The organism is Micromonospora sp. NPDC049836 (assembly GCF_044465125.1).
GTDB lineage: Bacteria > Actinomycetota > Actinomycetes > Mycobacteriales > Micromonosporaceae > Micromonospora.
On sequence record NZ_JBITLH010000006.1, the window covers coordinates 338694 to 396364 of the forward strand.

General features: G+C 74.7%; 51 protein-coding genes (2 of these 51 cut by a window edge). 47 read left to right on the top strand and 4 right to left on the bottom strand.

Features of this window, described 5'->3' with window-relative positions; translation table 11 throughout:
• The 4 genes from aspS to ACIBPB_RS18970 all read left to right on the top strand — a co-directional run.
• Positions 1 to 987, top strand: the 3' portion of a protein-coding gene (aspS, locus tag ACIBPB_RS18955; RefSeq protein WP_396840868.1) for an aspartate--tRNA ligase. 819 nt of this gene lie to the left of the window's left edge; 987 of the gene's 1806 nt are visible here — the last part of the coding sequence; its start codon lies off the left edge, out of view; its stop codon occupies positions 985 to 987.
• A gap of 63 nt (positions 988 to 1050) precedes the next feature.
• Positions 1051 to 1863, top strand: a complete 813-nt coding sequence (locus tag ACIBPB_RS18960) for an SDR family oxidoreductase (RefSeq protein WP_396840869.1) — start codon at positions 1051 to 1053, stop codon at positions 1861 to 1863.
• 89 nt (positions 1864 to 1952) lie between these two features.
• Positions 1953 to 2543 (top strand): winged helix-turn-helix domain-containing protein, encoded by a 591-nt coding sequence (locus tag ACIBPB_RS18965; protein ID WP_396840870.1) that lies wholly within the window; start codon positions 1953 to 1955, stop codon positions 2541 to 2543.
• A complete protein-coding gene (locus ACIBPB_RS18970) occupies positions 2540 to 3928 on the top strand; it encodes an MFS transporter (RefSeq protein WP_396840871.1) in 1389 nt (462 codons plus the stop codon). The genes ACIBPB_RS18965 and ACIBPB_RS18970 overlap by 4 nt, the downstream gene beginning before the upstream one ends.
• A gap of 23 nt (positions 3929 to 3951) precedes the next feature.
• Here the strand turns inward: ACIBPB_RS18970 and ACIBPB_RS18975 are convergent, their stop codons facing one another.
• Positions 3952 to 4692, bottom strand: a complete 741-nt coding sequence (locus ACIBPB_RS18975) for a GNAT family N-acetyltransferase (RefSeq protein WP_396840872.1) — start codon at positions 4690 to 4692, stop codon at positions 3952 to 3954.
• 137 nt (positions 4693 to 4829) lie between these two features.
• Here ACIBPB_RS18975 and ACIBPB_RS18980 point away from each other — a divergent pair, with 137 nt between their 5' ends.
• From ACIBPB_RS18980 to ACIBPB_RS19090, 23 genes are all read left to right on the top strand, one after another.
• Complete coding sequence (locus ACIBPB_RS18980; RefSeq protein WP_357323709.1) at positions 4830 to 5042, top strand: hypothetical protein; 213 nt, start codon at positions 4830 to 4832, stop codon at positions 5040 to 5042.
• A gap of 74 nt (positions 5043 to 5116) precedes the next feature.
• On the top strand, positions 5117 to 6610 hold the full coding sequence (locus tag ACIBPB_RS18985) for a replication-associated recombination protein A (RefSeq protein ID WP_396840873.1): 1494 nt from the start codon (positions 5117 to 5119) through the stop codon (positions 6608 to 6610).
• Between the two features lie 3050 nt (positions 6611 to 9660).
• On the top strand, positions 9661 to 10278 hold the full coding sequence (locus ACIBPB_RS18990) for a hypothetical protein (protein ID WP_396840975.1): 618 nt from the start codon (positions 9661 to 9663) through the stop codon (positions 10276 to 10278).
• Between the two features lie 147 nt (positions 10279 to 10425).
• Complete coding sequence (locus ACIBPB_RS18995; RefSeq protein ID WP_357323715.1) at positions 10426 to 10887, top strand: DUF948 domain-containing protein; 462 nt, start codon at positions 10426 to 10428, stop codon at positions 10885 to 10887.
• A gap of 32 nt (positions 10888 to 10919) precedes the next feature.
• The gene (locus ACIBPB_RS19000; RefSeq protein ID WP_357323718.1) at positions 10920 to 11225 is read left to right on the top strand and encodes a hypothetical protein; all 306 of its coding nucleotides are present in this window, start codon (positions 10920 to 10922) and stop codon (positions 11223 to 11225) included.
• On the top strand, positions 11222 to 13900 hold the full coding sequence (alaS, locus tag ACIBPB_RS19005) for an alanine--tRNA ligase (protein ID WP_396840874.1): 2679 nt from the start codon (positions 11222 to 11224) through the stop codon (positions 13898 to 13900). Before ACIBPB_RS19000 ends, alaS begins: the two co-directional genes overlap by 4 nt.
• 74 nt (positions 13901 to 13974) lie before the next feature.
• Positions 13975 to 14436 carry a Holliday junction resolvase RuvX gene (gene ruvX / locus ACIBPB_RS19010; RefSeq protein ID WP_396840875.1) on the top strand — a complete coding sequence of 154 codons (462 nt, stop codon included), beginning with the start codon at positions 13975 to 13977 and terminating at the stop codon, positions 14434 to 14436.
• Positions 14433 to 15653, top strand: a complete 1221-nt coding sequence (gene mltG / locus ACIBPB_RS19015; protein WP_396840876.1) for an endolytic transglycosylase MltG — start codon at positions 14433 to 14435, stop codon at positions 15651 to 15653. The genes ruvX and mltG overlap by 4 nt, the downstream gene beginning before the upstream one ends.
• Positions 15650 to 16459, top strand: a complete 810-nt coding sequence (locus tag ACIBPB_RS19020) for a shikimate dehydrogenase (protein ID WP_396840877.1) — start codon at positions 15650 to 15652, stop codon at positions 16457 to 16459. Before mltG ends, ACIBPB_RS19020 begins: the two co-directional genes overlap by 4 nt.
• A gap of 85 nt (positions 16460 to 16544) precedes the next feature.
• On the top strand, positions 16545 to 17465 hold the full coding sequence (locus ACIBPB_RS19025; protein ID WP_396840878.1) for a family 16 glycosylhydrolase: 921 nt from the start codon (positions 16545 to 16547) through the stop codon (positions 17463 to 17465).
• A gap of 100 nt (positions 17466 to 17565) precedes the next feature.
• Entirely contained in the window at positions 17566 to 18798 is a 1233-nt protein-coding gene (locus tag ACIBPB_RS19030) for a hypothetical protein (RefSeq protein ID WP_396840879.1), read from the top strand.
• 270 nt (positions 18799 to 19068) lie between these two features.
• On the top strand, positions 19069 to 19902 hold the full coding sequence (locus ACIBPB_RS19035; protein ID WP_396840880.1) for a phosphatase PAP2 family protein: 834 nt from the start codon (positions 19069 to 19071) through the stop codon (positions 19900 to 19902).
• 67 nt (positions 19903 to 19969) lie between these two features.
• Entirely contained in the window at positions 19970 to 20917 is a 948-nt protein-coding gene (locus ACIBPB_RS19040) for a glycosyltransferase (RefSeq protein ID WP_396840881.1), read from the top strand.
• A gap of 133 nt (positions 20918 to 21050) precedes the next feature.
• Positions 21051 to 23057, top strand: coding sequence for a delta-60 repeat domain-containing protein (locus tag ACIBPB_RS19045; RefSeq protein ID WP_396840882.1), 2007 nt, complete (start codon positions 21051 to 21053; stop codon positions 23055 to 23057).
• Between the two features lie 176 nt (positions 23058 to 23233).
• Positions 23234 to 24901, top strand: coding sequence for a Wzz/FepE/Etk N-terminal domain-containing protein (locus ACIBPB_RS19050; RefSeq protein WP_396840883.1), 1668 nt, complete (start codon positions 23234 to 23236; stop codon positions 24899 to 24901).
• A complete protein-coding gene (locus ACIBPB_RS19055; protein WP_396840884.1) occupies positions 24894 to 25835 on the top strand; it encodes a glycosyltransferase family 2 protein in 942 nt (313 codons plus the stop codon). Before ACIBPB_RS19050 ends, ACIBPB_RS19055 begins: the two co-directional genes overlap by 8 nt.
• Positions 25828 to 27492 (top strand): O-antigen ligase family protein, encoded by a 1665-nt coding sequence (locus ACIBPB_RS19060; protein WP_396840885.1) that lies wholly within the window; start codon positions 25828 to 25830, stop codon positions 27490 to 27492. The genes ACIBPB_RS19055 and ACIBPB_RS19060 overlap by 8 nt, the downstream gene beginning before the upstream one ends.
• Positions 27489 to 29027 carry a lipopolysaccharide biosynthesis protein gene (locus ACIBPB_RS19065; RefSeq protein WP_396840886.1) on the top strand — a complete coding sequence of 513 codons (1539 nt, stop codon included), beginning with the start codon at positions 27489 to 27491 and terminating at the stop codon, positions 29025 to 29027. Before ACIBPB_RS19060 ends, ACIBPB_RS19065 begins: the two co-directional genes overlap by 4 nt.
• Positions 29028 to 29040: 13 nt before the next feature.
• Complete coding sequence (locus ACIBPB_RS19070; protein ID WP_396840887.1) at positions 29041 to 29934, top strand: sulfotransferase domain-containing protein; 894 nt, start codon at positions 29041 to 29043, stop codon at positions 29932 to 29934.
• Positions 29935 to 30030: 96 nt separating this feature from the next.
• The gene (aroC, locus tag ACIBPB_RS19075; RefSeq protein WP_396840888.1) at positions 30031 to 31209 is read left to right on the top strand and encodes a chorismate synthase; all 1179 of its coding nucleotides are present in this window, start codon (positions 30031 to 30033) and stop codon (positions 31207 to 31209) included.
• Positions 31210 to 31264: 55 nt separating this feature from the next.
• Positions 31265 to 31774: a shikimate kinase gene (locus tag ACIBPB_RS19080; RefSeq protein ID WP_396840889.1), complete on the top strand. Its 510-nt coding sequence runs from the start codon at positions 31265 to 31267 to the stop codon at positions 31772 to 31774.
• A gap of 109 nt (positions 31775 to 31883) precedes the next feature.
• Positions 31884 to 32669, top strand: coding sequence for a Scr1 family TA system antitoxin-like transcriptional regulator (locus ACIBPB_RS19085; RefSeq protein WP_396840890.1), 786 nt, complete (start codon positions 31884 to 31886; stop codon positions 32667 to 32669).
• Positions 32666 to 32860 carry a DUF397 domain-containing protein gene (locus tag ACIBPB_RS19090; RefSeq protein ID WP_396840891.1) on the top strand — a complete coding sequence of 65 codons (195 nt, stop codon included), beginning with the start codon at positions 32666 to 32668 and terminating at the stop codon, positions 32858 to 32860. The genes ACIBPB_RS19085 and ACIBPB_RS19090 overlap by 4 nt, the downstream gene beginning before the upstream one ends.
• Before the next feature lie 107 nt (positions 32861 to 32967).
• Here the strand turns inward: ACIBPB_RS19090 and ACIBPB_RS19095 are convergent, their stop codons facing one another.
• Complete coding sequence (locus ACIBPB_RS19095; protein WP_396840892.1) at positions 32968 to 33771, bottom strand: cytochrome c oxidase assembly protein; 804 nt, start codon at positions 33769 to 33771, stop codon at positions 32968 to 32970.
• Positions 33768 to 34310 carry a DUF2243 domain-containing protein gene (locus ACIBPB_RS19100; protein ID WP_396840893.1) on the bottom strand — a complete coding sequence of 181 codons (543 nt, stop codon included), beginning with the start codon at positions 34308 to 34310 and terminating at the stop codon, positions 33768 to 33770. The genes ACIBPB_RS19095 and ACIBPB_RS19100 overlap by 4 nt, the downstream gene beginning before the upstream one ends.
• Before the next feature lie 93 nt (positions 34311 to 34403).
• Here ACIBPB_RS19100 and aroB point away from each other — a divergent pair, with 93 nt between their 5' ends.
• The 4 genes from aroB to nusB all read left to right on the top strand — a co-directional run bounded on the left by aroB (position 34404) and on the right by nusB (position 37127).
• Entirely contained in the window at positions 34404 to 35480 is a 1077-nt protein-coding gene (gene aroB, locus ACIBPB_RS19105; protein ID WP_396840894.1) for a 3-dehydroquinate synthase, read from the top strand.
• Positions 35477 to 35905, top strand: coding sequence for a type II 3-dehydroquinate dehydratase (gene aroQ, locus ACIBPB_RS19110; protein WP_396840895.1), 429 nt, complete (start codon positions 35477 to 35479; stop codon positions 35903 to 35905). Before aroB ends, aroQ begins: the two co-directional genes overlap by 4 nt.
• A 230-nt stretch (positions 35906 to 36135) precedes the next feature.
• Positions 36136 to 36693 carry an elongation factor P gene (gene efp, locus ACIBPB_RS19115; protein ID WP_396840896.1) on the top strand — a complete coding sequence of 186 codons (558 nt, stop codon included), beginning with the start codon at positions 36136 to 36138 and terminating at the stop codon, positions 36691 to 36693.
• A 23-nt stretch (positions 36694 to 36716) separates the two neighbouring features.
• Positions 36717 to 37127, top strand: a complete 411-nt coding sequence (gene nusB, locus ACIBPB_RS19120; protein WP_396840976.1) for a transcription antitermination factor NusB — start codon at positions 36717 to 36719, stop codon at positions 37125 to 37127.
• Positions 37128 to 37357: 230 nt separating this feature from the next.
• On the opposite strand, the gene ACIBPB_RS19125 is transcribed toward nusB, so the two are convergent.
• Complete coding sequence (locus ACIBPB_RS19125) at positions 37358 to 37846, bottom strand: transcriptional regulator (RefSeq protein WP_007458348.1); 489 nt, start codon at positions 37844 to 37846, stop codon at positions 37358 to 37360.
• Between the two features lie 284 nt (positions 37847 to 38130).
• Here ACIBPB_RS19125 and pyrR point away from each other — a divergent pair, with 284 nt between their 5' ends.
• The 16 genes from pyrR to ACIBPB_RS19205 all read left to right on the top strand — a co-directional run.
• Complete coding sequence (pyrR, locus tag ACIBPB_RS19130; protein ID WP_357329791.1) at positions 38131 to 38715, top strand: bifunctional pyr operon transcriptional regulator/uracil phosphoribosyltransferase PyrR; 585 nt, start codon at positions 38131 to 38133, stop codon at positions 38713 to 38715.
• A 58-nt stretch (positions 38716 to 38773) separates the two neighbouring features.
• On the top strand, positions 38774 to 39700 hold the full coding sequence (locus ACIBPB_RS19135) for an aspartate carbamoyltransferase catalytic subunit (protein WP_357329789.1): 927 nt from the start codon (positions 38774 to 38776) through the stop codon (positions 39698 to 39700).
• The gene (locus ACIBPB_RS19140; protein WP_396840897.1) at positions 39697 to 41028 is read left to right on the top strand and encodes a dihydroorotase; all 1332 of its coding nucleotides are present in this window, start codon (positions 39697 to 39699) and stop codon (positions 41026 to 41028) included. Before ACIBPB_RS19135 ends, ACIBPB_RS19140 begins: the two co-directional genes overlap by 4 nt.
• Positions 41025 to 42200 carry a glutamine-hydrolyzing carbamoyl-phosphate synthase small subunit gene (gene carA / locus ACIBPB_RS19145; RefSeq protein WP_396840898.1) on the top strand — a complete coding sequence of 392 codons (1176 nt, stop codon included), beginning with the start codon at positions 41025 to 41027 and terminating at the stop codon, positions 42198 to 42200. The genes ACIBPB_RS19140 and carA overlap by 4 nt, the downstream gene beginning before the upstream one ends.
• Positions 42193 to 45591, top strand: coding sequence for a carbamoyl-phosphate synthase large subunit (gene carB, locus ACIBPB_RS19150; RefSeq protein ID WP_396840899.1), 3399 nt, complete (start codon positions 42193 to 42195; stop codon positions 45589 to 45591). The genes carA and carB overlap by 8 nt, the downstream gene beginning before the upstream one ends.
• 132 nt (positions 45592 to 45723) lie before the next feature.
• Entirely contained in the window at positions 45724 to 46740 is a 1017-nt protein-coding gene (locus ACIBPB_RS19155; RefSeq protein WP_396840900.1) for a quinone-dependent dihydroorotate dehydrogenase, read from the top strand.
• Between the two features lie 35 nt (positions 46741 to 46775).
• A complete protein-coding gene (locus ACIBPB_RS19160; RefSeq protein ID WP_396840901.1) occupies positions 46776 to 48050 on the top strand; it encodes an adenosylmethionine--8-amino-7-oxononanoate transaminase in 1275 nt (424 codons plus the stop codon).
• 392 nt (positions 48051 to 48442) lie between these two features.
• Positions 48443 to 49279: an orotidine-5'-phosphate decarboxylase gene (gene pyrF / locus ACIBPB_RS19165; protein ID WP_396840902.1), complete on the top strand. Its 837-nt coding sequence runs from the start codon at positions 48443 to 48445 to the stop codon at positions 49277 to 49279.
• Between the two features lie 178 nt (positions 49280 to 49457).
• Positions 49458 to 49775 carry an integration host factor, actinobacterial type gene (gene mihF, locus ACIBPB_RS19170; RefSeq protein ID WP_046564635.1) on the top strand — a complete coding sequence of 106 codons (318 nt, stop codon included), beginning with the start codon at positions 49458 to 49460 and terminating at the stop codon, positions 49773 to 49775.
• Positions 49776 to 49801: 26 nt separating this feature from the next.
• Positions 49802 to 50335 (top strand): guanylate kinase, encoded by a 534-nt coding sequence (locus ACIBPB_RS19175; RefSeq protein WP_396840903.1) that lies wholly within the window; start codon positions 49802 to 49804, stop codon positions 50333 to 50335.
• A 46-nt stretch (positions 50336 to 50381) separates the two neighbouring features.
• The gene (gene rpoZ / locus ACIBPB_RS19180) at positions 50382 to 50648 is read left to right on the top strand and encodes a DNA-directed RNA polymerase subunit omega (RefSeq protein WP_013285517.1); all 267 of its coding nucleotides are present in this window, start codon (positions 50382 to 50384) and stop codon (positions 50646 to 50648) included.
• 15 nt (positions 50649 to 50663) lie between these two features.
• Positions 50664 to 51872, top strand: coding sequence for a bifunctional phosphopantothenoylcysteine decarboxylase/phosphopantothenate--cysteine ligase CoaBC (coaBC, locus tag ACIBPB_RS19185; RefSeq protein WP_396840904.1), 1209 nt, complete (start codon positions 50664 to 50666; stop codon positions 51870 to 51872).
• An 83-nt stretch (positions 51873 to 51955) separates the two neighbouring features.
• Positions 51956 to 53161: a methionine adenosyltransferase gene (gene metK / locus ACIBPB_RS19190; protein ID WP_396840905.1), complete on the top strand. Its 1206-nt coding sequence runs from the start codon at positions 51956 to 51958 to the stop codon at positions 53159 to 53161.
• 59 nt (positions 53162 to 53220) lie between these two features.
• Positions 53221 to 55311, top strand: a complete 2091-nt coding sequence (locus tag ACIBPB_RS19195) for a primosome assembly protein PriA (RefSeq protein ID WP_396840906.1) — start codon at positions 53221 to 53223, stop codon at positions 55309 to 55311.
• Positions 55312 to 55514: 203 nt separating this feature from the next.
• On the top strand, positions 55515 to 56498 hold the full coding sequence (locus ACIBPB_RS19200; RefSeq protein WP_396840907.1) for an AAA family ATPase: 984 nt from the start codon (positions 55515 to 55517) through the stop codon (positions 56496 to 56498).
• Between the two features lie 54 nt (positions 56499 to 56552).
• Positions 56553 to 57671, top strand: the 5' portion of a protein-coding gene (locus tag ACIBPB_RS19205) for a cytochrome P450 (RefSeq protein ID WP_396840908.1). The gene runs 261 nt beyond the window's last position; the window shows 1119 of its 1380 coding nt (coding positions 1-1119); it begins with the start codon at positions 56553 to 56555; the stop codon falls past the right edge of the window.

Consider the following 57671-nt stretch of genomic DNA (forward strand, 5'->3'; position numbering starts at 1 on the left):
ATGTCCCGGTACGGCTCGGACAAGCCCGACCTGCGCTACGGCGTCGAGCTGACCGAGCTGACCGACTACCTGCGCGGCACCGAGTTCCGGGTGTTCGCCGGCGCGATCGACGCGGGCGGCTACGTCGGCGCGGTGGTGATGCCGGGCGGGGCGAGCCAGACCCGCAAGGAGCTGGACGGCTGGCAGGACTGGGCCAAGGCGCGCGGCGCGCGCGGCCTCGCGTACGTGGTGCTCGACGCGGAGACCGGCGAGGCGCGCGGGCCGGTGGCGAAGAACCTGTCCGAGGCGCACCTGGCCGGCCTGGCCGACGCGGTCGGCGCGAAGCCCGGCGACGCGATCTTCTTCGCCGCGAGCACCAACACCCGGGAGGCGCAGGAGTTGCTCGGCGCGGCCCGGATCGAGATCGCCAAGCGGGCCGGGCTGGTCGACGAGAGCGCCTGGGCGTTCTGCTGGGTGGTCGACGCGCCGATGTTCGAGAAGACCGACGAGGGGAACTGGACGGCCGTGCACCACCCGTTCACCTCGCCGAACGCCGAGTGGGTGGACCGGTTCGAGGAGGCGCCGGACCGGGCGCTGGCCTACGCGTACGACATCGTCTGCAACGGCAACGAGATCGGCGGCGGCTCGATCCGTATCCACCGCGGCGACGTGCAGCAGCGGGTGTTCGACCTGCTCGGCATCACGCCCGAGGAGGCGCGGGACAAGTTCGGCTTCCTGCTGGAGGCGTTCAAGTACGGCGCCCCGCCGCACGGCGGCATCGCGTTCGGTTGGGACCGGGTCTGCATGCTGCTGGCCGGCGCGGACTCGATCCGCGAGGTCATCGCGTTCCCGAAGACCCGGGGTGGCTTCGACCCGCTGACTGGCGCGCCCACGCCGATCACCGCCCAGCAGCGGGCCGAGGCCGGCATCGACGCCAAGCCGAAGGCGCCGACCGGCCCGCACGCCGGCACCGCCGGCCCGGCCGCCCCGGTGGCAGACCCAACCTGATCCGGCTCCGTCGAAAGGCCCGCGTCATGATGACGCGGGCCTTTTCGATCATCAGGGGGACGGATGAACCTGCTCGTGGTGGGCGCCAGCGGCTTTCTCGGCGCCGAGGTGTGCCGGCAGGCGGTCGGTGCCGGGCACCGGGTGGCCGGCACGTACCACTCGGCCGTCGTCGCGGTGCCCGGCGTCGCGCCGCACCGGCTCGACGTCACCGACCGCGCCGCGGTGCGCGCGCTGCTGACCGGGGTACGCCCCGACGCGGTGGTCAGCACCCCGTACCGCTTCGACGACTGGGCGGTCACCGCCGACGGGGCGGCCCACGTCGCGTCCGCCGCGGCCGAGGTGGGGGCGCGGCTGGTGCACCTGTCCAGCGACGCGCTGCACGGCGGGCGTCCCGAGCCGTACGCCGACGATGAGCCGCCGACGCCGGTGTATCCGTACGGGGCGGCGAAGGCGGCGGCCGAGACGGCGGTGCGCGTGGTCGATCCGGGCGCGCTGCTGGTGCGGACCTCGCTGATCCTGGGGGAGGGGAGCAAGCAGATCGCGCGCTGCCGGGACGCGCTCGTCGGCCGGGCCACGCTGTTCAGCGACGAGATCCGCTGCCCGATCGACGTGGCCGACCTGGCCGCGGCGGTGCTGGAGCTGCTGCCGACCGAACTGGCCGGCCCGCTCAACGTGGCCGGCCCGGACGAGGTCAGCCGCGCCGACATCGGGCGGCTGCTGGCCGGCCGGCTCGGCGTCGACCCGGCCGGGCTGCGGACCACCACCACGGTGGCTGCCGGCCTGGTCCGCCCGGTCGAGGTACGCCTCGACTCCGCCCGGGCCGCCGGCCTGCTGCGGACCCGGCTGCGCGGGGTCGAGGAACTGTTCGCCTGCTGACCACGGCCGGGCCCAGCCCTGCGGTCCGCATGCACACTTTCTGTGCACAAGACTTGTGCACAGAAAGTGTGCACAGCTATTCTGCATTCATGGACAGCGACAGGACACCGGCACCGCGCGAGGTCCGGCTCGATCACCGGCAGGTGCGCGTGCTCGCCCACCCGCTGCGGATGCGCCTGCTCGGCGCGTTGCGGGTGAAGGGGCCGGCGACCGCCACCACCCTCGCCACCCTGCTCGACACCAACACCGGCGCGACCAGCTACCACCTGCGCCAGCTCGCCGAGGTGGGCCTCGTCGTGGAGGACCCGGACCGAGGCACCGGCCGGCAGCGCTGGTGGCGGGCCGCGCACGACGTCACCAACTGGGAAGCGAGCGACTTCGACGACGACCCGGACGCCCGCGCCGCGATCGACTGGATCCAGGGCGACCAGGTCCGCCTGCTGGCCGGGCACGCCGAGCAGTGGTTCGCCACCCAGCACGAGTGGTCGGCGGAGTGGCGGGACGCGTTCGGCATGAGCGACTTCTTCCTGACCGTCCCGGCCGCCCGGCTGGCGGCGATCGAGGCCGAGCTCTGGGCCGTCCTGGAGCGGCACCGGCAGGAGGCCGACCCGACCGAGCCCGGCGCCGAGCGGGTCCAGATCTTCGTCGCCGCCTACCCCATGCAGAAGGAGTTCCGGTGACCGCGCTCTCCGTACGCCAGGTCCGGTTCCGTTACCTCACCCTCTACGGCCTGCGCTGGCTGCCCGCCGGCCTGACCATCCCGGTGATGATCCTGCTGATGCAGGAACGCGGCCTGTCGCTGTCCCAGATCGGCCTGGTCGCCACCGCGCAGGGCCTGGTGGTGCTGGCGCTGGAGCTGCCCACCGGTGGCTTCGCCGACGCCCTCGGCCGCAAACCGGTGCTGATCGCCGCCTGGGTGGTCTGCCTGGCCTCGCTGGCGCTGTTCGCCGTGGCCGACTCGTTCTGGCTGTTCGCTCTGGTCTGGGCGTTGCAGGGCATCTACCGGGCGCTCGACAGCGGCCCGCTGGAGTCCTGGTACGTCGACGCCACCCTGGCCGCCGACCCGAAGGCCGAGTACGAACGGGGCCTCGGCTGGGCCGGCACCGTCGCCGGCATCGCCATCGGCGCCGGTGCGCTGCTCGGCGGCGGTCTGGTCGCCCTCGGCCCGATCGGCCCGGTCAGCGCGCTGACCCTGCCCGTACTGGTGGCCATCGCCCTGCAGGTGGCGGCGCTGGTGGTGCTCACCGTGCTGCTGGTCGAGGAGCGGCCGGCGAAGGGGCGCGCGGCGCTGCGGAACTCGGTGGTCGAGGCGCCCCGGATGGTCGGCCAGGCGTTCGGCCTGCTGCGCCGCAACCGGGTGCTGTTCGCGCTGGTCGCCGTCGAGCTGTTCTGGGGCTTCGGCATGGTCACCTTCGAGTCGCTGCTGCCGGTGCGTCTCGCCGAGGTGGTCGGTGGCGCCGACCGGGCCGCCGCGCTGCTCGGCCCCGCCGGCTCGGCGGCCTGGCTGGCCAACGCGGCCGGCGCCGCACTGACCCCGCTGCTGCTGCGGCGCCTCGGTGCCGCGCCCGCCGCCGCGCTCATGCGGGTGCTCCAGGGCGGCACGGTGGTCGGGATGGGCCTGCTCGCCGGCCCGGTCGGGGTGCTCATCGCCTACCTGGCCTGCTACACCGTGCACGGCGCGTCGAACCCGCTGCACATGGGCCTGCTGCACCGCCAGGTCGACGGGCCGTACCGGACCAGCGTGCTCTCGCTGAACTCGATGATGGGCCAGCCGGCCGGTGCGCTCGGCGCGGTGGTGCTGACCGCCGTGGCGGACCGCGCCAGCGTCGGCACGGCCATGCTGGTCGGCGCGGTGGTACTCGCCCTGGCCGCCCCCCTCTACCTGCCGGCCTGGCGGGCGAACCGGGCGGCCGCGACCGCCGCCGGCGCGCCGGCCGGGTCCGGGCCGGACCCGGCGGAGGCCGCCGGGGCGACCCCGGTCGTGGCGACCGGACCCGAGGGCAGTCTCGCCGGCCCCGCGCCGGTGTCCGTGCCCGCCGCGGACGCCGGCACCCGGTCCGCCTGACGGCCGGGCCGGCGGGACGACGGTCAGCCCAGGTGCACCGAGGTACGGGGCTCGGTGCGGGTGAAACCGAGGCGGCGGTAGAGCCGGATCGCGCCCACGTTGTCGGTGTAGACGCCGAGCGCGACGTGGTCGTACCGGCCCAGCAGGGCCCGGGTCATCCCGGCGGTCAGCGCCGCGCCGAGGCCCCGGCCCCGCCGGTCGGCCGCCACGGTGAGGCCGGCGAGGAAGCCGATGTCGCCCCGGCTCCGATCCGCGCCGGCGGCCACCAGCCGGTCGCCGGCGCGGATGCCGTACCAGTCGACGACGCGCGGGTCGCCCGGCCGGGACGTGGTGCTGGGGAACGCCGCGTCGATCAGCGCGTCGAGCGCCGGGTGGTCAGCCTCGGTGAGGCGGACCACCCGGTCCTCCCCGGCCTGCTCCGGCGGGGCCGTCGTGGTCCAGCGGAAGTCCCACTCGTCGAGCCGGGCCACCGTGAGCCGGCCGGCCACCTCCGCCGGGGTGGCACGCGGCAGGTGCAGCCACTGGCCGGCGTGCAGCGTCCCGTCCGCGACGAGGCCGGCGAAGACGTCCAGCGCCGGTCCCGCCGGCCCGACCGCGCCACCGGCCGGCCCCTGCCCGGGCGGGAGCAGCCAGCCCACCGCGCCGTCGCGCCGCCACCCCCGCGCCTCGTGGTCGCGCCAGAGCGCGTGGCGGGCGTACGGGTGGTGTCCGGTGGCGGCGAGCAGGGCCTCCCGCCCCGCCAGCACCTGCTCGGCGGTGATCACGCGGTCAGCCTACGAGAGCGCGGATCCCGGCCACCGACCCGCTCCGGGCCGCCCGGTCCAGCGTGGAGATTGACGAACAGACCGATCGGGTACATCCCTCGCCGACCCCATAGGGACCCCCCACCGGAGGAACGACCATGCTCGCCATTCTCGCGGCCATCGTGTTCGGCTTCGCGCTGCTGCTCGACTTCCTGGACACGAACCTCGGCGCTCCCGACCTGTTCAACGTGCACACCCTCATGCTCATCGGTTTTCTGCTGCTCTCGCTCTACCTGGCCGGGGTCGGCAACGGCCCGGGCACCGGCGGCCGGGGCCGCTGGTACCGCGGTCGCCGTCCCGGCCGCGGCTGACCGGAACGGATCACCGGGGCCCGGCCCACGGCGCGATTCCAGCGCCGTCGGCCGGGCCCGGTACTGTTCTCGTGATGGAGTCCGACGCCCTCTTCACCCTCGGCGAACCCGCCGGCGCGCCCCCCGGCGGCCCCGCGGGTTCCCCCGGCGTCGACCCGTTCTCCGCCACCCGGCCGGACGCTCCGCTGCCGGTCCGGATGCGCCCGGCCGGCATCGACGAGCTGGTCGGCCAGGAACACCTGCTCGCCCCGGGCGCCCCGCTGCGGCAACTGGTCGAGGGCGCCGCGCCGATGTCGGTGATCCTGTGGGGGCCGCCCGGCAGCGGCAAGACCACCATCGCCCACCTGGTGGCCCGGGCCACCGACCGGCGGTTCGTGGCCATGTCCGCGCTGACCGCCGGGGTCAAGGACGTCCGGGCCGTGATCGACACCGCGCGGCGGCAGCGCCGGGCCGGCGGCCCGCAGACCGTGCTCTTCATCGACGAGGTGCACCGGTTCAGCAAGACCCAGCAGGACTCGCTCCTCGCCGCGGTCGAGGACCGGACGGTGACCCTGCTGGCGGCGACCACCGAGAATCCGTACTTCTCGGTCATCTCGCCGCTGCTGTCCCGCTGCGTGCTGCTCACGCTCCAGCCCTTGGACGACGACGCCGTACGCGGCCTGCTGCGCCGCGCGGTGGCCGACGAGCGCGGCCTGAACGGCTCGCTGACCCTGGCCACCGAGGCGGAGGACCACCTGGTCCGGCTCGCCGGCGGCGACGTCCGCAAGGCGCTCACCGCGCTGGAGGCGGCGGCCGCCTCCGCCGCCGCGCGCGGCGCCGACCGGATCGACCTGGCCACCGCCGAGCAGGCGGTCGACGTGGCCGCCGTCCGGTACGACCGGGACGGCGACGCCCACTACGACGTGATCAGCGCGTTCATCAAGAGCATGCGCGGCTCGGACGTGGACGCCGCGCTGCACTGGCTGGCCCGGATGCTGGTGGCCGGGGAGGACGCCCGGTTCATCGCCCGCCGCCTGGTGATCTTCGCGAGCGAGGACGTCGGTATGGCCGACCCCACCGCGCTCACCGTGGCCACCGCCGCCGCGCACGCGGTCGAGTACGTCGGGCTGCCCGAGGTCCAGCTCAACCTCGCGCACGCGGTCATCCACCTGGCCACCGCCCCGAAATCGAACTCGGCCACCACCGCGATCGGCGCGGCGATCGCCGACGTCCGCGCCGGCCGGGGCGGGCCGGTGCCGCGAGGGCTGCGGGACGCGCACTACTCCGGGGCACGTGGGCTCGGGCACGGCGCCGGATACCGCTACCCGCACGACGACCACCGGGGGGTGGTCACCCAGCAGTACGCTCCGGACGATCTCGTGGGGGCCGACTACTACCGGCCGAGCGGGCACGGCGCGGAGCGGGCGGTGGCCACCCGGCTGCCGTTGCTGCGCCGGATCGTGCGAGGGCTGCCGACGCCGGCGGCCCGTGCGGAGCCGGCCACCGAGAGTGTCGGGGCGACCGCCCCGCAGCGGGGCGACGGGGCGAATGAGGGCGACGGCGCTGCCGTCGGGGAGGGTCAGCAGTGATGGCGCGTGGTCCTGAGCGGCCGGAAGACGGCCCGGAGGAGCGGCGCGACCCTCGTGCCAAGGGCCGCCGGTGGGGGCGGGGCAAGGCCGACGCGGAGCCCGACGAGGCCGCCGTCGGCGAGGAGTTCGGCTGGATCGACGACCTGCGGACCGCGAAGCAGCAGCGGGCCGAACTCGGCCCGGACGGGGACCTGCCCGCGGCGCCCCCGCGCGGCGCGGTGCCACCGGCCGCCGCCGGGCCGGTACCGCCCGCGTCCGAACCACCGCCCGCGGCCCGTCCCGGCCCGGTGCCGCCGCCGGCCGCCGGCCACCCCGGCCCGGTGCCGCCGGCCGCCGGCCGGTCGGGCCCGGCCGGACCGCCGGTCCGGCGTGGACCGGCCGACGCCGCGGCGGCCACCCCGCCGGCCCGTCCCGGCCGGCCGGACCCGGGCGCGGCCCGGCGCGGCCCGGTGGAGGCCTTCTGGCCGGGCGCTTCCGAGCCCGGCCAGCATCCCGCCGAACCACCCCGACGGGGCGAGGCGCCGACCGGTCAGCAGCCGCCCCTGCCACCGCCCGCTGCCCGAGCCGCGGGCCCGGACGGCCGGCTGACGCCGCCCACCGGTCGCGGCGGCCCGGTGCCGCCGGTCGGTCGCGAGCCCGACCGGGGTGGCCCGGTGCCGCCGGTCGGCCGTGAGCCGCGCCGGGGTGGTCCCGTGCCGCCGGTCGGCCGTGAGCCGGGCCGCGAGTCCGGCCGGGGTGGTCCGGTCCCGCCGGTCGGTCGTGAGCCGGGCCGGGGTGGTCCGGTGCCGCCCGCCGGCCCGGAGTCTGGCCCGGGTGCTGCTCCGGTGCCGCCCGCCGGCCCCGAGCCGGGCCGCGGCGGCCCGGCCCGGCCCCGGGGCGCCGGATCATCCGGCCGGGCTCGCGGCGCGGCCGCACCCGGCCCGGACCGTGGCCCGGCGCCGGTGCCGGAGCGCCCGGGCGCGGGCCCCGGCTGGCCGACCGGCGTCGACCTGCCCCCGGCCGGGCCGGGGGTTCCGGTCCCGCCCACGCCGCGTGGCCGGCACGGCGCCGAGAGCGCCGTCGACCCGGCCGTGCGACCCGTCTCGGGCGGCGCCCGGCGCGCCGCCCCCACCGGCGGTGGGGCCGGCGTCCGGCCGGTCTCCGGCGCCGGCCACCGCAGCGACCCGGCTGCCGGCCGGCCGGGTCCGGGCGGTGTCGAGCCGGGCGTCCGGCCGGTGTCCGGTGCCGGTCGGCGGTCGCTGCCCGACGGGGTCGAGGGCGGCGTCCGTCCCGTCTCCGGGGCCGGCCGTCGGGCCGCCGTCGGGCCCGAGACCGGTCGCACCGCGGTGCCGCCGGTCCGCGCCGCCGCCGCGCCGCCCGCTGCCGGCTATCCGGTCGTCGACCCGGTCACCGGCCGGCCCGGGCCGGCCGAGGCCGAGCCCCGGCGCCGCCATGCCCAGGCCGACCCCGCCGACGAGAGTGTGTCCCGGGTGGGCGGTCCGGCCGCCGGCCGCGCCGGCGGCCGTCGCCGCGCCGACGAGCCCGAGCCGCCGCCGGCGGTGCCGCGCAGCGGCAACGCCCCACCCGTTCCGAGCGTCCCGCCCGCCGGTCGCGGCGGCGCGGTCCCGCCCGCCGCCCGGCGGGCCGGCCCCGACGACCCAGCGTCGCCCGCCGGCCGCCGGCCGCTCCCGGACGATCCGGCGGCCCCGCGGGCCGGGCGCGCACCGGGGGAGCCCACCATGCCGCCGGCCGGCCGGCGCGCCCCCGACGGGCCGCCGGCCCGAGCCGGCCGCCGGACCACCCCCGACGCCCCGGCCATGCCGCCCGCCGGTAGGGACACCATGCCGCCCGCCGGTCGGGGCGCGATGCCGCCCGCCGGCCAGGACGCGATGCCGCCCGCCGCTCGGGGCGCCATGTCGCCCGCTGGCCGGGATGCGATGCCACCTGCCGGCCGGGATGCGATGCCGTCAGCCGGCCGCCGGACCGCCCCCGAGGAGCCAGCCCTCCGCGGCGGCCGCCGTGCCGGACCCGAGGACGTGACCGGTCGCCGTGCCGGACCCGAGGACGTGACCGGTCGCCGTGCCGGACCGGAGGATGTGACCGGTCGCCGTGCCGCGCCCGAGGACACGACCGGCCGCCGGCCGGTGCCGGACGACCCGGCCGGCCGCCGTGCCGCGCCGGAGCCGCCGACGGGCCGGCCGGTCGGTGCCGCTTCCGGACCGCGCCGGGGCGCCCACGAGCCGGCCGGCGAGCCACGGCCGCGGCCCGAGCGGCCGGCCGACTGGCTGCGGCAGGCCGGGCGTACCCCGCACAGCGATCCCGCCACCCCGGTGGCCGGCCGACCCACCGGCTCGCCGGTCGGCGCGCCGACCACCGAGGAGGGCCCGCCCACCGGCGCCAACCGTGCCCCGAACGCGCGGACCGGTGCCGCCGCGCCCCCGGACCGGGCGCGTCCCGCACGCGGCGCCGCGCGCCCCGGCGGCCCGGCCGGGCGAAACGCGGCGGCGCCGGAGGCCGGCCGGGCCGGTGCACCGGCCGGTGTGGACGCCGGCCGGGCCGGTGGCCCGCCGCCCGGCGGCGATCCCGCCCGCCCCGCCAACCCACCCGGCGGACGCGGCGGGCCGGCGGCCCAGCCCGGCCGTCCGGGGCCGGCCGGTGGTGACCCGCGGGCTAACGGCCCGGCCCGCCCCGGCCCGGACAGCGCGCCGCCGCCAGGTGGACCGGCGTCGGCACCGGGCCCGCGTGGCGGGGCCCCCCAACCCACGGTGGCCCGGGCGGCCGCCGCGGTCGCCCCGCCCGGCGTACCCGACGAGCGGCCGGCCGGGCGGGTCGGCCCGCATCCGCCGGAGCCCGCCCGGCCCGGCCCGGCCGGCCCGGCGGTCGTGCCCCCGGCGAGGGCCGGCGCGCCCGTGGCGGCCCGGGCGGCGGCGGTCGTACCGCCCCGGGAGCCGGGGCAGGCCGCACCGGAGGGCGCGACCGGACCCGCGCTGCGGCGAGCCGAGTCCGACCCCGGGCAGCCGCCCACCGAGGCCGGCGTCCTGCGCGGCGCGCGGTCCGAGCTGCGTCGCCAGATGCGCGAGCGGCGGCGGCTGCGGATGGGCATCCTCGCCCTGGTCAGTCTGGTGCTGCTCGGCGCGGTCCCGCTCTACTTCGGGCTGCGCGCGCTCAGCCACGACCCGGTCTTCGACACCCTCGACGCGCTCGCCGTGCCGTCCTGGGCGGCGAACGACACCGTCGACAACGTCAGCGGCAGCCGCTGGTGCCTGCAGGACTGCCGGCTGCGGGAACGCACCGTCGAGTCGGAGAAGGCCTGGAAGGAGACCGCCGAGGTCTACCAGCAGGCGCTCGGCCGGGACGGCTGGCGGCGGTGGAAGGTGGACCGCTGCCCGGAGCAGCCGGTCAAGGGCAGCTACACCTGCTGGCGGCGCGACGAGCTCACCCTCGACCTGTGGGTCCGGGATCCCACCTGCGTGCCGCCACCGGTCGGCGGGGAGCCGGCACCGACTCCGGCACCCACGCCCGCAGCGGAGAAGTGCACCGGGTCGTTGGTGTCGGTGAAGGTCCGCAACGCGATCGACGACGAGCGGACCGGACCACAGCCGAGCACCGACCCGTCACTCACCGGTGAGGATCCGTACCCGACCCTCACTGACGATCCGCTCGGCGAGCTGACACGCTCACCGTCGTGAGCCGGTTTCCATCACGGACGGTAGGGTCTGGGGCTGGCGGAACCGCCCGCGCCCGTTGACGGTGGGTCGGCGTGGGACGAAGTGGGTAGGACGGTCGCGCGTCCCGGGGCGTCGGGCCCCGGGACCCTGCTTGAGGAGGACATGCGCGTGAGTGGTGGAGAGATCGCCGCACTGATCGCGGCCGGCGCGTTCCTGATGCTGGTGCTCGTGCTGGCGGTGCCGATCCTGCGGCTGCGGCACACCGTGGACGCGACGACCCGCATGATCACCGAGCTGAACGACCGCACCACCCCCCTGCTCGGTGACGTCAACACGACCGTGAAGAACGTCAACACCGCGCTGGAGCAGGTGCAGACCTCCCTCGACGGGGTCAACCTCCAGCTCGCCAAGGTGGACACCATGACCACCCACGCGCAAAACGTCACCGCGAACGTGGCGAATCTGGCCGCCGTGGTCTCGGCCGCCGCCGCGAACCCGCTGGTCAAGGTGGCGGCCTTCGGTTACGGCGTGCGCAAGGCCGCCTCCGCCCGTCGGCACGCGGAGACCGAGCGTGAGGTGCGCGACACCATCAAGCAGCAGCGCCGGGCCGCCAGGCGCGGCAACCGCTGACCCGGGCCGGCGCACAGCGGGAGGATGAGAGCATGAGGCGGTTGTTCTGGCTGGGCGTCGGCCTGGCCGTGGGTGTGCTGGTGGTGCGCAAGGCCACCCGCACCGCGCAGGCGTACACGCCGGCGGGCATCGCCAGCGGGCTGTCCGAGTCCGCCGGCGGCCTGGTCGAGTCGGTCCGGGGCTTCGTCGAGGACGTCCGCGCCGGGATGGCCGAGCGCGAACAGGAGATCCACGAGGCCTTCGCCCGCGGCGAGGCGTACGACGACCAGTTCGCCGACCTGCGCGAGGACCCGCGCATCGGCGACCGAGAGATTTTCCCGGAGGAGCACCAGCGATGAAGACGGCGGAGATCAAGCGGCGGTACCTCGCCCACTTCGAGGCGAATGGCCACGCCGTGGTGCCGTCCGCTCCGCTGCCCGCCATCAGCGACCCGAACCTGCTGTTCGTCAACGCCGGCATGGTGCAGTTCGTCCCCTACTTCCTGGGCCAGCAGACCCCGCCGTACCAGCGCGCGGTCAGCGTCCAGAAGTGCATCCGCACGCCGGACATCGACGAGGTCGGCAAGACCAGCCGGCACGGCACGTTCTTCCAGATGAACGGCAACTTCTCCTTCGGCGACTACTTCAAGCAGGGCGCGATCCCGCTGGCCTGGGACCTGGTCACCAAGCCGGTCGAGGCGGGCGGCTTCGGGCTGGACCCGGAGCGGATCTGGCCGACGGTCTACCTCGACGACGACGAGGCGTTCCAGATCTGGCGTTCGGTCGGCGTGCCCGCCGAGCGGATCGTCCGCCGCGGCAAGGCGGACAACTTCTGGTCGATGGGCATCCCCGGCCCGTGCGGCCCCTGCTCCGAGCTGTTCTACGACCGCGGTCCCGAGTACGGCCGCGAGGGCGGGCCGGCGGTCGACGAGGACCGCTACATGGAGTTCTGGAACCTCGTCTTCATGCAGTTCGAGCGGGGGCCCGGCACCGGCAAGGAGGATTACCCGATCCTCGGTGAGCTGCCGGCGAAGAACATCGACACCGGCATGGGCCTGGAGCGGATGGCCTCGATCCTGCAGGGCGTCGACAACCTCTACGAGATCGACGAGGTCCGGCCGATCCTCGCCCGGGCCGCCGAACTGACCGGCAAGCGGTACGGGGCGCACTCCGGCCACGTGGCCAGCGAGTCGCACCCGGACGACGTGCGGCTGCGGGTGATCGCCGACCACGTGCGGACCGCGCTGATGCTGATCGGCGACGGGGTGACCCCGTCGAACGAGGGCCGCGGCTACGTGCTGCGCCGGATCATGCGCCGGGCCATCCGGGCGGTGCGCCTGCTCGGCTACCAGGACCGGGCGCTGCCCGAGCTGCTGCCGGTGGCCCGGGACTGCATGGCCCCGTCGTACCCGGAGCTGGCCGAGGACTTCGGCCGGATCTCCCAGTACGCGTACGCCGAGGAGGACGCCTTCCTCGCCACGCTGCGGGCCGGCACCACGATCCTGGACACCGCGATCGCCGAGACCAAGTCGGCCGGGCAGGCCGCCATCTCCGGTGACAAGGCGTTCCAGCTGCACGACACGTACGGCTTCCCGATCGACCTGACCCTGGAGATCGCGGCCGAGCAGGGCCTGCAGGTCGACGCGGACGGCTTCCGCCGGCTGATGGCCGACCAGCGCAACCGCGCCAAGGCCGACGCGCAGGCCCGCAAGACCGGCCACACCGACGTGTCGGCGTACCGGTCGGTGCTCGACGGCGGCGGGCCGGTCGAGTTCACCGGCTACACCGAGCTGACCCGGGAGTCGCGGGTCCGCGCCCTGCTCGCCGGCGGCGCGCAGGTCGACGCGGCGGTCGAGGGGGACACCGTCGAGCTGGTGCTCGACACCACCCCGTTCTACGCCGAGGGCGGCGGCCAGCAGCCCGACCAGGGTCTGATCACGGTCGGCGGCGGGCAGGTCGAGGTCTTCGACGTGCAGCAGCCGGTGCCCGGGTTGATCGTGCACCGGGCCCGGGTGGTCCGGGGTGAGGTGCGCGCCGGGGAGAGCGGGTACGCCGAGATCGACGCGTCCCGCCGGCGGGCGATCTCCCGCTCGCACACCGCCACCCACCTGGTGCACCAGACGATGCGCAACTTCCTCGGCGAGTCGGCGACCCAGGCGGGTTCGCTGAACGCGCCGGGCCGGCTCCGGTTCGACTTCAACACCCCGACCGGGGTGGCGCCGAGCGTGCTGCACGACGTGGAGCAGCAGGTCAACGAGGTGCTCCTGGCCGACCTGGAGGTGCACGCCTTCATCACCAGCCAGGAGGAGGCGCGCCGGATCGGCGCGATGGCGCTGTTCGGCGAGAAGTACGGCGAGCGGGTCCGGGTCGTCGAGGTCGGCGACTACGCCCGCGAGTTGTGCGGCGGCACGCACGTGGCCCGCTCCGCCCAGCTCGGCCTCGTGAAGATCCTCTCCGAGGCCTCGGTGGGCTCGGGTGTCCGGCGGATCGAGGCCCTGGTCGGCATGGACGCGTTCGGCTTCCTGGCCCGCGAGCACCTGCTGGTGTCCCGGCTGGCGGAGCTGTTCCGGGTGCCGGGCGAGCAGGTCGCGGACCGGGTCGAGCAGACCGTCACCCAGCTGCGCGACGCCGAGAAGGAGCTGGAGAAGCTCCGCGCCCAGCTGGTGCTGGGCGGTGCGGCGAGCCTCGCGGCCGGGGCGAAGGACGTGCGGGGCGTGGCGTACGTGGGCACCGAGGCGCCCGAGGGCGCGGCCGCGAACGACGTACGCACCCTGGCCCAGGAGATCCGCGGCCGGATCGACCCGGCCCGTCCGGCGGTGGTCGGGGTGGCCGCCCGTGCCAACGGCAAGGCCTCCCTGGTGGTGGCCGTCAACCAGGCTGCCCGTGGTCGTGGCCTGAGCGCGAAGGACCTGGTGAAGGCCGCGTTCTCCGGTCGGGGCGGCGGCAGCGACGACCTGGCCCAGGGCGGCGGCCTGCCGGCCGGGGAGGCGCCGAACCTGCTGCTGACCGTGGAGAAGGCGATCGCCGACGCGTGATGGTGAGACCGATCGACGCCAGGGCGGACCGGCCGGTCCGCCCTGGCCCGTACCGGAGGGGAGGTGTCCGGTAGATGGCTGACTCGACCACCGGCGTCCGCCTCGGGGTGGATGTCGGACAGGTCCGGGTGGGCGTGGCCCGTTCCGACCCGCACGGCATCCTGGCCACCCCGCTGGTCACCCTCGCCCGTGACCTGGCCACCGGCCCCGACGCGGTGCCCGGCGACATGGCGGAGCTGGTCCGGCTGGCCGCCGAGCACGAGGCGGTCGAGATCGTGGTCGGCCTCCCGGTGAACCTCGCCGGAAAGCATGGCCCGGCCGCGGCGAACGTATCGGCCTATGCTGCCCGGTTGGCCGATGTAATGGGGTCGATTCCGGTGACGCTGACGGACGAGAGGATGTCGACCGTGGTGGCTAGTCGTAGGCTGGCCGAACGGGGCGTCCGGGGAAAGCGCCAACGGGCGGTGGTCGACCAGGCCGCCGCGGTGGAGATTCTGCAGAGCTGGCTGGACGCACAGCGGAGGCGGACGCAATGATCGACGATCTTGATCTGGGGTTCGACGAGCCGGAGAGGGGGGAGAAGGGCCGGCACCGGCGCGGCGCGGTACGCAAGCGCAACGGCGGCTCGGGCGGCAGCCGGGGCAAGACGATCTTCGCTCTCCTGATGGCCATCGTGCTGCTGGGCGGCATCGGCGGCGGCGCGTACGTCGGCTTCGACCGGATCCGTAACCACTTCGTCACCCCGGATTACGACGGTCCGGGCTCGGGCGAGGCGACGGTGCAGGTCAAGGCGGGGGACACCCTCACCGACATCGGCAACTCCCTCTACGACGCCGGCGTGGTCAAGAGCACCAAGGCGTTCATCGAGGCCGCCGACGCGAACTCCCGCAGCAAGAACATCCAGGTCGGCACGTACAAGGTGCGCAAGCAGATGAAGGCCGCCGACGTCATCGTCCTGATGCTCGACCCGAAGAGCCGGGTGGTCGACGGGGTGACCATCCCGGAGGGCACGATCAGCCTCAACGTCTACGCGATCCTGTCCCGGGAGACCAAGATCCCGGTGGCCGAGTTCAAGGCCGCCGCGAAGGACCCGGTCAAGCTGGGCGTGCCGGCCTTCTGGTTCAACCGGCAGGACGGCAAGAAGGCCCCGAAGAGCATCGAGGGCTTCCTCTACCCGTCCACCTACGAGATCCCGCCGAAGGCCACCGCCGCGCAGATCCTCTCGATGATGGTCGACGAGTTCCTCCGCGTCACCGAGCAGCTCAACTTCGTCGACCGGGTGCAGAAGGAACGGAAGATCTCCCCGTACGAGGCGCTGGTCGCCGCCTCCATCGCGCAGGCCGAGGCGGTCGACCCGAAGGACTTCGCCAAGGTGTCCCGGGTGATCTACAACCGGGTCTACGCCGGCAAGATCGGCTGCAAGTGCCTGGGCATCGACAGCGGCATCAACTACTGGTTCCGGTTGCAGGGCAAGGATCCGAAGGACTCCAACGAGCTGCTGGCCAGCGAGATCCACAACCTGAAGAACCCGTACAACACGCACGACGTGGCCGGCCTGCCGATCACCCCGATCAGCAACCCGGGCGAGGGCGCGCTCAAGGGCGCGCTCGACCCGCCGACCGGGGACTGGATCTACTTCATGACGATCGACAAGAAGGGCACGATGGGCTACGGCTCCAACGACGCCGAATACCGCCGGCTCATCAAGACCATGTGCGACAACAAGGTGCTGACGGGATCGAACTGCGCGTGAGGGCCGCCGTCGTGGGCAAGCCGATCGCCCACTCGCTCTCCCCGGTCATCCACCAGGCCGGGTACGCGGCGGCCGGGCTGACCGGCTGGTCGTACACCCGGATCGAGTGCGCGGCCGACGAGCTGGCCGGCCTGGTCGCGGGCCTGGGCCCGGAGTGGGCCGGGCTGTCGGTGACCATGCCGGGCAAGGAGGCGGCGCTCGCGCTGGCCGGCGAGGCCTCCCCGGTCGCCGCCGCGGTGGGCGCCGCCAACACCCTGGTACGCCGCTGCGACGGCACCTGGTACGCCGACAACACCGACGTCACCGGCATGGTCGACGTGCTCACCGCCGCCGGGGTGCCGGCCGGGGCCACGGTGACCCTGCTCGGCGCGGGTGGCACCGCCCGGGCGGCGCTCGCGGCGGCGGCCCGGCTCGGCGCCGCCGAGGTGACCGTGGTGGCCCGCCGCCCCGAGGCGGTGCACGAGCTGCGCCCGGTGGCCCGGTCGGTCGGGGTGCCGCTGACCGGCGCCGGGTGGGACGGCGCGCCCGCGCACGCCCGCGCCGACGTGGTGATCTCCACGGTGCCGAAGGGGGTGGCCGACCCGCTGGCCGAGAACTTCGACTGGCGGCCCGGCACGGTCTTCTTCGACGCCCTCTACGACCCCTGGCCCACTCCACTCGCCGCGGCGGCGCTGGCCGCCGGCTGCCGGGTGGTCTCCGGCCTGGACCTGCTGCTGGCCCAGGCGGTCGACCAGTTCGCCCAGTTCACCGGGGTGCCCGCACCGGTCGAGGCGATGCGGGCGGCGCTGGCGGCGGCACGTCCCTGATCCGGGCCGGTCGGCCGCCGCGGCGGGTGGCGCGCGGCACCGGGATACGCTGCTGCCGCACCGCCGCCGACCCAGGGAGCCCTCCGTGACCGGGCAGCCGCCCCCGCACGACCGTCCGGCCCGGCCGGGCCGCCGGGCCGCGCTGCTCGGCGTCCTCGGCATCAGCCTCGTCACCACCCTGGCGGCCACCGCCACGCCGCCCCGGCACGCGGCGCGGACCGCCCCGGCCGGGCCGGTCACGCCGGCCGCCGTCCGGCCCGCGCCGCCGCCCACCGAGCCGCCCGGCGCCCACCTGCCCGGCTGGCGGCTGGTCTGGACGGACGAGTTCGACGGCACGGCGGTCGACCGGTCCCGGTGGAACGTCCGCGACGGCGAGGCGCGCGACATCGACCTTGGCTGCAACGTCGACGACCCGGCGAACGTCGCGGTGGCCGACGGGGTGCTGACCCTGCGGGTGCAGCGGCGGGTGGTCGCCTGCGGCTCCCAGCTGCGGCAGTACACCGAGAGCTACCTGGACACCATCGGCAAGGCCGCGTTCCGGTACGGCCGCTTCGAGGTGCGGGCGCAGGCGCCGGCCGGGCCGGCCGGGTCGCAGGGGCTGTGGCCGGCGTTCTGGCTGCGCGCCGACGACGCCGGCAAGGGCGAGATCGACGTGGTCGAGCTGCCCGGCGGCGCCGCGCACCACCGGGCCGCCACCCAGGCCATCTTCTACGACTACACGCCGGTGAAGCAGGACCAGCGCTGGCCGTTCCCGACCGGGCACCCGGGCGACGGCTTCCACACCTACACCACCGAGTGGGAGCCGGGGGTGATCCGCTGGTACGTCGACGGCCGGCAGGTGTGGCAGCGGGACCGGCGCAGCACGCCCTGGTTCGACGAGGTCTTCGACAAGCCCTACAACCTGCGGCTGAACGTCCAGGTCGGCGGCTGGCTCGGCGCGCCCGGCCCGGCCACCCGGTTCCCGGCCGACTTCCGCGTCGACTACGTCCGGGTCTGGCAGCGCTGACCGCCGACCCCGCCCGCCGTGCGCCGGCTGGCCGGCGGGCAATATCGTGGCCGCCGACGTGCCGGGGCAACGGGACGGGCACAGGGGAGGGCAGGGCGCGGTGCAGGATCCACGGAACCGCCAGGACGGCATCGGCTGGGTGAGCCGGGCCATCTTCGCCGACGCGCGGCTGTGGCTGGGCGTCGCGTCCGGCCCCGCGCCGCCGCCCCCGGGTCACCGGGTCGTCGCCCGGTACGCCGTGGTGCCCTCGGTGGAGCGGGCGAAGTTCCTGCTGCCGCTGGCCACCCGCCGGGTCGGCGCGGCGTCGACGCTGGCGTACAACGCGTTGCGGCCGCCCCGGGTCCGGGCCAACCGGCTCGCCGTCGGCGTGCTGGCGGGCCTGGGCGCCACCCGGCTGGCCCGGATGCCGGTGCTGACCGTCGCCGCCCCGGACGCCGCCGACCCGGCCGAGCTGCTGCTGACCGCGAGCCTCGCCCGGGCCGAGGGCCGGCCGCTGCACGCCGCGATCGGGATTCGGCCACCCGACCCGCACCACAAGCCGACGCTGCAACTCTTCGACGACCGGGGCGCGGCGTGGGCGTACGCGAAGGTGGGTTGGAACGAGGCGACCCGGGCGATGGTCCGCGCGGAGGCCGCGGCGCTGCGCGACCTGCCCCGCGGCGGCGGTGACCTGCCCGACGCGCCCCGCCTGCTGCGCGAGCTGAGCTGGGGTGACCTGGCGGTCACCCTGGTCGAGCCGATGCCCGCGGGCGTGCGCCGGCTGGCCCGCCCGGACCGGCCGGAGGTGGCCGCGATGCTGGCCGTCGCGCGGCGCGGCGGGCCGCCGGCCGCGCCCCGGCCCCTCGCCGGCTCACCGTTCCTGGCCGACCTCACCGCGCGGGCCGAACGCGCCGGCGGGCCGGTCGTGGCGGCGCTGGCGGCGCTCGCCGACCGGGACGGGGCGACCGCGCTGGAGTTCGGCCACTGGCACGGCGACTGGGTGCCGTGGAACCTCGGCACCCACCGGGGGCGGCTGTACGCCTGGGACTGGGAGAACAGCGGCGCCGCCCGGCCGGTCGGCTTCGACCTCGCCCACCAGGGCTTCCAGAGTGCCCTGTCGCTGCACGGGCGGCCGGCGGCGGAGGCGGCCGGCGAGATGACGGCGGCGCTGGCCCGGCACGGCCGGTCGCTCGGCCTCGACCCGGCCCGCTGCCGCCTCGTCGCCGACGCCTATCTCGTCGAGCTGTGGCTGCGGACCGCGGAGCTCGCCGCGGGTGGCGGCGGCTGGAGCCCGAAGCTGCACCCCGCGCTGCTGCACGTGCTCGCCGAGCGACTGCGACCGACCCGGGACTGAGCCGGTCCGGCGGGCCGACTGTCGGGGTGCCGACCGGCAAACCGGGGAAATGCCGCACGGCCCTCGCCCCCGCTACCGCTGGCCGGCACCCCTCCACTAAGGTGTCACCACTCGATCAACACTGCGGTGGTGACGGGTGCGATCGGTCCGGGCGGCGTGGGGCGCCCCCAGGGGTCGTAGGGTGCGGGAGGTCCGGCCGGTGGCTGGCATGGCAGAGAATGTGCGCGCGGCCGTCGTGGGGCACGCGGCCCGGACAGGTGGTGACCGACGGTGACGTTGATCTACCTGTGCGGGGCGCTCGCCGTGCTCGTGCCGGCGCTCGTCGTCCCGTGGCTGGCCACCCGGTGGGCGCCGGCCGTCGCCGCCAGCCGGACCGCCGACCGGCTGCGTCAGGCCGTCGCCGGACTCACCGACGCCTTCGGCCGGCTCGGTGCCGCCCTGGTCGTGCTGCTCGCCGGGTCCGCCGCGGTCATCGCGCTCTGCTGGCCGCTGGGCGAGGCGCTGTCCCGGCTCGAACCCCACGTCGACCACCCGGTCTTCGAGTACGTGCACGCCCGGCGGGTCGCCGGCTGGGCCGACCTGAACAGCTTCATCACGGCGATCGGCGACCGGTACCCGCTCAAGTGGGTCACCGTGGTCGGCGCCCTCGCCCTCGCCGTGGCGTGGCGCCGCCGGCGCTGGTGGCTCCCGCTGGTCGCGATGCCGTTGCAGTTCGTCCTCGAGCAGTACACCCAGCAGATCCTCGCCGTGGTGGTCGACCGCGGTCACCCGCCGACCGATCTGGGCACCTACCCGTCCGGCGGGTGCGCCCGGGTGCTGATGACCTTCGGCACCATCCTGGTGCTCGCCGGGTTCGTCTGGCACATCCCACGCCGGATCCGCGTCGGGCTGCTCACCGCGCTGGCCGTGCTGGTCACCGTGGAGGGCTACACCCGCGTCTACGCCGAGAAGCACTGGCTCACCGACGTCCTCGGCGGCTGGACCTTCGGCATCCTGCTCACCGCCGTGATGGTGTTCGCCGTCGCGGTCGCCGACGGGCGGGTCCGGCCCCCGGCGCAACGGCCCACCACCCCGGCCCGGGAACGCGTCCCGGTCGGCACCTGAACCGGCGGCCCGCCGCCAGCCCGCACCTGCCCCCACACCACCCCTCGATCGGAAGGTGGGCAACGACGTGACCACCCTTCTCGTCGCCTCCACCGGTGGACACCTCGCCGAACTGTACGACCTGAAGCCCCGGCTGGGCCTGGGTGACGACTGCGTCTGGGCGACCTTCGACTCGCCGCAGAGCCGGTCCCTGTTGGACGGTCACGAGGTCATCCACGTGCCGCCCGCGACCACCCGGGACGCGCTCGGCGCGCTGCGCGACCTGCTGGCCGCCCGCCGGGTGCTGCGCGGCGGCCGGTTCACCCGGGTGGTCAGCACCGGCGCCAGCGTGGCCATGTCGTTCTTCGTGCCCGCCAGCCGGCACGGGCTGGCCTGCCACTACATCGAGAGCGCGACCCGCACGGCCGGGCCGTCACTCACCGGCCGGCTGGTCTCCCGGGTGCCCCGCACCCGGCTCTACACCCAGCACCTGGACTGGGCCGACGAGCGGTGGCGCTACGGCGGCACCGTCTTCGACGGCTACCAGGCCAGCCGCCGGGCCACCCCCCGGCCGCTGTCCCGGATCGTGGTGGCCCTCGGCACGCACGGGCGGTTCGGCTTCCCCCGGCTGCTGGCCCGCCTGGTCGAGGTGGTGCCGCCCGAGGCGGAGGTGCTCTGGCAGGTCGGCTCCACCCGGATCCCCCGGATGCCGGCCGGGGCCCGCCCGCACGTCCCGTACGCCGAGATGCAGCAGGCGATGCGGGAGGCCGACGTCGTGGTGACCCACGCCGGCGTGGGCTCCGCGCTGGCCGCGATGCGGGCCGGCCACCGGGCCGTCTTCGTGCCGCGCCGGCGCAGCCACGGCGAGCACGTCGACGACCACCAGGTCGAACTGGCCCGGCAGCTGGACCGCCGGCAGCTGGTCCGGCACCGGGAGGCGGACGCCGTCACGGTCGAGGACCTGGCGGAGGCGGCGTCCTGGACGGTCGCGGCGACCGGCGCCGTGGCGCCGTTCGAGTGGACGGAGCTGGCATGAGGCCGCCACCAGACGGCCGACCCGGCAGCCCGCCCGGCCGGTCGACACCGGCCCCCGTCCGCACCGGGCACTCGGGACGCGACCCGTACGGCCGGGCCGGACCGAGCCGGTGATCGAGCGAACCGGACGGTTGATGGTGCGCAATGTCCGTTCCCCGCAAGCTACCCGTGATTTCTCTACCTCTTTGGGGGCAGTAGTGCTTCACAGAACGTCTCGTCCGGTGTGGCGGCGGTGGTGCGCCGTGCTCGCCGTACCGGTGCTCGCCGTCGGGCTGCTCGCGGCGCCGGCCGCCGCCGCCAATCCCACGCCGGTGACCAGCACGCTCACCTCGGCGAACCCGGCGGACAACACCCCGCACGCGCAGAACGGCGACAGCAAGGCGTTCGCCGAGATCGGCAACACCGTCTACGTGGGCGGGTCGTTCACCTCGGTGAAGGCGGCGGGCGACGCGAGCTGGACGGCCCGCAACTACCTGTTCGCGTACGACCGCTCCACCGGCGCGCTGAAGACCGGCTTCAACCCGGAGCTGAACGGCGCGGTGCACGCCCTCGCGGTCAGCCCGGACGGCAAGCTCATCGTCGGCGGCGCCTTCAACACCGTGAACGGGGTCAGCCGCAAGAACCTGGTCGAGCTGGACCCGGCCACCGGCGCGACGGTGACCAGCTGGGTCGGGCGCAGCGACGGCGGCCTGGTCCGGCGCACCGTCGTGGTCGGCAACAACCTCTACATCGCCGGCGCGTTCCACTGGGTCAACGGCACCCAGCACTCCCTGCTCGCCCGGCTGAACGCCACCACCGGCGCGATCGACGCGAGCTTCCAGATCGACGCCAGCGTCGCCCGGGCCAGCAGCGAGCTGGTCTGGGGCCTCGCCGTCTCGCCCGACAACAAGACCCTCGTCGCGGTCGGCAACTTCACCCAGGTCAACGGCCAGGCCCGCAACCAGGTCGTGGTCGTCGACCTCGACGGCACCCCGGCGGTCGCCGACTGGAGCACCCAGCGCTACGTCGCGCCGTGCTACAGCGACTCGTTCCCGTTCTACGCCCGGGACGTCGACTTCTCCGACGACGGCACGTACTTCGTCATCATCGCCGACGGCGGGCGGGGCACCGGCGCGTACTGCGACGCGATCGCCCGGTTCGAGACCGCCGCCCGGGGCGCCGGCATCGACGCCACCTGGGTCAACTACACCGGGACCGACTCGGTGACCTCGGTCGAGGTCGCCGACAACGTGGTCTACGTGGGTGGGCACTTCCGCTGGCTGAACAACGCCAACGGCAACGACGCGGCCGGCGCCGGTGCGATCAACCGGTTCGGCCTGGGCGCCCTGGACCCGGTCAACGGGCTGCCGCTGGTCTGGAACCCGACCCGCTCGGGTGCCCCGGCGGGCACCACCACCTGGGGCCCGATCATGTGGGAGCTGTGGCGCGGCAGCACCGGCCTGTACGCCGGCTTCGACTCCGACGGGGTGGGCAACGAGTACCACGGCCGGCTGGGCCACTTCCCGCTGGCCGGCGGCCGTACCGTGGCGGCGGTCAACGCCCCGTCCGCGGCGTCGGGCTACCTGTACGTCTCTGCCGCCGACGGGCAGGCGACCAAGGTGCCGTTCGACGGCAGCACGCTGGGCACCCCGGTCAGCAGCAGCCAGCCGAACCTGACCGCCGCCGGGGCGGCGTTCTCGGTCGGCAACAAGCTGTACTGGTCGAAGACCGACGCGAGCGCGCCGAACGGCAGCTACCTCGACGTGTCGATCTTCTCCGGCGGCTCGGTGGGCGCGCCGTGGGTCAGCAGCGGCTACAACGACTGGTTCAAGCCGTCGACGATGAGCGGCGCGTTCGCCCTGGACGGCCGGATGTACTACACCAAGTCCGGGACGAACAAGCTCTTCTACCGGTACCTGGAGCCGGACGGCTACATCCTCGGCTGCACCGAGTTCACCCTGCCCAGCATCGGCCTGGCCTGGGGCAACGTCCGGGGCCTGGCCTGGGTCAACGGCAAGATCGTGTACGGCAACCAGGACGGCTCGCTGCGGGCCGTGCCGTTCGACGGTGCGGCCGTCGACGGCGCCGCGTCGGTCGAGCTCGCGGCCGCCGGTGGCGCCGTGAACTGGTCGAGCCGGACGCTGTTCTTCGCCACCTCCTGACGGTCGGCCCGACCGGGCGGCCCGCCGCCGTCCCTGTGACCCGGCGGACCGCCCGGAGCGGCCGAACCGCTCTGCCGGCCGGGCGGCTCCGTCGGCCACAATGAGAGGTCACCGCCCCGGTCGGCCCGTGCCGCCCGGGGCGGTCACCGATCCCTCCATGCGCAAGGACCTGACTGATGGACGTGACCGACGTCGCTCCCGCCCGGCAGAGCCCGGTCGGCCTCGTCGAGCTGGCCCGCATCCCGCTCCGCCGGTGGCGGCTCGTGCTCGGCACGGCGGCGGCGGTGCTGGTGGCCGTGCTGGTCTACCTGTTCGTGCTGCCGGCGACGTACACCGCGACCACCGCCGTGGTGGTCCGGCCGGTGGTCACCGACCCGTTCTCGGTCCCCTCCGGCGGCGCCGACCGGGCGGTGAACATGACCGCCGAGAGCGGCATCGCCACCAGCAACGAGGTCATCGACAAGGTCGCCGCGATCACCGGCCGGGACACCAAGGAGGTGGCCGACGCGCTGGAGGTGGAGATCCCGGTCGGCGGGCAGGTGATGCGCTTCAACTACTCCGTCGACAGCGAGCGGGAGGCGGTCGCGGGCGCCAACGGGGCCGCCCAGGCCTACCTGGACCAGCGCCGTGGCATCTACGAGAACCAGCGCGCCGCCGTGCTCAAGTCCTACGACGAGACGATCGACGTGGTGACCGCCCAGCGCACCACCACCCAGCGGTCCCTGCCGGACCGCCAGTCGTCGGACAACCCGTCGCCGCGTACCAGCGCCCTGCTGGACCAGCTGCGGGCCCTCAACGACCAGCTCGCCACGCTGGCCGAGCAGCGCTCCAAGATCGCTTCGGCGGACCTCAGCCCCGGTTCGATCACCAGCGCCGCCCGTACCCCGGTGCCCTCCAGCCGCGACGCCGCCCCGCTGATCCTCGCCGCCGGCCTGCTCGGCGGCCTGCTGCTCGGCGGCCTGGTCGCGTTCGTCCGGGAGTCGCTGGACCGGCGGCTGCGCACCACCGCCGAGGCGGTCAGCGCGATCGGCGCGCCGCTGCTCGGCACGGTCCGCTGGGCGCGCAGCGGGCAGCCCGACGAATCCGACCTCCGCTACCTTTCGCTCGCCCTGGCCCGCTGGGTCGACGGCCCGCAGCGCGGCCCGCTGGTGCTGCTCTCCGCCGGCAGCGACGAGGGACGCGAGCAGGTGACCGCCGGCCTCGCCGCGATCCTGGCCGGCGCCGGTCACGAGGTGCGCCTGGGCGTCACCCCGGAGAGCCTGGACCGGATCCGGCCGCTGATGCTCGACGCGCAGCGCCGCAACCCGCCGACCGAGCCGGCGCTGACCAAGCTGCCCCGGCCGCGGCCGGCCCCGAGCCCGACCCCGGCCGCCGCCGGGACGCCGGCCGCCGCGGGGACCCCCGCCGCCGGCGGCGGCGACCCGGAGGCCACCGCGGTCATCCCCGCCGTGCGCAAGCCCCGCCCGTTCCCGACCTCGGACGCGAAGAACGGCGGCGTCTACCGCTCCACCACCACCGAGGACAAGACCCAGGTCATCCCGGCCGCCCGCACCGCCTCGACCGCCCCGACCACCCGCACCGACGGGCAGGAGCTGCGGATCGGCTCCGGCACCGTACGGCTGGTCGGGCTCGACGCCCCGCCCGCGGACGGCCTCACCCTGCTCGACGCGCCGCCCGCGCTGCACGACGAGCGGGGCGTACGGGCCGCCCGGGAGGGGCGCGCCGTGCTGGTGGCCGCCCGCGACCGGACCCGGTCGGCCCGGCTGGTCCGCCTGGTGGAGCGGCTGCGCTCGGTCGGCGTGGAGCCGTTCGGATTCGTGCTGACGGGAGAGGGACGTGACTGACCACGACCAGCCGGCGACCGGGCAGGCGTACCCGCCGGTGACCGTGGTGGTCGCCACCCGGGACCGGCCCGGGCTGCTGGAACGGGCCGTGGGCGCGGTGCTCGACCAGGACTATCCCGGTGCGGTGGAGTGCCTGGTCGTCTACGACCACACCGAGATCCGCCCGCTGGACCTGCCGGTGCCGGCCAACCGGAGCCTGCGGTACGTCAACAACACCCACTCCCGGGGCCTGCCGGGCGGCCGCAACACCGGCGCCGAGGAGGCGTCGCACGACCTGCTGGCCTTCTGCGACGACGACGACCGCTGGCTGCCCGCCAAGCTGCGCCGCCAGGTGGAGCTGCTGCTGGCCCGCCCGGACGCCGCGGCGGCCAGTTGCGGCATCCGGCTGGAGGGCCCCGGCATCGCCAAGGAACGCCGGCTCGACGCCGCCGAGGTGACCCTGCCCGACTTCGTCGAGGACCGGATCATGGAGGTGCACTCCAGCACCATCCTGCTGCCCCGCGCCACCTGGGACGCGGTCGGCCCGGTCGACGAGGAACTGCCCGGCGGGTACGGCGAGGACTACGAGTGGCTGCTCCGGATCGCCGCGCACGGGCCGGTGGTCATCGTGCCCGAGGTCCTGGTGGTGGTGGACTGGCACGGTGGCTCGTTCTTCTTCGGCCGCTGGGCGATGATCGTCGAGGCGACCCGCTACCTGATCGACAAGCACCCCGAGCTGGCCGGCAGCCGTACCGGGCTGGCCCGGCTGCACGGGCAGATCGCGTTCGCCCTCGCCGCCGGCCGGCGGCGCCGCGAGGCGGTCCGGGAACTGGGCCGGGTGATCCGGCTCAACCCGCGCGAAAAGCGGGTCCTGGTCACCGTGCCCGTGGTGCTCGGCCTGCTCTCCGGGGAGCGGGTGCTGCGGCTGGCCCAGCGGACGGGACGGGGTGTCTGACCGGACGGCGGCCACCGCCCCGCCGCCGGTGACCGGCCCCACCCGGACGCCGGGGCGCGCCGGCCGGTGGTCGCGGCGGTCGGCCGTGCCGCCGCTGCCGGTCTGGCCGCTGACGGTGATGTTCGCCCTGATGCCGCTCTGGTGGGCGCTCGGCGCGTTCTATCTCGGCTGGTCGGTCCTCGGCGTGGTGCTGCTCGCGCTGCTGGTCGCCCGCGGCCGGGTGCCGCTGCCCGCCGGGACCGCCTGCTGGCTGCTCTTCCTCGCCCTGGTGCTGCTCAGCGCCACCCGGCTGGACCGGGCCACCGCCTACTTCACCTTCGGGCTGCGCTACGGCTTCCTGGTGACGGCCCTCGTCGTCGGCGTGTACGCGCACGCCCTGGTCCGCGAGGGCGTCGCCTGGGAGCGGGTGCTGCGGCCGCTGGGCTGGTACTGGCTCGGCGTGGTGGCGCTGGGTTGGCTGGCCGTGCTCGCGCCCACCCTCACCCTCACCACGCCGGTGGAGTTGGTGCTGCCGCACGCGATCAGCGGGGAGCGGTTCGTCCAGGCGTTGACCCACGTGCGGGTCAACGAGTTCAACCCGGTGTCCCGTACGCCGATCTACCGCACCGCCGCGCCCTACCCGTACACGAACAACTGGGGCACCGCGTACGCGCTGCTGGTGCCGTGCGTGCTCGCGTACCTGACGTCGGTGCGGACCGGCCGGTTCCGGACCGTGCTCTGGGTGTCGCTGCCGCTGTCGGTGGTGCCGGCCTTCCTGACCCTCAACCGCGGCATGTTCCTGGGCCTCGGCGCCGGCCTGGTCTACCTGGGCCTGCGGGCCCTGCTGCGGGGCAACGCCCGGCTGATCGTCTCGATCGCCGGGCTGGTGCTGCTGGTCTGGGTGGTCAGCCTGGTGGTCCCGGTGCAGGACATGATCAACGCGCGGGTGAGCACCACCGACACCAACGTCGACCGGATGGACCTGTACCTGCGGACCTGGCAGGCGGTCGAACGGTCCCCGCTGCTCGGCTACGGCGCGCCGAAGAGCGTGGACACCACGCTGGCCGAGGAGCCGCTCGGCACCCAGGGGCTGATCTGGCAGATCCTCTACAGCCACGGCATCCCGGCGCTGGTGGTCTTCCTCTCCTGGCTGGTGCTGGTCGCCCGCCGGCTGGCCGCCGCGGTGTCGCCGGCCGGGTACTGGCTGAGCACCATCCCGGTGATCGCCCTGGTGGTGATCCCGGTGTACGCGTACATCGACCCGAACCTGTCGGTGATCTTCTTCGGTGTCGGCGCGGGGTTGGCCGCCGTCGCCGGCCCGGTCAACCGCCCCGCTCTCGGACCGTCGGCGATGTCCCGGCCGGCGCCGCTGACCCCGTGGCGGACCCGCGGTTTCGGCCGGGCCGCGGTGCCCGGCCGGCGGCGGCCGTCGGCGGCGGCCGGGGTGGCCGCCGTCCCGCTGCGCCTGGTGGACCGTCCCGGCGCCGACGTACCGCCCGCCGGTGCGGCGGCCCAGCCGGCGCCGGACCGTCCGGACCGTCCGGACCGTCCGGACCGCCCGGAGCGCTCGGAGCGCCCCGAACCGGCCGCCGGCTCGGCGGCGGTCCCGCCGAGGCCGCACCCGCCGCCGGCCACGCCGCAAGCCGGGATCGACGCGGACCGGGGAGGGACACCATGACCGGAACGACGACCGCGCCGGGCGGCACCGCCACCAGCGCCGACCGGGAGGTACGGCGCAGCACCCGCAGCGGCGCCGTCGGGCTACTCGGCGCGGCGGTCAACGGTGTGCTCGGGTTCGTGCTGACCGTGGTGATCGTGCGCGGGCTCGGGCCCGCCGGGTCGGGCGCCATGTTCACCGCGGTCGGCGTGGTCACCGTCCTGGCCGGGCTCTGCTGCGCGGGCGCGGACACCGCCCTGGTCTGGGCGCTGCCCCGGCGCAGCACGGGCCGCGACGGCGACGGGGCGCGGCTGCTGCCGGTGGCGCTGCTGCCGGCGCTGCTGTTCGGCGTCGCCGTGGCGGTGGCCGGCGTCGCCCTGTCCGGGCCGCTCGCGCCGGTCTTCTTCGACCCGGGCACCGCAGCCGGCGCCGACCTGCTCCGGCTGGCCTTCGCCGGGCTGCCGTTCGTGGTGGCGATGACCGTGCTGCTCGCCGCCGTCCGCGCGGTCCGGCCGGTCGCCGCGCTGGTCGCCGTGCAGTACGTGCTGCTGCCCGCGGCCCGGCCCGCGCTGGTGCTGGCCGCGGTCGCCGCCGGGGCGGGGGTCACCGTCGCGTTCGCCGGCTGGCTGGCCCCGGTGCTGGCGGCCGGGCTGGTCGCCGCGGCGCTGCTGGTCGGCCCGCTCGGCCTGACCCGCGGGGCCGCGCTGCGGCCGACCGGGCACGACTGGCGCACCCTGTGGGGCTTCGCCCTGCCCCGGGCCGCCTCGGCGGCCATCGACGCCAGCAGCATGTGGCTTACCGTGCTGCTCACCGCGGCCCTGGCCGGCCAGGCCGAGGCGGGCGTCATCGGCGCCGTCGGCCGGTACGCCCTGGCCGGGCTGCTCGTCATGCAGGGCCTGCGGGTGGCCGTCGCCCCGCAGCTGTCCCGGCTGCTCGGGGCGGGACGCACCGCCGAGGCGGCGCTGGTCTACCGCCGGATCACCAGCGTGATCATCGCGCTCTCCTGGCCCGGCTACCTGCTCCTGGCGATCTTCGCGCCGGGGTTCCTGCGGTTGTTCGGGGCGGAGTTCACCGCCGGTGCGGCCGCCATGGCGGTCCTCGCCGCCGGCATGATGGTCAACTCGGGCACCGGCATCGTGCAGACCCTGCTGCTGATGAGCGGCAGCAGCGGGCGGCACCTGGTCGCCGCCGCGACCGGCCTGGCGCTCAACGTCGGGCTGGCCCTGCTGCTGATCCCGGCCCACGGCGCGCTCGGCGCGGCGGCGGCCTGGACGGCCGGGATCGTGACCGAGAACGTGCTGGCCGCGGTGGCCGCCCGGCGGGTCGTCGGCGAGCCGCTGCTGACCCGTAACGTGCTCCGGGCGGCGGTCGCCGCCACGGCGGCCACCGTCGCGGTCGCCGGCGCGGGCGCGGCGGCCGGCGGGCGGGGAGTGGCCGGACTCATTCTCACCCTCGGGGTGGTGGTGCTGCTCGCCGGCGCGGCGCTGCTGCACCCCGGGGTACGCCGACGGGCCCGGGCCGCGGTGCCCACCCTGCTCGGCCGGGCACCGCGATGACGAGGAGGACGAGATGACGACGCTGCGGGACCGGGTCAAGACGCTGGTGCCCAGCCCGATGGTGAACGGGGTGCGCAGCTCGCTGGTGCGCTACGGGGAACGGACCAGCGACCGGCGCCCGCTGCCGGACTTCCTCATCATCGGCACGAAGCGCGGCGGGACCACCTCGCTCTGGCGCTACCTGCTGGAGCATCCGCTGGTGCCGCGGCTCTTCCCGGCGTGGAACACCAAGACCTCGCACTACTTCGAGGACACCCACGCCCGGGGCGAGGCCTGGTACCGCTCGCACTTTCCCACCGAGCGGCACCGGCGCGCCCTGGAACGCCGGCACGGCGGGCCGACCCGGGTGGGGGAGGCCGCGCCGCTGTACATGTTCCACCCGTTGGCCCCGGCCCGGGTCGCCGAGCTGATCCCGGCGGTGCGGCTGATCGTCCTGCTGCGCGACCCGGTCGAGCGGGCGTACTCGCACTGGAAGGAGCGGCGCACCGAGGGGGTGGAGCCGCTGGGCTTCGCCGACGCGCTCGCCGCCGAGGAGGAGCGCACCGCGGGGGAGCGGGAGAAGCTGATCGCCGACCCGACGTACGTCAGCAACGCCTACGACTGGTACAGCTACCGGGCCCGGGGTCGCTACCTGGAGCACCTGGCGCCCTGGCTGGACCGGTTCGACCGGGAGCAGCTGCTGATCCTGCCGAGCGAGACGCTGTACCGGGAGCCGGCCGTCACGTACGCCCGGGTGCTGGACTTCCTCGGCCTGCCGGCGCACCAGCTCGACCGGTACGAGGTCTTCAACGACCGGCGCAGCAGCGCCATGGACGACGCGGTCCGCGCCGAGCTGACCCGCTACTACGCGCCGCACAACCAGGCCCTCGCCGACCGGCTGGGGATGAGCTTCGACTGGGCCCGCTGACCGCCCCCACCCCGTCCTCCGGACGTCCGCGTCCGCAGGGCGGGACGGGACGGGCGGCGCACCGGGGCGGCCACCGGGCGTGACAGACTGACCGCTGTGTTGCGCTGGCTGACTGCAGGTGAATCGCACGGACCCGCCCTCGTCGCGCTGGTCGAGGGGGTGCCCGCCGGGGTCGAGGTGACCACGGCGGAGATCGCCGGTGAGCTGGCCCGGCGCCGGCTCGGCTACGGGCGCGGCGCGCGGATGGCGTTCGAGCAGGACGAGGTCGAGATCATCGGCGGGCTCCGGCACGGCGTGACGATCGGCAGCCCGGTGGCGATCCGGGTGGGCAACTCCGAGTGGCCCAAGTGGCAGACCGTGATGGCCGCCGACCCGGTCGACCCGGAGGAGTTGGCCCGGCAGGCCCGCAACGCCCCACTCACCCGGCCCCGTCCCGGCCACGCCGACCTGGCCGGCATGCAGAAGTACGGCCACACCGACGCCCGGCCGATCCTGGAGCGGGCCAGCGCCCGGGAGACCGCCGCCCGGGTGGCCGTCGGCACGGTGGCCAAGGCCCTGGTCAAGCAGGCGCTCGGCGTCGAGATCGTCTCGCACGTGGTGGAGCTGGGCCCGGTCGCCGTGAAGCCGGGCCTGCGGCCCACCCCGGAGGACGCGGTCCGGATCGACGCCGACCCGCTGCGCTGCCTCGACCCGGAGGCCAGCGCCCGGATGGTGGCCGAGGTCGACGCCGCGAAGAAGGCCGCCGACACGCTCGGCGGCGTGGTCGAGGTGCTGGCGTACGGGGTGCCGCCCGGCCTGGGCAGCCACGTGCAGTGGGACCGCAAGCTCGACGCCCGGCTGGCCGCCGCGCTGATGTCCATCCAGGCGATCAAGGGGGTGGAGATCGGTGACGGGTGGCAGCAGGCCCGGTCCCGGGGCTCCGCCGCGCACGACGAGATCATCCCGACCGCGACCGGGGTACGCCGGGTGACCGACCGGGCCGGCGGCCTGGAGGGCGGCATCACCACCGGCGAACCGCTGCGGGTGAAGGCCGCGATGAAGCCGATCTCCTCGCTGAACCGGGCGCTGTCCACGGTCGACGTCAGCACCGGCGAGCCGGCGACCGCGATCAACCAGCGTTCCGACGTCTGCGCGGTGCCGGCCGCCGCGGTGGTCGCCGAGGCGATGGTGGCGCTGGTGCTGGCCGAGGCGGCGGTGGAGAAGTTCGGCGGCGACTCGGTCGCCGAGCTGCGCCGCAACCTGGCCGGCTACCTCGACAATCTGGTGATCCGATGAGCGCGAGGAACGCAGCGCAGCGGAGTCCCGCAGCCGCGAATGAAGGGTGGCTCCGATGAGCACCCGGCCGGTCTGCGTGCTGGTCGGGGCGCCCGGCTCCGGCAAGACCACGGTGGGGCAGGCGCTCGCGGCGATCCTCGGTGTGGCGTTCCGGGACACCGACGCCGACATCGAGGCGCTGGCGGGCAAGCCGATCCCGGAGATCTTCGTGGACGAGGGGGAGGAGCACTTCCGTACCCTCGAACGGGCCGCGGTGGCGGCGGCGCTGGCGGCGCATCCGGGCGTGCTCGCCCTCGGCGGCGGTGCGGTCCTCGCCGAGGAGAACCGGGCCGCGCTGATCGGGCACACCGTGGTGCACCTGTCGGTGGAGTTGCCCGACGCGGTGAAGCGGATCGGCCTGGGGGCCGGCCGGCCGTTGCTGGCGCTCAACCCGCGCGCCACGCTCAAGCACCTGATGGAGCAGCGCCGGCCGCTCTACGCCGAGGTGGCCACCGCGACCGTGGTCACCGACGGGCGCACCCCGCAGGAGCTGGCCGCCGAGATCGCCGCGCTGCTCAAGCCCTGATGCGGGGGTGCCGCTCCGGCCGAGGATCCCCTGGACCGCCTGCCACCCACAGTGGAGAATGCCAGGGCATACTACGGAGCGCGTTCGCACGGTTGCAGAAGGAGTCGTGGTGGACTTCGACATGTGGATCCGCGCCTTGAAGGCCGCGCGGGCGAGTGCGGACGTCTCCCAGGAGCGGATGGCGAGCCTGGTCAAGTGGAGTCCGTCCACGGTGGCGGCGATCGAGACCGGCCGGCGCAGGCCGACCCGCGAGTTCGCGATCGCGGCCGACCAGGTGCTGGAGACCGGTGGCCTGCTGACCGAGCTGCTGGAGGCGGCCGACCGGGAACGCTCGCCGAGCTGGTTCGCCACCTGGCGCTCCTACGAGTCGCAGGCCGTGCGGCTGCGCGCCTTCGAGCCCTGCCTGATCCCGGGACTGCTCCAGACCGAGGAGTACGCCCGGGCGATCATCTCGGCCGGCGGGTTGAACCCGTCGGACACGGTGGACGAGCTGGTCAGCGTCCGGATGGAGCGGCAGCACCTACTGACCCGGGACGAGCCCCCAGAATGCATCTTCATCCTGGACGAGAGCGCGCTGCGCCGGCCGATCGGCGGTCCTGCGGTGCTCGATGCACAGCTCGGGCACCTGCTGGAGTTCGCCCGGCTCCCGCACGTCCACCTCCACGTCATCCCCAACGAGGCTGGCGCGTACGTCGGGCTCACCGGCAATCTTCTGTTGGCGGATCTGCCCGACGGCGAGCAGATTCTCTACCTGGAAGACATCGCCCGGGGCAGGGTGGTTGACGACCCGGACGCATTGCATCTGGTCCGGCGTAAGTGGGATAGCCTGCTCGGTGAGGCGGTATCCGAGCGGGCCTCGCTGGATCTGATCACGAAGCTGAAGGTGACCCCATGACCATCACCGATGGCCCTCGCTGGCGGACGTCGACCCGGTCCGGTGACACCGGCGGTGCCTGCGTGGAGGTCGCGGACAACCTGCCGGGTCGGGTGCTGATCCGGGACAGCAAGGACCGGCAGGGGCCGGTGCTGACCTTCGCGCCCGAAGCCTGGCGCGCGTTCCTCGGGTACGCCAGAACCCGCCCGTAATCCGGCCGGCAGGCCGAGGTGGCGACCGCTACGGTGGTCCCCGACGGGCGTACCTCGCGGGAGTTGGCCGCCGAGATCGCGGCGCTGCTCAAACCCTGAGGCGCTGCTCAAGCCCTGACCGGTGCGGCCCCCGCCGGTGCGGACCGCGCGGTGCGGCGGCGCCGGGCCGGCTCGGGCCGCCAGGTGGCGAGCAGCGCGAGCGCCAGCGCGATCTCGGCCAGGTCACCCAGGTAGTACATGAGCGTCGCCCCGGCCCGCAGCTCGGCGGCGGTGGCCGGCACGTCCACGAGCACCCCGGCGTAGAGCAGTTGGGCGATGGTGGCGTGCGCGGCGACCCCGAGCCCGAGCACCACCAGCCGCACCGGCACCCGGGGGCGGTGCGGGCCCGGGTCCGGCCCGGCGATCGACCAGGCGAACAGCGTGCCGCTGAGCAGGAAGTGCAGGTTCACGAGCGCGTGCAGGGCCGGGCTGTCCAGGGTCGCCCGGTAGAGCGGGGTCAGGTAGAGCAGCCACAGGCCGCCGGCGGTGAGCAGCAGGCCGGTCACCGGGTGGCCGAGCACCCGGGCGACCGGATGCCGCAGCAGGCGGACCAGCGCCCGGCCGGTACGCCGGTCCAGGGTGCGTAGCAGCAGCGTCACCGGCGCGCCGAGCACCAGCGCCAGCGGCGCCAGCATGCCGATCAGCAGGTGCTGCCACATGTGCCCGACGAAGTCAGCCGCGGGCCACCACAGCCCGGCCACCAGCAGCAGCGCACCCAGCCCGAAACTCGCCGTCCGGGCGTGCGGCCAGCCCGGCCCGCCCGGGTCGCGCAGCCGCAACGCCGCGGCCAGGTACGCCCAGAACACCACCACCGGCACCAGCGCGGTCGCCGGGAAGCCACCGGCGGCGTGCCCGGCGTGGGCGAGGCTCACCGGCGCTCCGGCGCGCAGAGGTCCACGGCGTCGGCCCGGCGCTGGATCGCCCAGCCGACCGCGACGAGTACCACGCCGAGGGCGAGGAAACCGAGGTCCCACCAGGTCTGGTGCGGGCCGCCGCGGACGTGGTGGATGCCGAGCAGGTGGTGGTCGATGATCCCCTCGACCAGGTTGAACAGCCCCCAGCCGACCAGCACCCAGCCCCAGAGCATCGGCGAGCGCCAGAGTCGGCCGCGGGAGTGGGTCACCCGGGCGTAGAGCAGGGCCAGCCCGGTCAGCACCGCCACCCAGGTGACGACGTGGAACAGGCCGTCCCACACGGTGTTCATCTGCAGCCCCGGCACGGTGTCGACCGGATAGTCCTTGATCCCCACCCGGTCGGTGGCGGTGCTGCTGAGCATGTGGTGCCACTGGAAGACCTGGTGCAGGAGGATGCCGTCGACGAAACCACCCAGGCCGATGCCGAGGATCGTGGCGGGCAGCCGGATGCTCGTCCCGGACTCCGGTCGCGTCAGGTGTGGTGTCCGCTCGCTCATCCGGCCGCCGTACCCGGGGGTCCGGCCGGGCAAACGCCCCACGGAGTGGACAGTCGCCCCGCCGGGGCCGGGTGCTGGACTAGGCTGCCCGCGATGGACGAGGTGACCCGGATCCCGGTCGGCGGCGAGCGGCCGTACGACGTGCTCGTGGGACGTGACCTGCTCGACCCGCCGCCCCGCCTGCTGCCCGGCGCGGAGCGGGTCGCCTTCCTGCACGCGCCCCCGCTGAAGGGCCTGGCCGACAGGCTGGCCGAGCGGGTGCGCGCGGCCGGCGTGACGCCGCTGCTGATCGAGGTGCCGGACGCCGAGGCGGGCAAGCACGTGGACGTGGCGGCGGCCTGCTGGGACCGGCTCGGCGCGGCCGGCTTCACCCGCACCGACGCGGTGGTCGGGGTGGGCGGCGGCGCGGTCACCGACCTGGCCGGGTTCGTCGCGGCCTGCTGGCTGCGCGGGGTGCGCTGGGTACCGGTGGCCACCTCGCTGCTCGGCATGGTGGACGCCGCCGTCGGCGGCAAGACCGGGATCAACACCGCCGCTGGCAAGAACCTGGTCGGCGCCTTCCACCCGCCGGCCGGGGTGATCTGCGACCTGGCGACCCTGGACAGCCTGCCCCGGGCCGACCTGGCCGCCGGGATGGCCGAGGTGGTCAAGTGCGGGTTCATCGCCGACCCGGTGATCCTCGAGCTGGTGGAGCGGGATCCGGCCGCCGCGCTCGACCCGACCGGGCCGGTGGCCCGCGAGCTGATCGAACGCGCGGTGCGGGTCAAGGCCGGCGTGGTCGCCGGCGACCTGCGCGAGTCCGGGGTACGCGAGGTGCTCAACTACGGGCACACTCTGGCGCACGCGATCGAGAAGGTGGAGGGCTACCGCTGGCGGCACGGCCACGCCGTGGCGGTGGGGCTGGTCTACGCGGCCACCCTGGCCCGGCTCGCCGGCCGGCTCGACGCGGCCACCGCCGAGCGGCACCGCGCCGTGCTGGCCGCCCTCGACCTGCCCACCGGCTACCGGGCCGACGCCTGGCCGGAACTGCTGGCCGCGATGCGGGTGGACAAGAAGGCCCGGGGCAACACGCTGCGGTTCGTGGTGCTGGACGGCCTGGCCCGCCCGGCGATCCTGGCCGGCCCGGACGACGAGCTGCTGGCCGCGGCGTACCGGGAGATCAGCTCGTGAAGGTCTACGTGCTCAACGGGCCGAACCTGGGCAGGCTCGGCACCCGCCAGGTCGACGTCTACGGGGTGACCAGCTACGCCGACCTGGTGACCATGTGTGAGGAGACCGGCCGGGAGTTGGGCCTGGACGTGGTGGTCCGGCAGACCGACGCCGAGCACGAGCTGCTGGGCTGGCTGCACGAGGCGGCCGACGAGGCGGCGGCCGTGGTGCTCAACCCGGCCGCCTGGTCGCACTACTCGATCGCGGTACGCGACGCCTGCGCGCTGCTGCGCGGCCCGCTGATCGAGGTGCACATCTCCAACATCCACGCCCGCGAGGAGTTCCGGCACCATTCCGTGGTCTCCGCCGTCGCCACCGGCGTGATCTGCGGCCTCGGCGTCAACGGCTACCGCCTGGCCCTCCACCACCTCACCACCCTCCCCTAACCCCCCTCCTCCCCCTCCCTCCCCTCCCTCGCGCCGCCCCGCCTCACGCGCCGATCATGGAGTTGTGGCGCCTCGAATGCCGGATTGACTCCCTTTGTCAGGTGCCACAACTCCATGATCGCGGGGGCAGGGGGGTGGGGAGGGAGGGGTGGGTGTAGCGCGGGGAGGCCGGGTCGACACAGCTAGTAGACTTCGTGGGTCTGTCCGCCAATTGATGATCAAGGCAGGAAATGGCCACCACCAACGACCTCAAGAACGGCCTGGTGCTCAACCTCGACGGCGAACTCTGGGCCGTCGTCGAGTTCCAGCACGTCAAGCCCGGTAAGGGTGGCGCATTCGTGCGTACCACGCTGAAGAACGTGCTGTCCGGGAAGGTGGTCGACAAGACCTTCAACGCGGGCACCAAGGTCGAGACCGCGACCGTCGACAAGCGCACCATGCAGTACCTCTACGCCGACGGCGAGGACTTCGTCTTCATGGATCTGGAGACGTTCGACCAGATCACCGTCCCCGGCGGCACCGTCGGCGAGGCCGCCAACTACCTCCTCCCCGAGGCTGAGGCGACCGTCGCCACCCACGAGAGCGTGCCGCTCTACATCGAGCTGCCCACCTCCGTGGTGCTCGAGGTCACCTACACCGAGCCGGGTCTGCAGGGCGACCGGTCGACCGGCGGCAACAAGCCGGCCACCGTCGAGACCGGCGCGACCGTGCAGGTGCCGCTCTTCATCACCACCGGCGAGAAGATCAAGGTCGACACCCGCGACGGCCGTTACCTCGGCCGCGCCTGATGGCTGAGGGTCCCAAGCAGCAGATGCCGGCGCGCCGCAAGGCGCGCAAGCGGGCGCTGGACGTGCTCTTCGAGGCCGATCTGCGGGACCGGCCCCCGGTCGAGGTGCTCGCCGGCTACCTCGAGCGGATCGAGAAGCCCCACCCGGAGCACCTCGGCTACGCGGTGGGCCTGGTCGAGGGGATCGCGGCGCACCTGGACCGGATCGACGAGGTGATCGCCAGCTACGCCGAGGGCTGGACGCTCGACCGGATGCCGACGGTCGACCGCAACCTGGCCCGGATCGCCGTCTACGAGTTGCTCTACGTCGACGAGATCGACGACGCGGTGGCGATCAGCGAGGCCGTCGAGCTGGCCCGGCAGATGTCGACCGACGACTCGCCGCGCTTCCTCAACGGCCTGCTCGGCCGGATCGCCGAGTACGCGACCCGCTGACGCAGCCGCCCCGGAGCACGAGAAGGGGCCTGCGCCCGACGGCGCGATCCCGGAGCACGACGACGGGCCGGCGCCGGGCGGGGCGGGCCCTGGTGCACGACGACGGGCCTGCGCCGGACGGCGTGGGCCCTGGAACATGACGAAGGGCCCGTGCCGGGCGGCGCGGGCCCCGGAACATGACGAAGGGCCCGTGCCGGACGGCACGGGCCCTTCCGCTGCGACAGCGTGGGTCAGGACGCGAAGAACGCGCGCGGGTCGGCGACCAGCACACCGTGCTCGGTGAGCCGCTCGATCAGGCCCGACGGCGAGGCGTCGTAGACGATCGCGAGGGCGCGCAGGTCGTCGGCGCGGATGGAGAGCACCCGGCCGTTGTAGTCACCGCGCTGCTGCTGGATGGCGCGCGCGTACCGGGCGACGTAGGCGAGGTCCTCGGAGGCCTCGTCGTAGAGCCGCTCCAGGTCCAGGACGATCTTGCTGGTGGGCTCGTGGCGCACACCGCTGCCGTCGGGGAGCAGCTCCGAGACGGGAACGCGGTAGAACTCGGCCAGCTCCGCCAGGCGGGACACGGTGACGGCCCGGTCGCCGCGCTCGTACGAGCCGACCACCACGGCCTTCCACCGCCCGTTCGACTTCTCCTCCACCCCCTGCAGGGACAGGCCCTGCTGCTGGCGGATGGAGCGCAGGCGGGCGCCCAGCGACTTGGCGTATTCAGAGGGCATTCGGACACTCCCAGTGCTGCTCGGGGTTCTCCCAGCTATCGCTACGGAGCGTGACGGTACGGGGATTGCGACACGTGGTCAAGTGTTCGAGGCGACCCGGTCGGGAGCGCCGGTGTGGGTTGTCCGCATTTCTCCGGGCTGACCCGGCGGTCAGTACCGGCGACGGCCACCCCGGTGACCGCTGGTAACGTGGCGTGAAGCCCCGGTCCGGGCCGTAGGCGGCCCGGACGAAGACCAGACGTCCTTTAACGACCCGTCCCGTGAGGCGGGGAAGGAGGTCCGCCGTGGCCTACCCACCGGCTGCCCAGTCACCGTCGCCGCCGCGACAACCCTCGGTGAAGGTGATCCTCGCCTCCGCCGACGTGTCGCGGGTGGTCGACCGCATCGCCCACCAGATCCTGGAGAAGACCCAGGGCGCCGCCGACACCGTGCTGCTCGGCATCCCCACCCGGGGCGTGCCGCTGGCCCGGCGCCTCGCCGCCCGGATCAGCACCTTCGAGGACGTGACCGTCCCGGTCGGCGTGCTCGACATCACGCTCTACCGCGACGACCTGCGCCGGCACGCCACCCGCGCGGTCGGCCCGACCGACCTGCCGCCCGGCGGGATCGACGGCAGGCGGGTCGTCCTCGTCGACGACGTGCTCTTCTCCGGCCGCACCGTGCGGGCCGCCCTCGACGCGCTCAGCGACGTCGGCCGCCCGGCCTCCGTGCAGCTCGCCGTGCTGGTCGACCGCGGCCACCGACAGCTGCCGATCCGCGCCGACTACGTCGGCAAGAACATCCCGACCGCGCTCGCCGAGAGCGTGAAGGTCACCCTCGCCGAGACTGACGGCGCCGACGAGGTCAAGCTGTACGGGGGGTCCCGGTGAGCGCGAGGAGTGCAGCGGAGCGGAGCCCCGCAGTCGCGAACGAAGGGCGGACCCGCGCATGATCCGGCACCTGCTCTCCGGGGCCGACCTGGACGCGGCCACCGCCACCCAGATCCTGGACACCGCCGCCGAGATGGCCACCGTGGCCGGGCGCGAGGTCAAGAAGCTGCCCGCGCTGCGTGGCCGGACCGTGGTGAACCTCTTCTACGAGGACTCCACCCGGACCCGGATCTCGTTCGAGGCGGCCGCCAAGCGGCTCAGCGCCGATGTGATCAATTTCTCGGCCAAGGGTTCCAGCGTGACCAAGGGCGAGAGCCTGAAGGACACCGCGCTGACCCTGCAGGCCATGGGGGCCGACGCGGTGGTCGTCCGGCACCCCGCCTCGGGCGCCCCGCACCGGCTCGCCAACTGGGTCGACGGCTCGGTGGTGAACGCCGGCGACGGCACCCACGAGCACCCCACCCAGGCGCTGCTCGACGCGTACACCATGCGGGCCCGGCTGGGCCGGCTGGCCGGCCTGCACGTGGCGATCGTGGGCGACGTGCTGCACTCCCGGGTGGCCCGCTCCAACGTGCTGCTGCTCTCCACCCTCGGCGCGAAGGTCACCCTGGTCGGCCCGCCGACCCTGATCCCGGTCGACATCCCGCAGGCGCTCGCCCCGGGCACCGACGTCTCCTACGACCTCGACGCCGTTCTACCGGGTGTGGACGTGGTGATGATGCTGCGGGTGCAGCGCGAGCGGATGGGCGACTCCTACTTCCCCTCGGCCCGCGAGTACGCCCGCCGCTACGGGCTGGACGGGCCGCGGATGCGCCGGCTGCCCGAGCACGCGATCGTCATGCACCCGGGCCCGATGAACCGGGGCATGGAGATCACCCCCGAGGTGGCCGACTCGCCCCGCTCCACCATCGTCGAACAGGTCGCCAACGGGGTCTCCGTGCGGATGGCCGTGCTCTACCTGCTGCTCGGAGGGAACAACCGGTGACCGCGTACCTGATCAGGAACGTCAGCGTGGTCGGCGCGGAGCCGACCGACCTGCTCATCCGCGACGGCGTGGTGGCGGAGTCCGGCGCGGGGCTGACCGCGCCGGACGCCACCGTGCTCGACGCCACCGGCCTGGTGGCCCTGCCCGGCCTGGTCGACCTGCACACCCACCTGCGGGAGCCGGGCCGGGAGGACGCCGAGACCGTGGAGTCCGGCTCCCGGGCGGCGGCGCTGGGCGGCTACACCGCGGTCTGCGCGATGGCGAACACCTCGCCGGTGGCCGACACGGCCGGCGTGGTCGAGCAGGTCTGGCGGCTCGGCCGGGAGGCCGGGCTGGTCGACGTGCAGCCGATCGGCGCGGTCACCGTGGGCCTGGCCGGCGAGCGCCTGGCCGAGCTGGGCGCGATGGCCGACTCGGCCGCCCGGGTACGGATCTTCTCCGACGACGGGCACTGCGTCGCCGACCCGCGGCTGATGCGCCGGGCGCTGGAGTACGTCAAGGCGTTCGACGGGGTGGTCGCCCAGCACGCCGAGGAGCCCCGGCTCACCGAGGGCGCGCAGATGCACGAGGGCGAGGTCTCCACCCGCCTCGGGCTGACCGGCTGGCCGGCCGTGGCCGAGGAGGCGATCATCGCCCGGGACGTGCTGCTGGCCGAGCACGTCGGCAGCCGGCTGCACATCTGCCACGTCTCCACCGCCGGCAGCGTCGAGGTGCTCCGGCACGCCAAGGCGCGCGGGGTACGGGTCACCGCCGAGGTGACCCCGCACCACCTGCTGCTGACCGACGAGGTGGTGAGCGGGCGGGGTGAGCTGGCGAGCCCCAGGCTCGCGCACGACTGGAGCCCGGCGGGGAGTTACGACCCGGTCTTCAAGGTCAACCCGCCGCTGCGTACCGCCACCGACATCGCCGCGCTGCGGGCCGCGCTCGCCGACGGGGTGATCGACATCATCGCCACCGACCACGCCCCGCACGCCGTGGAGGACAAGGAGTGCGAGTGGGCGTACGCCCGGCCGGGCATGCTCGGCCTGGAGACCGCGCTCTCCATCGCGCTGGACGTGCTCGGCCCGCAGTGGGACCTGATCGCCGAGCGGATGTCCCGCGCCCCGGCCCGGATCGCCGGGCTGGACTCGCACGGCCTCGACCCGGCACCCGGCGTGCCGGCGAACCTGACCCTGGTCGACCCGGCCGCCCGCCGCGTCATCGAGCCGGCGGAGCTGGCCAGCCGCAGCCGCAACACCCCGTACGCCCGCATGACGCTGCCGGGTCGCATCGTGGCGACCTTCCTGCGCGGCGAGCCGACGGTCCTGGACGGAAAGGCAGTCAAGTGACCCGCAGACCACCCGCGATCCTCGTCCTCGAGGACGGGCGCACCTTCCACGGCGAGGCGTACGGCAGCGTCGGTGAGACCTTCGGCGAGGCGGTCTTCAACACCGGCATGACCGGCTACCAGGAGACCCTCACCGACCCCTCGTACCACCGGCAGGTGGTGGTGCAGACCGCCCCGCACATCGGCAACACCGGCGTCAACGCCGAGGACGACGAGTCCGCCCGGATCTGGGTGGCGGGTTACGTGGTCCGCGACCCGGCCCGGATCGGCTCGAACTGGCGGGCCACCGGCTCGCTGGAGGACCGGCTCGCGACCGAGGGCGTGGTGGGCATCAGCGGGGTGGACACCCGGGCGCTCACCCGGCACCTGCGCGAGCGGGGCGCCATGCGGGTGGGCATCTCCAGCGTCGACACCGATCCGCAGCGCCTGCTGGCCCGGGTCCGCCAGGCGCCGCAGATGGTCGGCGCGAACCTGTCCGCCGAGGTGACCACCGCCCAGCCGTACGTGGTCGAGGCGGTCGGCGCGCACCGGTTCACCGTGGCCGCGCTGGACCTGGGCATCAAGCGCAACGTGCCGCGCCGGCTCGCCGCCCGCGGCGTCACCACCCATGTGCTGCCCGCCGGGTCGACGATCGAGGACCTGCTGGCCACCGGGGCGGACGCGGTCTTCTTCTCGCCCGGCCCGGGCGACCCGGCGACCGCCGACGGCCCGGTGGCGCTGGCCCGGGAGGTGCTGAGCCGGCGGATCCCGCTGTTCGGCATCTGCTTCGGCAGCCAGATCCTCGGCCGGGCGCTCGGCTTCGGCACCTACAAGCTCGGGTACGGCCACCGCGGCATCAACCAGCCGGTGCTCGACCGGGCCACCGGCAAGGTCGAGGTGACCAGCCACAACCACGGCTTCGCGGTGCAGGTGCCGGGCGCGGGGAACGGGGCGGTCGTGCCCGACCAGGTGATCGAGACCGACTTCGGCGGCGTCCAGGTGTCGCACGTCTGCCTCAACGACAACGTGGTCGAAGGGCTGCGGGCCATCGATGTCCCCGCCTTCACCGTCCAGTACCACCCGGAGGCGGCGGCCGGCCCGCACGACGCGGACTACCTCTTCGACCGCTTCGCCGAGCTGATCGAGGGCGGCGCCCTCGACCGGAACCAGAGTGAGGGCGGAAAGAATGCCTAAGCGGAGCGACCTCAAGCACGTGCTGGTGATCGGCTCCGGGCCGATCGTGATCGGACAGGCCTGCGAGTTCGACTACTCCGGCACCCAGGCCTGCCGGGTGCTGCGCAGCGAGGGGATCCGGGTCAGCCTGGTCAACTCCAACCCGGCGACGATCATGACGGACCCGGAGTTCGCCGACGCCACGTACGTCGAGCCGATCACCCCGGAGTTCGTCGAGCTGGTCATCGCCAAGGAGCGCCCCGACGCGCTGCTGCCCACCCTGGGCGGGCAGACCGCGCTGAACACGGCGGTCGCCCTGCACGAGGCGGGCGTGCTGGAGAAGTACGGCGTCGAGCTGATCGGCGCCAACATCGACGCCATCAACCGGGGCGAGGACCGGCAGCTGTTCAAGGACATCGTGGCCAAGGCCGGCGTACGCCTGGGCCTGGCCGACCCGTCGGCGCTGGTGCCCCGCTCCCGGGTCTGCCACTCGATGGACGAGGTCCGGGACACCGTCGCCGAGCTGGGCCTGCCGGTGGTGATCCGGCCGTCGTTCACCATGGGCGGCCTGGGCTCCGGCATGGCGCACACCGACGAGGACCTCGACCGCATCGCCGGCGCCGGCCTGGCGGCCAGCCCGGTGCACGAGGTGCTCATCGAGGAGAGCGTGCTCGGCTGGAAGGAGTACGAGCTCGAACTCATGCGCGACCGCCACGACAACGTGGTGGTGGTCTGCTCGATCGAGAACGTCGACCCGATGGGCGTGCACACCGGTGACAGCGTCACCGTGGCCCCGGCGATGACCCTGACCGACCGGGAGTACCAGCGGCTGCGCGACCTGGGCATCGCGGTGCTGCGCGAGGTCGGGGTGGACACCGGCGGCTGCAACATCCAGTTCGCGGTCAACCCGACCGACGGCCGGATCGTCGTGATCGAGATGAACCCCCGGGTGTCCCGCTCCTCGGCGCTGGCGTCGAAGGCCACCGGCTTCCCGATCGCCAAGATCGCCGCGAAGCTGGCCATCGGCTACACGCTGGACGAGATTCCCAACGACATCACGCTGAAGACGCCGGCCGCGTTCGAGCCGACGCTCGACTACGTGGTGGTGAAGATCCCCCGGTTCGCGTTCGAGAAGTTCGCCGGCGCGGACCCGGAGCTGACCACCACGATGAAGTCGGTCGGCGAGGCGATGAGCCTGGGTCGCAACTTCACCGAGGCGCTGAACAAGGCGATGCGCTCGATGGAAACCAAGGCATCGGGTTTCTGGACCACCCCGGATCCGGCGGGGGCCACCAGGGAGAACACCCTCGCCGCGCTGCGGATGCCGCACGACGGCCGGCTCTACACCGTCGAGCGGGCGCTGCGCCTGGGCGCCTCCATCGCCGAGGTGGCCGAGGCCTCCGGCGGGATGGACCCCTGGTTCCTGGACCAGATCGCCGCCCTGGTGGAGCTGCGCGCGGAGATCGTCGACGCCCCGGTGCTCGACGCCGACCTGCTGCGCCGGGCCAAGCGGGCCGGCCTGTCCGACCGGCAGCTCGCCGCGCTCCGCCCGGAACTGGCCGCCGAGGACGGGGTACGCACCCTGCGGCACCGGCTGGGCATCCGGCCGGTCTACAAGACGGTGGACACCTGCGCCGCCGAGTTCGAGGCGACCACGCCCTACCACTACTCGACGTACGACCAGGAGACCGAGGTGGCGCCCTCGGCCCGGCCGAAGGTGCTGATCCTGGGCTCCGGGCCGAACCGGATCGGGCAGGGCATCGAGTTCGACTACTCCTGCGTGCACGCGGTGCAGGCGCTGCGCAGCGCGCCGATCGGCGCCGCCGCGTCTGGCGCCGCCGCGTCTGGCGCCGGCGGCGTCGGCTACGAGACGGTCATGGTCAACTGCAACCCGGAGACCGTCTCCACCGACTACGACACCGCCGACCGGCTCTACTTCGAGCCGCTGACCTTCGAGGACGTCCTGGAGGTGTGGCACGCCGAGGACAGCTCCGGCAAGGCGGCCGGCGGCCCGGGTGTGGTCGGGGTGATCGTCCAGCTCGGCGGGCAGACCCCGCTCGGCCTGGCGCAGCGGCTCAAGAACGCCGGGGTGCCGATCGTCGGCACCTCCCCGGAGTCGATCCACCTGGCCGAGGAGCGCGGCGCGTTCGGCGCGGTGCTGGCCCGGGCCGGGCTGCGCGCGCCGGCGCACGGCATGGCCACCTCGTACGACGAGGCGAAGGCGATCGCCGACGAGATCGGCTACCCGGTGCTGGTCCGCCCGTCGTACGTGCTCGGCGGCCGGGGCATGGAGATCGTCTACGACGACGCCACGCTGCGCGACTACATCGGCCGGGCCACCGCCATCTCGCCGGACCGCCCGGTGCTGGTGGACCGCTTCCTGGACGACGCCATCGAGATCGACGTGGACGCGCTGGTCGACGCCGACGGCGACGTCTACCTCGGCGGGGTGATGGAGCACATCGAGGAGGCCGGCATCCACTCCGGTGACTCGTCCTGCGCCCTGCCGCCGATCACCCTGGCCGGCTCGCACCTGGACCAGGTCCGCCGCTACACCGAGGCGATCGCCCGCGGCGTCGGGGTGAAGGGCCTGCTCAACGTCCAGTACGCGCTCCAGGGCGACATGCTCTACGTGCTGGAGGCCAATCCGCGGGCGTCCCGGACCGTGCCGTTCGTCTCCAAGGCCACGGCGGTGCCGCTGGCCAAGGCGGCGGCCCGGATCGCGCTCGGCGCCACCATCGCCGAGCTGCGCGCCGAGCGGATGCTGCCGCCCACCGGCGACGGCGGGACCATGCCGGCCGACGCCCCGATCGCGGTCAAGGAGGCGGTGCTGCCGTTCAAGCGGTTCCGTACCCCGTCGGGCAAGGGCATCGACGTGCTGCTCGGCCCGGAGATGAAGTCCACCGGCGAGGTGATGGGCATCGACACCGGCTTCGGCCAGGCCTTCGCCAAGTCGCAGGCGGCCGCGTACGGGTCGCTGCCGACCGCCGGGAAGATCTTCGTCTCGGTGGCCAACCGGGACAAGCGCGGCATGATCTTCCCGATCAAGCGCCTGGCCGACCTGGGCTTCGAGATCGTGGCCACCACCGGCACGGCCGAGGTGCTGCGCCGGCACGGCATCGCCTGCGAGCAGATCCGCAAGCACTACGAGTCGGGTGCGGGCGAGGACGCGGTGTCGCTGATCCTCGGCGGTGACGTGGCGCTGGTGGTGAACACCCCGCAGGGCTCCGGCGCGAGCGCCCGCTCCGACGGCTACGAGATCCGCAGCGCGGCGGTGACGGCGGACATCCCCTGCATCACCACGGTGCCGGGGGCCGCCGCCGCGGTCATGGGCATCGAGGCGAGGATCAACGGCGACCTCCAGGTGCGCCCCCTCCAGGACCTGCACGCCGCCCTCCGGGCCGGCGAGTGACCGCCCCGCGCGTGTTGCCCGCTCCGGACCGGACCAGGCCGTGGCCCGTGTCGGTCATGAACCTGTTGCCGCGACACCCGGACGCGGTGCGGAGCGACGTCATGATCGACGGGGCGCCCGGGGAGGAGTGGCGTGCTCTTTGAGAAGGCGGTGCGGCCCTGGTTGTTCCGGATCGGGGGTGGGGACGCCGAGGCGGCGCACGAGTGGACGCTGGCGCGGCTGGCCACGGTGTCGCGCCGGCCGGGCGCGCTGGCCGCGTTGCGGGCCCGGTACTTCCGGGCCGCGCCGCGCACGGTGTTCGGGGTGGAGTTCCCCAATCCGGTGGGGCTGGCCGCCGGGATGGACAAGAACGGCGTCGCGCTGCCGGCCTGGCCGGCGCTCGGGTTCGGTTTCGTCGAGGTGGGCACGGTCACCGCGCACGCCCAGCCGGGCAACCCGCGGCCCCGGCTGTTCCGGCTGCGTGACAGCGCGGCCGTGGTGAACCGGATGGGCTTCAACAACGCCGGCGCCGACGCCCTCGCGGCCCGGCTGGCGGCGCTGCCGCGCCCGATCGGCGTACCGCTGGGAATCTCGCTCGGCAAGTCCAAGGTGACCCCGCTGGACGAGGCGGTCGAGGACTACCTGGCCTCGTACCGGGCGCTGCGGGGCCACGGTGACTACTTCGCGGTCAACGTGTCCTCGCCGAACACCCCCGGCCTGCGCTCCCTTCAGGACCGGTCGCACCTGGACGCGCTGCTCGCCGCCCTGGTGGGGGAGAAGCCGGTGCTGGTGAAGATCGCCCCGGACCTCACCGAGCCGGCCATCGCCGAGCTGCTGGAGGTCTGCCTCGACCGGGGCGCGGCCGGGGTGATCGCCACCAACACCACCCTGGGCCGCGACGGGCTGGCCCCGGCCGACCGGGCGCGCGGGGCGGAGACCGGTGGCCTCTCCGGGCGCCCGCTGACCGGCCGCGCCCGCGAGGTGGTCGCCTTCGTGCACCGGGAGACCGGCGGCCGACTGCCGGTGATCGGCGTGGGCGGCATCCTCGACCCGGACGACGCCGCCCGGATGTTCGACGCCGGCGCGAGTCTGGTGCAGCTCTACACCGGTTTCATCTACCGGGGCCCGGCCCTGGTCCGCTCGGTCGCCCGGGTGGCCGCCCGGCGCTGACCGCCGGGCCCGCCCGGACCCCAGGAAGGAGAACCGTGACGCCCGAGGAGATCCTGGCCGCCGACCGCCGGCACGTCTGGCACCCGTACGCGGCGCTGCCGCCGGCCAGCCCGCCGTACCTGGTGCACAGCGCCGAGGGCGTGCGGCTGCGGCTGGCCGACGGCCGGGAGCTGGTGGACGGCATGTCGTCCTGGTGGGCGGCGATCCACGGCTACCGGCACCCGGTGCTGGACGCCGCGGTCACCGACCAGCTCGGCCGGATGAGTCACGTGATGTTCGGCGGCCTCACCCACGAGCCCGCGGTACGCCTGGCCCGGACCTTGGTCGAGCTGGCCCCGGACGGCCTGGAGCACGTCTTCCTGGCCGACTCCGGATCGGTCAGCGTCGAGGTGGCGGTGAAGATGTGCCTGCAGTACCAGCGGGCCACCGGCCGGCCACAGCGGCACCGGCTGGGCACCTGGCGGGGCGGCTACCACGGCGACACCTTCCATCCGATGAGCGTCTGCGACCCGGAGGGCGGCATGCACCACCTCTGGGGGGACGTGCTGCCCCGGCAGGTCTTCGCGCCGGTGCCGCCGGCCGGCTTCGACACCCCGCCCGACCCGGCGTACGAGGCGGCGCTGGTGGACGCGGTCGAGCGGCACGCCGGTGAGTTGGCCGCGGTGATCGTCGAGCCGGTGGTGCAGGGCGCCGGTGGCATGCGTTTCCACCACCCGCACTACCTGCGGGTGCTGCGCGAGGTGACCCGGGCGCACGGCATCCTGCTGGTCTTCGACGAGATCGCCACCGGGTTCGGCCGGACCGGGACGATGTTCGCCGCCGAGCACGCCGGGGTGACCCCGGACGTGCTCTGCGTCGGCAAGGCGCTCACCGGCGGGTACCTCACCCTGGCCGCCGCCCTCTGCACCGCCGAGGTGGCCCGTGGCATCTCCGCCGACGGGGTGTTGGCGCACGGCCCGACCTTCATGGGCAATCCGCTGGCCTGCGCGGTCGCCAACGCCTCCCTGGGCCTGCTGCGGGCCGGGGACTGGGCCGGGCGGGTGGCGGGGATCTCCGCGGGCCTGCGGGCCGGCCTGGAGCCGCTGCGCGGCGCCCCCGGGGTGGCCGACGTGCGGGTGCTCGGCGCGATCGGGGTGGTCCAGCTCGACCACGAGGTGGACATCCCCCGGGCGACCGCCGCCGCGGCCGCCCAGGGCGTCTGGCTGCGGCCGTTCCGCGACCTGGTCTACACCATGCCGCCGTACGTCACCGACGAGGCGGACGTGGCACGGATCGCAACCGGCGTCGAGGCGGCGGTCAAGGCGGGCTGAGCCGGCGCGGCACTGGCCCCGCGGCACCGGGGCCGGCCGGCTGCGCAACCGGAAACCGGCGGGGCTGTCGGGCGGCGGGACCGGAACCGGCGGGACCGCCGGGCGGCGGAACCGGATCGTCCCGGGGGCGGCCGGGTTCCGACGCGGGATCTGCCGGTCGCGGCACCGGATCTGCCGGGTAGCGATGCCGGATCTGTCAGGTGCCGGCGCCGGATCTGCCGGTCGCGGCGCGGGATCTGCCGGGTCGCGGCGCCGGATCGGGCCGGCCCGGCCCGGTGTGGGACGGGAACGAAACCCGGCCGTCCATGGTGGCCGGCGGGAGGACGACGGCGACGGGGAACCCGCCGCCGGCACGCGCGGCGGAGGCCGCGCGCGGGAGAGGGAGGTTAGCGATGGAGAGCTTCGGCGCCCGCCTGCACCGGGCCGTGGCCGAGCGGGGACCGCTCTGCGTGGGCATCGACCCGCATCCGGGGCTGCTGACCCGGTGGGGGCTGACCGACGACGTGGCGGGCCTGGAGCGGTTCTGCGGGACCGTGGTGGAGGCGCTCGGCGACCGGGTCGCCGTGGTCAAGCCGCAGTCGGCGTTCTTCGAGCGGTTCGGCGCGCGAGGAGTGGGAATCCTTGAGTCAACTATCCGACAGTTGCGAGATTGTGGCTCACTCGTTCTCCTCGACGTCAAGCGCGGCGACATCGGCTCGACGGTCAGCGCGTACGCGTCGGCGTACCTCGATCCATCCAGCCCGCTGTATGTCGATGCGGTGACCGCCAGCCCCTACCTCGGGGTCGGCGCGCTGGCCCCGATGTTCGACCTGGCCGCGGCGCACGGCGGGGGCGTGTTCGTGCTGGCGCTGACCTCCAATCCCGAGGGCGCGGCGGTGCAGCGCGCGGTAACCGCCGACGGACGCACCGTGGCGCAGACCGTGATCGATGAGATTTCCCAGCTCAACCGGGGTGCCGACCCGCTCGGCAGCTTCGGGCTCGTGGTCGGCGCGACGATCGGCGAGACCGGCCACGACCTGTCCGGCGTGCACGGCCCGCTGCTCGCCCCGGGGCTCGGCGCGCAGGGCGCCACGGCCGCCGACCTGCGTACCGTCTTCGGCGCCGGCCTGCCGTCGGTGCTGCCCTCGTACTCCCGCGAGGTGCTGCACGCCGGCCCGGACGTGGCCGGGTTGCGGGCCGCGGCGGACCGCGTGCTGACCCAGTGCCGGGCCGCCCTGGCCGGGTCCTGACTGACTGACGACTCGGTCACTTTCTGTTGATCTCGCGCGCCCACGTTGCCGAAAACTCCGCTGACCGCTAGTTTTCCCCGCGCTGGGAACCACGGACCCCTTTGGTTGCCAGCGTCACCACGTTTCACAGCAGCGGCGGTGCGCCCCGCCCGCCGCACTAGGGACCTGAGGAGAACTGGTGCCGCTCCCGTCACTGACCCCCGAGCAGCGCGCTGCCGCGCTGGAGAAGGCCGCGGAGATCCGCAAGGCCCGCGCCAAGCTGAAGGAGGACCTCAAGCAGGGCAAGACCAGCCTCGCCACCGTCCTCGAGCAGGCCGAGTCCGACGACGTCGTCGGCAAGCTCAAGGTGTCGGCCGTGCTGCAGGCGATGCCGGGCATCGGCAAGATCCGGGCCACCCAGATCATGGAGAAGCTCAAGATCGCCGACAGCCGTCGCCTGCGTGGCCTGGGCGAGCAGCAGCGCAAGGCTCTGCTTGGAGAGTTCGCCGCCAACTGAGCGCCGCGGGCGTGTAGAAACAAGCGGTGAGCACGGATGACGAGGCGCGCCCGGCGGCTCGGCTCACTGTCCTGACCGGACCTTCGGGTGCCGGTCGGGGCAGTGTCGTCGAGCAGGTCCGGGCGCGTCTCCCGTCCGTGTGGCGGCCGGTGCCCGCGACCACCCGGGCGCCCGCACCGGGCGAGCTGCCCGGGATCGACCGGCTCTTCCTCGACCCGGCCACCTTCGACCGGATGATCGCCGCCGGCGAGCTGCTGGAGTGGTGCCGGATCGGCCCGTACCGGCACGGCGTGCCGCGGGCGGGCATCCGGGACCGGCTCGCCGAGGGGCGGCCGGTGCTGCTCCCGCTGGACCTGCCCGGCGCGCTCGCCGTCCGGGCCGTGCTGCCGGACGCGCAGCTGGTGCTGCTCGCCCCGCCGTCGTACCGTCCGGACCCGGCCGTGTCGGCCGCCGTGGCACACGCCGTGTGGCACGACCGGACCGAGCGGGTGGTCGAGGAGCTGGTAGGCTTGCTCGGTTCTTCCTTCCTGGCTCCGGCCCAACCGCGCCCGAGTGGTTGAGAGCCACCCGCTTGCGGGCGGTGCAGACAAACGTAGAGGTTTATTCGTGGGATCCATCGCCACCAACCCCGAGGGCATCACCAACCCGCCGATCGACGAGCTCCTCGAGAAGACGACCTCGAAGTACGCGCTGGTGATCTTCGCCGCCAAGCGTGCCCGCCAGGTCAACGCCTACTACAGCCAGCTCGGTGAGGGCCTGCTGGAGTACGTCGGCCCGCTCGTGGAGACCACCCCCCAGGAGAAGCCGCTCTCCATCGCCATGCGCGAGATCAACGCGGGTCTGCTCACCGCCGAGCCGACCGACCAGCCGTAACGCCCGCCCGCGCCGATGGCCGCCGAGATCGTCCTCGGGGTCGGCGGCGGCATCGCCGCCTACAAGGCGTGTGAGCTGCTGCGGCTCTTCACCGAGTCGGGCCACCGGGTCCGGGTCGTGCCGACCGCGTCGGCGCTCCGCTTCGTCGGGGCGCCGACCTGGGCCGCGCTCTCCGGCCGGCCGGTCGCCGACGACGTCTGGTCCGACGTGCACGAGGTGCCGCACGTGCGCCTCGGCCAGCACGCCGACCTGGTCGTGGTCGCCCCGGCGACCGCCGACCTGCTCGCCAAGGCCGCCCACGGCCTCGCCGACGACCTGCTCACCAACACCCTGCTGACCGCCCGCTGCCCGGTGCTGCTCGCCCCGGCCATGCACACCGAGATGTGGGAGCACCCGGCCACCGCCGCCAACGTGGCGACCCTGCGGTCCCGGGGCGTGCGGGTGATCGAGCCGGCGGTGGGGCGGCTCACCGGCGTCGACACCGGCAAGGGCCGGCTGCCCGACCCGGCGGAGATCTTCGCGGTGGCCCGCCGGGCCCTCGCCCGGGGCGTCGCCGCCCCGGCCGACCTGGCCGGCCGGCACGTGGTGGTCACCGCGGGCGGCACCCGCGAGCCGCTCGACCCGGTCCGGTTCCTCGGCAACCGCTCCTCCGGCAAGCAGGGGTACGCGTTCGCCCGCGCCGCGGTGGCCAGGGGCGCCCGGGTCACCCTGATCTCGGCCAACGTGACGCTGGCCGACCCGGCCGGCGCGGACCTGGTCCGGGTCGGCAGCACCGCGGAGCTGCGCACCGCGACGCTGGCGGCGGCCGCCGACGCGGACGTCGTGGTGATGGCCGCCGCCCCCGCCGACTTCCGCCCGGCCAGCTACGCGCCCGGCAAGATCAAGAAGTCGGACGACGGCAGCGCGCCCACCCTCGCCCTGGTGACCAACCCGGACATCGCCGCCGAGCTGGGCGCCGGCCGCCGGCCGGAGCAGCTGCTGGTGGTCTTCGCCGCGGAGACCGGGGACGCCGAGGCGAACGGCCGGGCCAAGCTGGCGCGCAAGCGGGCGGACCTGATCGTGATCAACGAGGTCGGCGTGGACAAGGTCTTCGGCGCGGAGACCAACGCGGCCACGGTGATCGGGGCGGACGGTGCCGTGCACCGGCTGCCCGAGCAGCCCAAGGAGGACCTGGCCGACGCCGTCTGGGACCTCGTGGTGGCCCGGCTGCCGGACCGGTCCTGAGAGTTGGTCACTCTCCCGTTCCCCGGGCCACCCTGGGAGCACGGTGACTAAACTGCCGCCGAGCGACCTTTAAAAGTCTTCACATGCTTAGGAGTGCCGTGACACGTCTTTTCACGTCCGAATCGGTCACGGAGGGCCACCCGGACAAGATCGCCGACCAGATCAGTGACGGCATTCTCGACGCCCTGCTCGCGAAGGACCCGCACAGCCGCGTCGCGGTCGAGACCCTGATCACCACCGGCCAGGTGCACGTCGCCGGCGAGGTGACCACCAAGGCCTACGCCGACATCCCGACCATCGTCCGGGAGACCATCCTGGAGATCGGGTACGACTCGTCGAAGAAGGGCTTCGACGGCGCGTCCTGCGGCGTGAGCGTCTCCATCGGCGCCCAGTCGCCGGACATCGCCCAGGGCGTGGACAACGCCTTCGAACTGCGTACCGGCTCGTCGGAGAGCGCGCTGGACGCGCAGGGCGCCGGCGACCAGGGCATGATGTTCGGCTTCGCCTGCTCCGAGACGCCCGAGCTGATGCCGCTGCCGATCGCGCTGGCGCACCGGCTGGCCCGGCGGCTGTCCGCGGTCCGCAAGGACGGCAGCGTGCCCTACCTGCGGCCGGACGGCAAGACCCAGGTGACCATCGAGTACGACGGGCTGCGCCCGGTCCGCCTCAACACCGTCGTGGTCTCCAGCCAGCACGCCGCCGACATCTCGCTGGAGTCGCTGCTCACCCCGGACATCCGCGAGCACGTCATCACCCCCGAGCTGGAGGGCCTCGGCCTGGACACCGAGGGCTACCGGCTGCTGGTCAACCCGACCGGGCGGTTCGAGATCGGCGGCCCGATGGGCGACGCCGGTCTCACCGGCCGCAAGATTATCGTCGACACCTACGGCGGGTACGCCCGGCACGGTGGCGGCGCGTTCTCCGGCAAGGACCCGTCGAAGGTGGACCGCTCCGCGGCGTACGCGATGCGCTGGGTGGCCAAGAACGTGGTCGCCGCCGGCCTCGCCGAGCGCTGCGAGGCGCAGGTCGCGTACGCGATCGGCAAGGCCCACCCGGTCAGCCTCTTCATCGAGACCTTCGGCACCGAGACCGTGCCGGTCGCCTCGATCGAGAAGGCCGTCGCCGAGGTGTTCGACCTGCGCCCGGCCGCGATCATCCGGGACCTCAACCTGCTCCGCCCGATCTACCGCCAGACCGCGGCGTACGGCCACTTCGGCCGGGAGCTGCCGGACCTGACCTGGGAGAGCACCGACCGGGCCGCCGACCTCAAGTCGGCCGCGGGAGCCTGACCGCCACCAGGCGCACCGACCGGCGACCCGCTGACGGGTCGCCGGTCGCTCGTGTCTGCGTGGACCTGCCCCTGGCCCACCTCGACCGCCCCTTCGACTACCTGGTCCCCGCCGAGCTGGACGCGGCGGCCCGGCCCGGGGTGCGGGTGAAGGTGCGCTTCGCCGGCCAGCTCGTCGACGGCTGGCTGCTGGAGCGGGTGGCCGCGTCCGACCACCCCCGGCTGGCGTACCTGGAGAAGGTGGTCTCCCCGGTCCCGGTGCTGGCGCCGGAGGTGGCCCGGCTGGCCCGGGCGGTCGCCGACCGGTACGCCGGCAACCTCGCCGACGTGCTCCGGCTCGCCGTCCCGCCCCGGCACGCCCGGGTCGAGAAGGACCTGATCACGGCCGCCGCTCCCACCCCGGACCCGGCCGCACCGACCGACGCCGGCCCGGCCGAGCCGACCGCCGCTGCGCTGCCGACCGCCGACCCGACCGCCGCTGCGCTGCCGACCGCCGACCCGACCGCGCCGACGACCGCCAGCCCGACCGCCCTCGGCGCAGACGCGCCGACGACGGACCCCGGTGCGCGGCCGGCCGATCCGGCCGCGCCGGGCGAGGTCGATCCGCGCGGCTGGCGGGACTACCCGGCCGGGCCGGCGTTCCTGCGCGCGCTCAGCACGGGCCGGGCTCCCCGCGCCGTCTGGTCGGCGCTGCCCGGCGAGGACTGGGCGGCCCGCTACGCCGACGCGGTGGCCGCCACGGTGGCCGGCGGCCGGGGCGCGCTGGTGGTGGTGGCCGACGCCCGCGACCTGGACCGCCTCGACGCGGCGCTCACCGGCGTCCTCGGCCCGGGGCGGCACGTCTGCCTCTCCGCCGCGCTCGGTCCGGCCCGCCGGTACCGGGCCTTCCTGGCCGCCCTGCGGGGGGACGTGCCGGTGGTCGTCGGCACCCGGGCGGCCATGTTCGCCCCGGTCGACCGGCTCGGCCTGGTCGCCATCTGGGACGACGGCGACGACCTGCACGCCGAGCCCCGGGCGCCGTACCCGCACGCCCGGGAGGTGCTGCTCACCCGGGCCCAGCTCGCCGACGTGGCCGCCCTGGTCGGCGGGTACGCCCGTACCGCCGAGGCGCAGTTGCTGACCGAGACCGGCTGGGCCCGTGCCGTGGTGGCCGACCGGACCACCCTGCGCGCCCGGGTGCCGGCCATCACGCCGACCGGGGACGACCCGCAGCTGGCCCGCGACCCGGGCGCCGCGTCCGCGCGGCTGCCCAGCCTGGCCTGGACCGCCGCCCGGGACGCGCTCCGCGCCGACCTGCCGGTGCTGGTGCAGGTGCCCCGCCGCGGCTACCTGCCCTCGGTGGCCTGCGCGGACTGTCGTACCCCGGCCCGCTGCCCGCACTGCGCGGGCCCGCTCGCCCTGCCCGCCGCCGACGGCGCGCCGGCCTGCCGCTGGTGCGGGCGGGTCGCCGCCGCGTACACCTGCCCGGAGTGCGGCGGGCGGCGGCTGCGGGCCGCGGTGACCGGCGCCCGGCGTACCGCCGAGGAGCTGGGCCGGGCCTTCCCCGGCGTGCCGGTGCGGACCTCGGGCCGGGAGGAGGTGCTCGCCACGGTGCCCGGCGGCGCCGGCCTGGTGATCGCCACCCCGGGCGCCGAGCCGGTCGCCGGCGGCGGGTACGGCGCGGTGCTGCTGCTCGACTCGTGGGCCCTGCTCACCCGGGCCGACCTGCGGGCGGGGGAGGAGGCGCTGCGGCGCTGGCTGGCGGCGGCGGCGCTGGCCCGGCCGGGGCCGGCGGGGGGCCGGGTGGTGGTGGTCGCCGACGGGGCCCTGGCCCCGGTGCAGGCGCTGCTGCGCTGGGACGCGCCCTGGTTCGCGGCCCGTGAGCTGGCCGAGCGGCGGGAGCTGGGCTTCCCGCCGGCGGTGCGGATGGCCAGCCTCACCGGCCCGCCCGCCGCGGTGGCGGACCTGCTGGCCGGGGTCCGGCTGCCGGACGGCGCCGAGGTGCTCGGCCCGGTGCCGGCCGAGGAGGGGCGGGAGCGGATGCTGGTCCGGGTGCCCCGGGCCCGGGCGGGCGCGCTCGCCGGCGCGCTGCACACCGCCGCCGGGCAGCGCAGCGCCCGCAAGGCCGCCGACCCGGTCCGGCTCCAGGTCGACCCGCTGACCCTGTTCTGAGCCCAGACCTGGCGCGTGTGCTGCCGCACGCGGCCCGTCATGAACGCTCGTGAGCAGCGGTTTGTCGCACACCTCGGGCGGCAAATGGGTAACAACCGCGTGATAGCATCGCCCGTCATGCCGGGGCGTACGGAGCGACGGGGCGTCGGGGCGGACGCGAAATCGATGATGTCAACCAGCCGGTGATCAGGAATGGACCAGTCGTGACCGTTCGTCAATCGATCGTTTTCAACGGTGACCTCGGCAGCGGCAAGAGCACCGTCTCGGTGGAGATCGCCAAGCGGTTGAACATGCGCCGGGTCAGCGTCGGCGACCTCTACCGGCAGATGGCCCAGGAGCGGCAGATGACCGCCCTGCAGCTCAACCTGCACGCCGAGCTGGATCAGGCCGTCGACGGGTACGTCGACCAGCTCCAGCGGGACATCGCCGCCTCCGGCGAGCGCCTGGTGATGGACTCCCGGCTGGCCTGGCACTTCTTCACCGACGCGCTCAAGGTGCACATGATCACCGAGCCGACCGAGGCGGCCCGCCGGGTGCTGGCCCGCCCGTCCGGCCCGGCCGAGAGCTACACCTCGCTGGACGAGGCCAGGGCCAAGCTGCGCGAGCGCAGCGAGAGCGAGCGCGGCCGGTTCATCGTCCGGTACGGCGTCGACAAGGCCCGGCTGCGCAACTACGACCTGATCTGCGACACCACCCGGGCCACCCCGGAGCAGGTGATCCAGCACGTCATCGACGTCTACGAGGGGCGGCTCGGTGCCGACGTGCTCCGCGACGGGCACCCGCTGCTGCTGCTCGACCCGGGCCGGATCTACCCCACCGAGGAGATCGCCACCCTGCGCGGCCTGTGGGACTCGGAGTACGTCGGCGACGTGGCCGAGGCCGGCGACGAGGCGCTGGAGCCGCTGACCATCGGCTACACCGGGGAGTACTTCTTCGTGGTCGACGGGCACCGCCGGCTCAGCGCCGCGCTGCGCAGCGGCTTCCCGATGGTCCCGGCCCGGCTGGTCGCCGAGGTGGACGAGCCGGTCGTCGGCGGGCTGGGCGCGGTCGACTACTTCACCGCCCAGGCCCGGCCCAGCCTGATCCACGACTGGGAGGCCGCGCACGGCATCCAGCTGCCGCTGCCCGAGCACGCGCTGCTCGGCGGGGACGCGGTGCTGGCCGGGGAGCCGGGCGCCGGCGCCTGAGCGCCGGCGGGGGATCGCCGGATCCGGCGCGCCGGGGCATGATGAAGGTCTCCGATGCCTGGGAGGCCCACCGTGGATCCTGCCGACGCCCTCGCGCTGCTGATGTCCCCGGCCGGGCGGGTCGACCCATACCCGACCTACGAGCAGCTGCGCGCGCACGGGCCGGTGGTCCAGGCCGGCCCGGTGTTCTACCTGGTGACCGGGTACGCGGAGGCCGATGAGATCCTGCGCGACGGCCGCTTCGGGGTGATGGACGACGACCTGCGCGACCAGTTCATGCCCGGCTGGCGGGAGAGCCCGGCGGTGCTGTCGATCTCCCGGTCGATGCTGCGTACCAACCCGCCCGACCACAGCCGGATGCGCCGGCTGGCGGCGGGCGCCTTCACCCCGCGCCGGATCAACGCGATGCGCGACGTGATCGAGGCGCAGGCCGACGAGCTGGTCGACGGCATGCTGGCCGCCGGCCGCGACGGCGCCCCGGTGGACTTCATGGCGGACTTCGCCTACCCGCTGCCGGTCGGGGTGATCTGCGCGCTGCTCGGGGTGCCGGCGGCCGACCGGCCGCTGTTCCGGCGCTGGGCCGCCGACCTCACCGGCGTCCTCGAGCCGGAGATCACCCCGGAGGAGCTGGCCGTCGCCGACCGGGGCGCCGTCGAGCTGCGCGACTACTTCACCGAGCTGGTCCGGGTCCGCCGGCGCGCCCCCGGCGACGACCTGACCTCCGCGCTCGTGCAGGCGCACGACGGCCCGGATCCGGCCGCGGCGGACCGGACGCGGGCCGGCGCCGACGGCGCCCGGCTCAGCGCCGACGAGCTGCTGGCCAACCTGATCGTGCTGCTGGTGGCCGGCTTCGAGACCACCACCAACCTGCTCGGCAACGGCCTGGTCGCGCTCCTGGACCACCCGCGGGAGGCGGCGGCGCTGCGCACGCACCCCGAGTTCGCCCCCGCCTACGTGGAGGAGTTGCTGCGTTACGACTCCCCGGTGCAGCTCACCTCCCGGATGAGCACCGCGCCGAGCCGGCACGGCGGGCTCGACCTGCCGGCCGCGAGCTGGCTCATCGTGATGCTCGGCGCGGCGAACCGGGATCCGCGCCGCTACCCGGAGCCGGCGCGCTTCGACCCGTGGCGCCCGCAGCCGCACCCGCTCTCCTTCGGCGCCGGCCCGCACTAC

Bases quoted from the DNA above. Each gene is read 5' to 3' on its own strand.
- ACIBPB_RS18960 (WP_396840869.1), top strand. From the start codon at position 1,051: ATGAACCTGCTCGTGGTGGGCGCCAGCGGCTTTCTCGGCGCCGAGGTG.
- ACIBPB_RS18965 (WP_396840870.1), top strand. From the start codon at position 1,953: ATGGACAGCGACAGGACACCGGCACCGCGCGAGGTCCGGCTCGATCAC.
- ACIBPB_RS18980 (WP_357323709.1), top strand. From the start codon at position 4,830: ATGCTCGCCATTCTCGCGGCCATCGTGTTCGGCTTCGCGCTGCTGCTC.
- ACIBPB_RS18985 (WP_396840873.1), top strand. From the start codon at position 5,117: ATGGAGTCCGACGCCCTCTTCACCCTCGGCGAACCCGCCGGCGCGCCC.
- ACIBPB_RS18990 (WP_396840975.1), top strand. From the start codon at position 9,661: ATGCGCGAGCGGCGGCGGCTGCGGATGGGCATCCTCGCCCTGGTCAGT.
- ACIBPB_RS19000 (WP_357323718.1), top strand. From the start codon at position 10,920: ATGAGGCGGTTGTTCTGGCTGGGCGTCGGCCTGGCCGTGGGTGTGCTG.
- alaS (WP_396840874.1), top strand. From the start codon at position 11,222: ATGAAGACGGCGGAGATCAAGCGGCGGTACCTCGCCCACTTCGAGGCG.
- ruvX (WP_396840875.1), top strand. From the start codon at position 13,975: ATGGCTGACTCGACCACCGGCGTCCGCCTCGGGGTGGATGTCGGACAG.
- mltG (WP_396840876.1), top strand. From the start codon at position 14,433: ATGATCGACGATCTTGATCTGGGGTTCGACGAGCCGGAGAGGGGGGAG.
- ACIBPB_RS19045 (WP_396840882.1), top strand. From the start codon at position 21,051: ATGGTGCGCAATGTCCGTTCCCCGCAAGCTACCCGTGATTTCTCTACC.
- ACIBPB_RS19050 (WP_396840883.1), top strand. From the start codon at position 23,234: ATGGACGTGACCGACGTCGCTCCCGCCCGGCAGAGCCCGGTCGGCCTC.
- ACIBPB_RS19065 (WP_396840886.1), top strand. From the start codon at position 27,489: ATGACCGGAACGACGACCGCGCCGGGCGGCACCGCCACCAGCGCCGAC.
- ACIBPB_RS19070 (WP_396840887.1), top strand. From the start codon at position 29,041: ATGACGACGCTGCGGGACCGGGTCAAGACGCTGGTGCCCAGCCCGATG.
- ACIBPB_RS19080 (WP_396840889.1), top strand. From the start codon at position 31,265: ATGAGCACCCGGCCGGTCTGCGTGCTGGTCGGGGCGCCCGGCTCCGGC.
- ACIBPB_RS19090 (WP_396840891.1), top strand. From the start codon at position 32,666: ATGACCATCACCGATGGCCCTCGCTGGCGGACGTCGACCCGGTCCGGT.
- ACIBPB_RS19100 (WP_396840893.1), bottom strand. From the start codon at position 34,310: ATGAGCGAGCGGACACCACACCTGACGCGACCGGAGTCCGGGACGAGC.
- aroB (WP_396840894.1), top strand. From the start codon at position 34,404: ATGGACGAGGTGACCCGGATCCCGGTCGGCGGCGAGCGGCCGTACGAC.
- efp (WP_396840896.1), top strand. From the start codon at position 36,136: ATGGCCACCACCAACGACCTCAAGAACGGCCTGGTGCTCAACCTCGAC.
- nusB (WP_396840976.1), top strand. From the start codon at position 36,717: ATGCCGGCGCGCCGCAAGGCGCGCAAGCGGGCGCTGGACGTGCTCTTC.
- ACIBPB_RS19125 (WP_007458348.1), bottom strand. From the start codon at position 37,846: ATGCCCTCTGAATACGCCAAGTCGCTGGGCGCCCGCCTGCGCTCCATC.
- ACIBPB_RS19135 (WP_357329789.1), top strand. From the start codon at position 38,774: ATGATCCGGCACCTGCTCTCCGGGGCCGACCTGGACGCGGCCACCGCC.
- carB (WP_396840899.1), top strand. From the start codon at position 42,193: ATGCCTAAGCGGAGCGACCTCAAGCACGTGCTGGTGATCGGCTCCGGG.
- pyrF (WP_396840902.1), top strand. From the start codon at position 48,443: ATGGAGAGCTTCGGCGCCCGCCTGCACCGGGCCGTGGCCGAGCGGGGA.
- coaBC (WP_396840904.1), top strand. From the start codon at position 50,664: ATGGCCGCCGAGATCGTCCTCGGGGTCGGCGGCGGCATCGCCGCCTAC.
- metK (WP_396840905.1), top strand. From the start codon at position 51,956: ATGCTTAGGAGTGCCGTGACACGTCTTTTCACGTCCGAATCGGTCACG.